Source organism: Mycetocola sp. Y442, assembly GCF_056898615.1.
In genome coordinates this window covers 461374-518324 of record NZ_JBXHBV010000001.1, presented here as the reverse complement: position 1 = coordinate 518324, position 56951 = coordinate 461374, and the positions used below count along the sequence as shown (strand labels likewise).

Here is a 56951-nt window from a genome sequence, read left to right as displayed (position 1 = left end):
TCGCGTTGACGACCGGGTACGCGGTGAGTGCCTCGGCTGCTGCCTTGACGAAGAACGGAAGGAAGGAGAGCTTGTTGCCTGTCTTCGACAGGAACTCGCCCTTCACCTTGTCGCGGAGCGTCGCGATGTTGGTCACGTCGACCTCGATCACCGTGGTGAGCTGGGCTGAGGTCTGCATCGACTGGACGGCGCGCTCGGCGACGACCTTGCGGAGGCGCGACATCGGCTGCGTGGTGCCACGGAGCGGGGAGATCTCGAGCGGCTTGGCCTTCTCGGCGGCCGGAGCCGCGGATGCTGCCTGGCTGGCCTGCAGAACGTCCTCCTTGCGGATGCGACCGCCGACACCGGTACCGGTGATTGTCGACAGGTCGACACCCTGCTGGTTGGCGAGGCGCCGGACCAGGGGAGTGACGTATCCGCTACCGAGCGATTCGCCGCCGACGGGAGCCTTCGCCGGAGCGGGAGCTGCCGGAGCCGGGGCTGCTGCGGGAGCCGCAGGAGCTGCGGGAGCCGCAGGAGCTGCAGCCGCCGGAGCGGGTGCAGCTGGAGCGGGTGCTGCCGCGGCGGGCGCGGGTTCCGGTGCGGCAGGCGCCGGGGGAGCAGGTGCGTCTGCGGGGGCCTCGGCCGGTGCGGCCTGGGCCTCCTCGGGGACCTCGGTCGACGGCTGGACCGACGGCGCCTCGGCTTCGTTGGACTCCGCCTCCGCGGATTCCGCGGGCTGCTCGGCAGCGGGTTCAGCGGCAGGCTCTGCCTCTGCGGCGGGCTCTGCGTCACCTGCCGGTGCGGATGACCCGTCACCGATCTTGACCAGGGCGGTGCCGACCTCAACCGTTTCGTCTTCCTGCACGAGGATCTCTTCGATCACTCCGGCGACGGGCGACGGGATTTCGGTGTCGACCTTATCTGTCGATACCTCGAGCAGCGGTTCGTCGACCTCAACCCGATCCCCGACGTTCTTCAGCCAGCGGGTGACCGTACCCTCGGTGACACTCTCGCCGAGTGCCGGAAGGCTTACGGATTCTGACATGACCTTGTCTCCTTTGAAACCAATTCTTGCTGTATGAGCTTAGTGACGAACGCGCCCGCGGCGGGCGAGAACTAGAGTGCGTGCAGGGGCTTTCCCGCGAGGGCGAGGAAAGCCTCGCCGAGCGCTTCGCTCTGTGTGGGGTGAGCGTGGATCAGAGGAGCGAGGTCCTCCGGGTACGCTTCCCAGTTCACAGCGAGCTGGCCTTCAGTGATGAGTTCGCCAACCCGGGCACCGATCATGTGGACTCCGACAACGGGACCGTCGATGACACGAACAACCTTGACGTTTCCGGCGGTTCCGATGATCTCGCTCTTGCCGTTGCCGGCGAGGTTGAAGTCGTACGCCTTGATCTTGTCTGCGCCGTACTGCTCAGCAGCCTTCGCTTCGCTGAGACCGACTGATGCGACCTCAGGGTCGCAGTAGGTGACCTTGGGGATGTTGACGTCGGGGATAAGCACCGGCTTGAGTCCGGCGATCTCCTCGACGGCGAAGATGCCCTGCTGGAAACCACGGTGTGCAAGCTGGAGTCCAGGGACGATGTCGCCGACGGCGTAGAGGCCCGGGATGTTGGTCTCGAGGCGCTCGTTCGTGATGACGAATCCACGGTCCATCGTGACGCCGACCTCTTCGTAGCCGAGGTTGGCCGTCGACGGGCCACGGCCGACAGCGACGAGGAGAAGCTCTGCCTCGATGGTCGTTCCGTTCTCGAGCGTGATGACCACGCCGTTCTCGTCCTGGGTCACACCCTGGAAGCGCACGCCGAGCGAGTAGTTGATGCCGCGCTTGCGGAATGCACGCTCGAGTCCCTTGCTGATGGACTCGTCTTCATTGGGAACGAGGTGCGGGAGAGCCTCGATGATCGTGACATCCGAACCGAACGACTTCCACACGCTCGCGAATTCGACGCCGATGACGCCTCCGCCGAGTACGGCAACCTTCTTGGGCACGAAGTCGAGTTCGAGTGCGTGTTCGCTCGTGATGACGCGTCCGCCGATGTCGAGACCGGGGAGGGAGCGGCTGTACGATCCCGTGGCGAGGATCACGTTCTTGCCCGTAACCGTCGTGTCGCCAACCTGTACCGTCGTCGGCGACGTGAGCCGGCCTTCACCCTCGATGACCGTGATTCCGCGGGCCTTGATCAGGCCCTGGAGTCCCTTGTACTTCTTCGCGACGATTCCTTCGCGATACGCGGTGACGCCCGAGATGTCGATGCTGTCGAACGTGGCCTTCACGCCGTACTTCTCCGAGTCACGCGAGACGTCGGCAACCTCGGCCGAGTGCAGAAGCGCTTTGGTTGGAATGCAGCCGCGGTGGAGACAGGTGCCACCGAGCTTGTCTTTCTCTACAAGTCCGACGGTAAAGCCGAGCTCGCTAGCGCGCAATGCTGCTGCGTAGCCGCCGCTTCCACCACCGAGAATGACGATGTCAAAATTCTGCTCCGACACTGAGTTGCTCCCTCGTGCATCTGGGTTCATGCGTAAGTCACCGTCCCTGGGTCGGGGTGGTAACGCGATAGGCGTTTTACTGCCCATACGACCTTACTACGGGCGGGAAAAGTCTTCGGCCATCCTGAGCAGCGATCGAACGGCCACTCCGGTCGGCCCTGTCCCGGTGAATCCATACGCGGATTCACCGTTGGTACCTGAACCGGCGATGTCGAGGTGCGCCCACGGAATGGACGGAGCGTCGGGTGCATCGCTCGTCTTTCCGATGAACTCGCGCAGGAACAGGCCGGCGAGGAGCATTCCGCCCGCCCGGTTTCCGACCTTGGCGTTCACGAGGTCAGCGACATCGGAGCGAAGCAGGCCCCTGAGTTCCTCGGCGAACGGCATCGGCCACATGGTTTCACCTGTGGCCTTCGCGGCGTCGAGGACCTGCGCGACAAACGCGTCATCTCCCATGACACCCGAGTACCGGTTGCCCAGTGCCACGACGGCGGCGCCGGTCAGCGTGGCGACGTCGACGATGGCATCCGGCATCTCGGCACTCGCGGCAACGAGACCATCCGCCATGACCAGTCGGCCTTCGGCATCCGTGTTTGTGACCTCGACGGTTGTACCGTTCTTGATCCGCAGTACGTCGCCGGGGCGAATTGCTGTCCCTGACGGCATGTTCTCCGCGATGCAGAGCCACGCAGTGACCCGCACGTTGAGGTTCAGCTCGGCTGCCGCGCGAACGACGGCGAGGACGGTGGCCGCGCCGGTCATGTCATCCTTCATGCCGAGCATCGACGCTGCGGGCTTGAGGCTCAGTCCGCCGGTGTCGAAGGTGATGCCCTTGCCGACGAGTGCGAGGTGGCGAGGAGCGCCTTCCGGAGCGTACGCCAGTTTGACGAGACGCGGCCCGCGGCTTGAGCCCTGGCCGACACCGAGGATTCCGCCGAACCCGTCACGCTTCAGGGCGTCTTCGTCCCACACGGTGACGTCGATGGGCAGGTCGCGAACGGATGCCTCCGCCGCCTTGGCGAGCGTCTCCGGGTACAGATCGTTCGCGGGCGTCGCTGCGAGGTCCTTGACCTCGGCGACAGCGCTGGCGATGACGAGCGCCCGCGTGGTGAGAGCGGCGACTTCGTCACTGCCGGCCAGTGCGTCGTCAGCGACCACGGCCACGCGCGCGACGGGGGTCTTCTGGCTGTCGATGGATGTGCCCTTGTATGCGGTAAAGGAGTACGCGCCGAGCGCAGACCCCTCAAGCACGGCGGCCAGGGCAGCTGCATCGCCGAGGGGGAGGGCGATGGCGACCGACGTCGCGCCGGCGAGCTGCCTGACAGCGGAGCCCGCGGCGAGGCGAAGGGCGTCCGGGGAGATGGTTGCCCCAAGACCTATGATCGCGATGGTCGGAAACTCAGCGGTCCCTGGCACGCGAACGAGCTGGTCCACCGCGCCTGTGACGCCAACGGCGCCCAGCGAGGCGGAAAGGAATTCGAAACCGTCAGGGGCGTGCAGCCGGGGACTCTTCCCCTCGGCAGTTGCGCCGACGACGAGGACGTCGGCGTTCAGATCGGAGGCGGAGCGGGAGACGGAGAGTTCGGGTACGGCCATTGCTTCATGCTAGCCCGTGGCGCCCCTGGCGCCCGTGGCGCCCGTGGCGCCCGAGCGGCAGTTGCCGGCCTGTTCGCTCTGGGCGCGCGTCCACGGTCGCGTAGGGGGAGGTTCGCTCCTCTGCGCCGTTTAGAGTGGATGCATGAGCGTTTCCGGCGATCTGTTCGAGCTGACCCCAACGGCATCCGCTGTGCCCCAGGGGCTTGACCTCGTGATCGCGCTGACCGGGTTCTCCGATGCCGGTGGTGCGGCTGGCCAGTTCAACGAGTACTCCCGCGAGGCGGTGTCGAGCGAACCGATCGCCGTCTTTGACAACGATCTGCTGCTCGACTACCGCGCTCGGCGGCCGATCATCTACTTCAATGAAGACCGCCTCACCGAGTACTCGCCTCCTGCGCTCCAGCTCTCGCTGGCTGAGGACGACATGCACAGGCCCTTCCTCATGCTGACCGGATACGAGCCCGACTTCCTCTGGGAGCGCTTCGTCCGCGAGGTCATCGCGTTGATCGACCGTTTCGGCGTCGCCCGCACGATGTGGGTTCACGCGATCCCGATGCCGGTTCCGCACACCCGCCCGATCGGAGTCACGGTGAGCGGTACGCGCGAAGACCTGATCGACGCGATGAGTGTATGGCGTCCACACACCCAGGTCCCGGCCAACGTTCTTCACCTGCTCGAGTACCGCCTCACCGAACGCGGGTCGGATGTCGCTGGATTCGCGTTGCTGATTCCGCACTACCTCGCAGACACCGAGTTCCCAGCGGCGGCACTCGCGACGATCGACAGCATCAGCGCGGCGACCGGGCTCATCCTCCCGACCGACGAGCTCAGGGAAGAGGGCAGGGACTTCGTCTCTCGCATCGACGAGCAGGTGCAGGGCAACGAGGAGCTTCAGCGCCTCGTCGGTACCCTGGAGCAGCGCTACGACGCCTATATGGAGAACAACTCCCTGAAGTCGCCACTGATGGACTCGGATGGCGAGCTCCCGAGTGCCGACGAGATCGCGGACGAACTGGAGAAATTCCTGGCCGCACGGAAGGGTCACGACGACGGACCGTCCGGTAGCCAGGACTCACGCCCCTGATCGCCGGCTGGCATAGGGTTGACGGGTGAATTCCCGCAGATCCTGGTTCGTCTTCTGGGTTGGTGTCATTGCGTACATCGCCGCGGTCATGCAGCGGTCGACGCTCGGCGTAGCGGGAGTGTCCGCAGTCGAGAGGTTCGACGCGACGGCGTCAGCCCTCAGTACGCTCGCGGTCGTCCAGCTCATCGTTTACGCTGCGCTCCAGGTCCCGATCGGTGTTCTCATCGACAGGCTTGGCCCGCGCATTCTCATCATCTGCGGACTGTCGCTCATGGTTGCCGGGCAGGCCGTCCTGGCCTTTGCCCCGTCGATCGGTGTCGCCGTTCTCGGGCGGGTTCTGGTTGGCGCCGGTGACGCGGCAATTTTCGTCTCGGTGATGCGACTGGTGACGTCGTGGTTCTCCGGGCGGACGGTTCCGCAACTGTCACAGTGGATGGGCAACCTCGGTCAGGCCGGGCAGATCCTCTCGGCGATCCCATTCGCATGGGTTCTTCACGAGGCAGGGTGGACGTCCGCGTTTCTCGCCGCCGCGTCCTTCGTCGCGCTTGCCCTCGTCCTCTCCCTCGCGGTGATTCGTGACCGGCCCGCCAGCTCGACGGAGCAGCCGCGGGTGGCGACGCTCGGCGAGGCGCTCAGGGAACTGCGGGCGAGCTTCACCCGTCCCGGCACCCAGCTGGGCTTCTGGGCCCACTATTCGACGCAGTCATCCGGAACCGTGTTCTCGCTGCTGTGGGGCTACCCGTTCATGGTCTACGCGATGGGACTCGACGAGCCGCTCGCCGCCTCAATGCTTCTCGTTGTCGTGGCATCCGGTGTCATCATCGGTCCCGTTCTCGGCCTGCTCTCGGCGAGGTTCCCGTACAGGCGAAGCAATCTCGTTCTCGCGATCGTGTTCGTGATCGGCGGGGCGTGGGCGCTCTTCCTGAGCTGGCCGGGTGTGCCTCCGCTCTGGCTGCTCATCCTTCTCCTCGTCGTTCTCGGCGCTGGCGGTCCCGGATCCCTGATCGGATTCGACTTTGCCAGGACCTTCAATCCCGTGCGCGTGCTCGGGGCAGCCAACGGGGTCGTCAATGTCGGAGGGTTCCTCGCCAGCTTCGTCATGATGTTCCTGATCGGCGTGATCCTCGATGTCCAGGCCTCTCCGGGGGCGGGTACCGCAGAGTTGTACAGCATCTCTTCGTTCAAGCTCGCGTTCCTTGTGCAGTACCTCGTGATCGGTTTCGGAGTGGTCATGCTGATCGGTGCTCGCAGGCGGACGCGTCGCAGAATTGTCATGGATGAGGGAATTGAAGTGGGGCCATTGTGGGTTGCAGCTATAGAGAGATTCCGACGCCGCCGCTGAGGTCGCCGCAGGGCGGGCGCCGGGGAACAGGACCCATGGCGGGGTAGCTGGTGAAAACGTGGCATAATGCTCATAAGGACCCGTTCAGGTTCCCGAGGCATGCACGTCGTGAAGCGAGCAGTGAAGCGCCCGGACTTGACATGGGTCCTCGTAATGTCCGAAAACAATATGGACCCGCGAGCGAGTTCTGGCGACTCCTTCGCTCGGGGACTGAAAGGTGCTCTTATGGCCACCAAGGCCGCACAAACTTCGGCAGAAGAAGAACAGACGACAGCAGCCGCAGCCGTGAAGGCTCCGGCAGCGAAGAAGATGACAGCAGCTGCAGCGGCGAAGGCCGCGAAGGCAGCAGCCGCAGACGACGCGCCCGCTAAGGCGCCCGTGAAGCGCGGGGCAAAGAAGAAGACGGCCGACGTCGTCGACGAGGCCGCCGCCGCTCCTGACATCGCCGACGACGATCACGACGACGACGACAGCAAGCCGAGCACGATCGCGACGGAAGCTCTTCCGCAGGGCGCGCTCGTTCTGTCCGCCACCGACGACGAAGACGAACTCCCCGTCTACTCCTCGGCCATCACCGGTGCCACAGCCGACCCGGTCAAGGATTACCTCAAGCAGATCGGAAAGGTCGCGCTTCTCAACGCGGCCGAAGAGGTCGAGCTCGCGATGCGCATCGAGGCGGGCCTGTTCGCCGAGGACAAGCTGTCGCAGATGGATGACGCTGCAAAGCGTACCCAGCTCGGCCGCGAACTGACGTGGGTAGCCAAAGATGGCGCACGGGCGAAGAGTCACCTGCTCGGAGCGAACCTCCGCCTCGTGGTGTCTCTCGCGAAGCGTTACACAGGTCGCGGGATGCAGTTCCTCGACCTCATCCAGGAGGGGAACCTCGGCCTCATCCGTGCGGTCGAGAAGTTCGACTACACCAAGGGCTTCAAGTTCTCGACCTACGCCACCTGGTGGATTCGTCAGGCGATCACCCGCGCGATGGCCGACCAGGCGCGCACCATCCGTATTCCGGTGCACATGGTCGAGGTCATCAATAAGCTCGCCCGCGTCCAGCGGCAGATGCTGCAGGACCTCGGTCGCGAGCCAACGCCTGAAGAGCTCAGCCGTGAACTCGACATGACGCCGGAGAAGGTCATCGAGGTGCAGAAGTACGGTCGCGAACCGATCTCGCTTCACACGCCACTCGGTGAAGACGGAGACAGCGAGTTCGGTGACCTCATCGAGGACACCGAGGCTGTCGTTCCCGCCGACGCGGTCGGCTTCACCATGCTGCAGAAACAGCTCGAAAGCCTGCTCGATTCACTGAGCGAGCGCGAAGCCGGAGTCATCCGGATGCGCTTCGGTCTCGGTGACGGTATGCCCAAGACCCTCGACCAGATCGGCGACACCTTCGGTGTCACGCGTGAGCGGATCCGCCAGATCGAGTCGAAGACGATGGCCAAACTGCGCCACCCGTCCCGGTCGCAGTCGCTTCGTGACTACCTTGAGTAAACCGACAGGCCTGCACTACGTCCTTCCCATCTTCGCCGGTCGCGTGACGCGCTTTGTCACGCGACTGCGCGGAGGCGGAAGCGCGATGCCCGGCGTCGTGGTGCAGAAGCTTGCCCCGCACATCATGCGGGACGTCGCCTCACAACTGCCCTACGGGGTCGTGTTCGTCCTCGGCTCCAATGGCAAGTCGACAACGACCAACCTGCTTTCCGCGATCATGCGCGAGCACGGCCTCCGCGTCTTCACGAATCCCTCCGGCGCAAACATGCCGCAGGGCATCGCATCGGCGATCCTCGCTGAGACGAGCCTCACCGGTCGCATGGATGCCGACATCGCCATCCTCGAGATCGACGAGGGCTACGGCGCCGCCATTGCGAGGCAGCTGAAGCCTGAAACTGCAGTGATCCTCAATCTGCTCGTCGACCAGATCTACCGCTTCGGTGAGCCGGATAAAGTCGCTCAGATGTTCCGCGGTATCGCCGCGGAAATCGGATCGTCGATCGTGCTCAACCGCGATGACAACTTCCTGGGCAAGCTCGGCAGCGAACTTGAGGCCGAGGGCCGACTGGCCGTCGACTACTTCGGCGCAACGCCGGAGGTACAGGCTGCTGCTCCACACGGCCAGGTTTCAGCCCGAGACTTTACCGACGCCGCAGCAACGCTCACGCGTCCCGCTGTTGCTGAGGTCGTTCGCGCCGACGGTTACGACGCGCAGATCTCGTTCGCGGGGACTGTGCACGACATCCGGATGCCGTCACGCGGCCTGCACTACGCGGTCGACATCGCAGCGGCATTCACCCTTGCCGCACGCAACCTCGGCGACAAGTTCGACATTCACCGGGCAATTACCGCCGTCCAGACCACGAAGACCGTCTACGGTCGTGGGGAGATCCTGCAGGTCAACGGCGTTGAGGTCGAAATCCTCATGCTCAAGAACCTTGCGAGCCTCCAGCTGAACCTGGACTACCTGCAGGAGACGCCGGACTCCGTGCTGTTCGCCTACGACGAGTCGAGCAAGGACCCGTCCTGGCTCTACGCGGCAGACCTGAGCCGGCTCGACCATGTCGATGTCATATCCGGGCCGAAGGGTGCCTTCGTGGCACTTCGACTGGCCTACGAGGGCAAGGACTACGGGATCATCGAACCCGACATCACGAAGGCAGTGCAGCGGATGCTCGACGGCCCACGGCCGCAGAGCGGGCGTCACACGTTCTTCCTCGACTATGACCAGATGATGGCGACCCGTCGTTACCTGGGCTACAAGGACCTGGAAGCGGGTGCAGCATGACGATCTCGGTTCTGGAACTCTACCCGGCCCACCTCTCGCTGAACGGTGACGTCGGCAACCGCACTGCGCTTGTCCGGCGGATGCGCCTCGCCGGCCTGGACGTCGCTGAACACGCGTACAACCCGGGTGACGAACTGCCGGAAACCCCCGACATTGTCACCATCGGGACGGGGACGTCGAGCGCCCAGCGTTCACTGGCCTCCGACATCGCTCGACTCGCGCCGCGGCTCGCCGAGTGGTCTGCCAACGGCGTCGTGATCTTCGCCGCCGGGGCGGGCTTCCACCTGCTCAGCGGTTCGATCCGATTCGGTGCCGACGAAGTCATTCCGGGCGCTGGTGTTTTCGCCGGCTCGGTGGACTCCTCGCGGCCCCGCACGATCACCGAAGCGTTCGCCGTTGAGAGCGAATTCGGTCTGCTGGTCGGAACGGAGAACCACACGTCGGTCTTCGTCGGCCGTCCTGACCAGAAACCACTCGGGCGTGTGCGGAACGGCGTCGGCAACGGCGATGGTACCGACGGCGCTGTTGTCGGTAACAGCTACGGCACGCACCTGCACGGCCCAGCGCTGGTCTTGAACCCTGCGCTGGCTGATCACCTGATCACGCTCGCGGCGTCACGCGCCGGCGAGGATTACGTGAAGAACGACGAGCACGTCGCTCTCGATAAGACCGTCGAGCTGGCGAGGGCAATTCTCATCAATAAGCTGCCTGCGGCTGTGCAGAAGCCCAGGGACTAACCTGTGAGCCCGCCAGCCGGGTGCACGAAAAAACGCCGCCCGGCTCCGGGCGGCGTTTTTTGTGTGGGGTGTGTATTGATGTGTACGAGACGGCGGCAGTCAGGCGCGCTGGTCTTCGAGAAGCCTCGAAGACTCGTCGTGCCAGCTGTGTGCGATCGCACTGAGCTTTTCCTGGTACTTCTTGCCGTGGTGTGCGCAGAACAGCAGTTCGCCGCTCTTGACGACAACACGAATGTAGGCCTGGGCACCGCAGCTGTCGCAGCGGTCAGCCGCAGTCAGCTTTGGCTCAAGCGTGTCAACGGCGCCGGTCTCTTTTCCGACCGTACCGTTTTCTCCCTCTGACATGAGCTCCTCCTGACCTCGCGTTTTGACCTAAATGCCTTGTAACCCAATGAAACCACGCGAACCCGGGAATCGGCCCACTCGCGCGGGTATTTCGCTGTGCGCGTAGACCGGGGCGGGCGGAGGCGAATGCCTCTCGTGTCTTGGGGCGTTTCCCGTCTTACCGTCTATAGGCTTGTGAGGTGAGTTCTGACTATTCCGCCCGCCACCTGTCTGTCCTCGAGGGTCTCGAGGCCGTACGCAAGCGTCCCGGAATGTATATCGGGTCCACTGACTCGCGCGGTCTCATGCACTGTCTCTGGGAAATCATCGACAACTCCGTCGATGAGGCGCTCGGCGGCCACGGTGACCACATCGATGTTGTGCTGCACGAAGACGGAAGCGTCGAAGTTCGGGACCGCGCCCGCGGCATCCCTGTCGACATCGAACCGAAGACCGGTCTGAGCGGTGTCGAGGTCGTCTTCACGAAGCTTCACGCCGGTGGAAAGTTCGGGTCTGGATCGTACGCCGCGTCTGGTGGACTCCACGGCGTTGGCGCCTCTGTCGTCAACGCGCTGAGCGAGCGACTCGACGTCGAGGTCGATCGTGACGGGAAGACATGGGCCATGTCCTTCCACCGCGGCGAGCCGGGAATCTTCGACGATAAAGGCCGCGAGCCGAGCCCGGATGCCCCGTTCACGCCGTTCGAGTTCGGGAGCGAACTGCGGGTGGTCGGCAAGGTCAAGAAGGGCGTAACCGGCTCGCGGGTCCGCTACTGGGCTGACCGGCAGATCTTCACGAAGGGCGCCGCGTTCCAGATGGACGACCTGGTTGCCCGCGCCAGGCAGACCGCGTTCCTCATCCCTGGACTTGCCCTCACCATCGATGACCGGCGCTCGCCCGACGCGGGTTCACACCTCTTCCAGTACGAGGGAGGCATCTCGGAATTCGTCGAGCACCTCGCTACAGACACCCCGGTCACCGATGTCTGGCGACTCCAGGGATCTGGCACGTTCACCGAGACCGTTCCGGTGCTGAACGACAGCGGTGCCATGGTGCCGACCGAACTCGAACGCACCTGTGAAGTGGACATCGCCCTGCGCTGGGGGACCGGGTACGACACGGTCACGAAGAGCTTCGTCAACATCATCGCGACGCCCAAGGGCGGTTCGCACCAGCTCGGGTTCGACCAGGGACTGCTCAAGTTCCTTCGCCAGCAGGTTGAACTCAATTCCCGCAGGCTCAAGGTCGGCAACGACAAGCTCGAGAAGGACGACGTGCTCGCCGGCCTCACGGCCGTGCTGACCGTGCGCCTGCCCGAGCCACAATTCGAGGGGCAGACCAAAGAGGTCCTCGGTACCCCCGCGGCACGCAATATCGTGTCCGCCGTCGTCACGAAGGCTCTCAAGGAACGATTCTCGTCGCCGAAGCGCGACGACAAGGCACAGACCGCACTCGTGCTCGACAAGGTTGTCTCCGAGATGAAGTCCCGGATTTCCGCGCGAGCGCACAAGGAGACCCAGAGGCGCAAGAACGCCCTCGAAAGTTCGACCCTTCCGGCGAAGCTCGTTGACTGCCGGTCAAACGACGTCGCCAACAGCGAACTCCTGATCGTCGAGGGTGACTCGGCGCTCGGCACGGCAAAGAACGCGCGGGACAGCGAGTACCAGGCACTCCTCCCGATCCGGGGCAAGATTCTCAACGTGCAGAAGGCATCCGTGTCTGACATGTTGTCGAACAGCGAGTGCGCTTCGATCATCCAGGTGATCGGTGCAGGCTCCGGGCGCAGCTTCGATCTCTCCGCCGCGCGCTACGGCAAAGTCATCATCATGAGTGACGCCGACGTCGACGGCGCGCACATCCGCACGCTGCTCCTGACGCTGTTCTTCCGGTACATGCGACCCATGATCGCGGAGGGCAGGGTATTCGCTGCCGTCCCGCCGCTCCACAGGGTCATCGTCGTGAACCCCGGCTCAAAGCCGAACGACACGATCTACACCTACTCCGAGCAGGAGTTGCACGCCGTGCTCGCTAACCTCAAGAAGACGAACAAGCGCTACCTCGAACCGATTCAGCGTTATAAGGGCCTCGGCGAGATGGATGCCGACCAGCTGGCGACCACCACGATGGACCGGCGCCACCGTACGCTTCGCCGGGTGCAGGTGCCTGACGCCGAGCAGGCGGCACAGGTGTTCGAGCTGCTGATGGGGAACGACGTCGCACCGCGCAAGGAGTTCATCATCGACAGCTCCAACCGGCTCAACCGCGACCGCATCGACGTTTAGCGGCGCGGTTCGCCGAGATCACCCGAAGCGGTCGAGATCATCCGTTGTAGCGGGTGTTCTCGACCGGAACGGGTGTTCTCGGCTACGGCGATCGGCGATCGGCGAGCGGTCTTAGACTGCGATCTCGCTGCCGATGAAGCCGATCACCGAGTCGATCATCGTGCCGGACGCGTCACGCTTCGCGCCGACCTCCGGCAGGGTCCTGGCGGACCCATCGGGTCCCACTGCCATCGCCGGTGTCGGTCCCACCCAGGCCAGGGCGAGGATGTCCTCACCCCTCAGGAACGTGTGGGTGCGAACTCCACCGGTCGCGCGGCCCTTCGCCGGGTACTCGGAGAAAGCCGACACCTTGGCCCTGCCAGGGTCTGTGCCGGGTATCGTCTCGCTGCTGACCGACACCGTTGCCACAGAGATGTCTGCGCCGGGGTCGACGGCGCCGAAGAAGATGATGTGGCTGTCCGCCGGCAGGGTCATGCCCGCCATTCCTCCGGCCGGCCGGCCCTGCGGTCGAACCGCTGACGCCGGGAAGTGAAGCAGTTGCGCCGCTGAACTGACGAAGACCAGATCGGTCGACTCGGGGGCCTGAACGGCTCCGACGACCTCATCCTTGGGCTTGAGGCCGATGACCTCGAAGTCCGGTTTGTTCGGCCAGTCTCCGGGACTCACGCGCTTGACCACGCCCTGCCGGGTGCCGAGAGCTATCGCATCAGTACTCTCGAGCGAGACCAGGGCGAGCACGCGCTCGGCTTTGTTCGGCAATGCCAGGTAGTCACCGATCTTCACTCCAGCGCCCAGCTGCAGCGAGTTGACGGGTACCACGGGCAGATCGACCGGGCTGAACTTCACCAGGCGGCCGAGTGACGTCACAGCGCCGATTTCAGACCGGGATGTCGTCTCGAGCGTCGACAGGATGGCGTCGTGTTTCGTGCGTCTCCGAACGCGGGCGCTTCCGGCGGGCGCCTCGCCCTCGGCACGCTCGCTCAGGTCGATGCGGAGCGCGCGGCCTGTCGCTGACAGGTAGACCCTGCAGGGCACGTCGGCCACTTCGAGCTGCGCAGACTGGCGTTTCGCCGCGGCGGTTGCGATGCTGGGCCGCGCCTCCGTGAGGAGGGTGCGGCGCGGGGTGCCGAAGCGCTCCGCGACGTCGGCGAGTTCGACAGACACCTGTTTGCGGATGAGCGCTTCGCTCGAGAGCAGCAGCTCGAGTTCGGCGATCTCGGCCTTGAGCTTGTCGCGTTCGGCCTCGAGCTCGATCCGGGAGAACCGGGTGAGCCTGCGCAGGCGCAGTTCGAGGATGTATTCGGCCTGCAGTTGCGACAGATCGAACACCTCGATGAGGCGCGTGCGGGCCTGGTCGGTGTCATTGCTCGCCCGGATCACCTGGATGACCTCGTCAATGTCGACGATGGCGATGAGCATGCCCTCGACGAGGTGCAACCGCTCACGACGGCGCGCGAGCCGGTAGGAGGAGCGACGTGTGACGACCTCGATCCGATGATCCACATAGACCTGGAGCAGTTCGCGGAGACCGAGTGTCTGCGGGCCGCCATCGACGAGCGCGACGTTGTTGATGCTGAAGCCGTCTTCGAGCGGTGTGTACCGATAGAGCTGCTCGAGCACTGCCTCGGGGCTGAAGCCGGTCTTGATGCCGACGACGAGACGGAGGCCGTGTGTGCGGTCGGTGAGGTCGGTGACGTCCGAGATGCCGCTGAGCTTCTTGTTGGTGACGCCGTCCTTGATCTTCTCGATCACGCGCTCGGGACCGACGAGGTACGGCAGTTCGGTGAAGACGAGCCCGGTCTTCCTCGCCGAGAGGCTCTCGACCGAGACCTTGGCGCGAGTTTTGAAACTTCCACGGCCGGTCGCGTACGCGTCTTTGATTCCGGCGAGTCCGACGATGGTGCCGCCGGTGGGGAGGTCAGGACCCGGCACGAACTCCATCAGTTCGTCGAGGGTCGCGTCGGGGTGGGCGAGCAGGTGCCTGGCTGCGCCGACGACCTCGACAAGGTTGTGCGGCACCATGTTCGTCGCCATACCGACGGCGATACCGCTCGCACCGTTGACGAGCAGGTTCGGGAACGCGGCGGGGAGAACTTCGGGCTGCGTGAGCTGGTTGTCGTAGTTCGGGATGGAGTTGACGACGTCTTCGTCGAGGCCGTCGGTCATGGCGAGTGCGGCGGCGTCGAGGCGGGCCTCCGTGTACCGTGCAGCGGCCGGTCCGTCGTCGAGTGAACCGAAGTTACCGTGACCGTCGATGAGGGGTACGCGCATGGTGAATGGCTGGGCGAGACGCACGAGGGCGTCGTAGATCGCACTGTCGCCGTGCGGGTGCAGCTTTCCCATGACTTCACCGGTCACTCGAGCGCTCTTCACGTGCCCGCGCTCCGGGCGGAGCCCCATCTCGGTCATCATGTAAAGAATGCGCCGCTGGACGGGCTTGAGGCCGTCGCGAGCATCGGGAAGCGCGCGCGAGTAGATCACCGAGTATGCGTACTCGAGGAACGAGCCCTGCATTTCTGTGGAGACGTCGACGTCCTGGATGCGCTCGGTGAAGGACTCGGGAGCTGCGGGGGTTTTCTTCGGGGTCATTCGGCGTTTCTCGGGCAGGAAAAGGGAGGATGGCGGATGCCGGTCGGGCAAGCGAGCCGCGTCGGCGACTCTGTGCCAGACTTGGCCCGATGGCCACAATGCTACCCACCGACAAAGCAGGCGCCCGCAGCCTTGCCGATGTTCTGCCGAATTCCCTCGCCGCGCTCAGGGGGATTCCGAACGAACTGTCGCTCCCCGCCGCTGAATCCGTCGTCGTTGTTGTGGTCGACGGCCTCGGGCGGGCACAGCTGCAGGCCCGCGCCGGGCACGCACGCTTCCTGACGTCCACCAAGAGCGACGCCATCGTGAGCGTCTTTCCCTCGACGACAGCGGCCGCACTGGCCACCTTCGCGACGGGTGCGCTCCCCGGTGCACACGGGCTGGTCGGTTACCGCACCCTGGACGCCGCCAACGATCGGCTGGTGAACCAGTTGAACGGCTGGGATGAGCGAATGGTCCCCGAGACCTGGCAGCGCGAACGAACCGTCTTCGAAAAGGCGGGCGATGACGGCATCCGTACCTTCGCGATCGGACAGGCCAAGTACGCAGCGTCAGGATTCACCCGGGCCATCCTGCGTGGCGCGAGTTATGTGTCGGCAAACACCATCGCAGAGCGACGCGCGGCCGCTGTGCGGGTGGCCCGGGATCACCCGGGTTCACTGATCTACCTCTATATCCCGGAGCTCGACAGGGCGTCACACCAGTACGGGTGGGAATCGGACCAGTGGCTCTCCGTGCTCGAAGCGGTTGACGCCGAGGTCTCAACCCTGAGTTCGGAGCTCCCGGCGCGCACGGGACTGCTCGTGACGGCCGACCACGGGTCAGTTGACGTTCCGCCGTCGTCGCACGTGTTGTTCGACACGGCACCAGAGCTGATCGACGGCGTACGGCATGCCGGGGGAGAACCGCGCTGCCTGCACCTGTACCTGGAGCCGGGCGCAACGGCATCCGACCGCGGAACCCTCGCTCGGATCTGGGAAGAGAGCGAGTCTCAGCGCGCCTGGGTCTCCACCCGCGAGGAGCTCGTGGAATCAGGTCTCCTGGGACCGGTCTCCGACGAGGTCCTCCCACGAATCGGAGACGTGGTTGTCGCGGCTCGCAAACGGATCGTGTACTACGACTCTAGGCCGGCCGACCAGTCAGCGCGTAAGATGATCGGCCAGCACGGGTCACTGACCCACGAGGAGCGGTCGATACCGCTGATCAGGCTCGGCGCTTTCACACGCTGACGACGAGCCCGACCTGATCAGTCTTCGTCGGTGCGGGCCCCGAAGACGATCTCGTCCCACGACGGCATGGCCGTGCGGCCACGCTTGCCGCTGCCGCGCGCCGGAGTAACCGGTGTCTCGGCCGGGGCCGGAACAGCCTGCGGCTTGTCGGCGAGAGGGGCGTCAACCCTCGGAGCCTTCGCTGTGTCCAGCTGCGCTTCGTCGGTGTGCGCTGACTCGCGCTCGCCCCTGCGCTTACGCAGGGCCTCGAGGAGGTCCGCGGTCTGGTTTGACTGTGAGCCCGGGTCTTCCGCCCGGTTGATCGCGGCTGCAGCGGCTGCCTTCGAGGATGCCTGCGGGCGCCCGAGCGCGGAGATGTCAATGGTCGGTGACAGGTCGAGGCTCTCATCGGAGCTGTCGCGGAAGTTGAATGCTCCGCTGTCGAACCGGCTGTCATCGGGACGTGAGTCGTCGCGCTCGACGGCGCGAAGGCGGGGGATGAGGCCCTGCTGCGGGAGCTCGCCCTGCTTCGACAGTGTCACAGCTTCACTGTTCATCGGTGCGAGCGCCTGCTTCTTCGGCTCGAAGCTCCACCGCGCATCGTGGTCGATCTCGCTGGCCGTGAACGACAGCTTCACCACCCAGCCGCCTGACGGCTCCTTCCAGCTGGTCCACCGCTCCTCCGACGCACCCAGTGACTCGAGACGAGCCCTGATGGCGGAGCCAAAGGTGTCGTCGTCGTCCTCGCGCGTCGGGTCGATGGTGGTCAGGACGTGCACGCTCAGCGCGGCGCCGACGATGTGTTCGCGCTCAGCGAGAACCGGACCCTCGAAGCGCTGAACGTACTCGAGGTCGGCGCCGGTGATGTCGGCGACTTCCTCGGCCGACAGTCCTGACCTGATGTGGGCCTGAACCTCACGCGGGCTCGGCTTTGGACCCTGTGTCGGCTCCTTGCGGCTGCGGCGCACATGGGACTGCAAAACCTCGTCGATAACGAGACGAAAACGCTCGCCGCTCTCTGTCGCGGCGATGAGGGCGCCGTCTTCAACGCCAATGACCTTCAAATCGTGCATGATCAACTGCCTCTCAGGCTGTGATTTGTTATCCAAATGGTGTCACGGCATGTGCCATTTACGTGGGAATACAGTGGGCGTGCCGTGGGTTCCACACCGTGTCGCTTCTCAGAGGCCAAAGCCGGTTTGCTATTCGATCCAGATTGATGCAAACTGTGGCCGCCGAAGCGATCGGAAGACAACAAGAAGTGGATGGAAATGGCAACGGATTACGACGCCCCAAGGAAGACCGACGACGATTCAGAGTCGATTGAGGCCCTCAAGGAGCGCGTGCCAGACAAACTGTCAGGATCGGTCGGCGACGAAGATGCCGACAACCCTGGTGGTTTCGATCTGCCGGGCGCCGACCTTTCGGACCTGGACCTGGACGTTGTTGTGTTGCCCCCGCAGGCTGACGAGTTCACCTGCGTTGAGTGCTTCCTCGTGAAGCACCGCTCACAGATCGATCACGAGTCAAAGCTCGGACCGGTCTGCCTGGAGTGTGCAGCCTAAGTCTCGATGGGAACATCTGGCCGTTGTGATCGCAAGATCGCAGCGGCCAGTTTTGTTGGGTGGCGCGACGACAACAACCAGTAGGGCGTCGGGTCAAGCGGGTCGACGATCTGCAGCCGGACAACCCCACGGATGCCGCCACGGATGACGAGGAACGCTCTGACGTCGAGGCGCTGGCCGCGCTCGAGGGTCGCTTCATCACCCTCGAACGCCGTGGCGTCTCCGATCAGCTCAACGGGAATCGACGCGCGCCCCACACTGAGGATGCCGTTTTTCACCTCGATGACCGGTGCACCGTAAATAAAGAGGAAAAGGCAGCCCACGTAAAGGACGACTCCGGTGAGAGCGCCGACAGGGACACTGATCGGGGCAAGCACGAGCAGGCTTGCCGGAATCACAAGTGCCGTCACCCCGACGATCCACACGGCAGGCCATAAACGTTCTCGATATTCGGCCATGTCTCTTCTCATCCAGACTTCTGCACTACCCTCGACACGTGACCGAAAGCGTAGACGTACTCATTGTCGCCCCGGAACTGCCCAACTACGCCCACCCGGGCGATGCGGGCGCTGATCTCAAGTCTACTGAAGACCTGACCCTCGAGCCGGGGGAACGACGGGTCGTCGGTACCGGCGTATCAATCGCCCTTCCCGACGGCTATGCAGCCTTTGTGGTTCCCCGCTCAGGGCTGGCATCCAAGCACGGCATCACCGTCGTCAATTCACCCGGCACCGTCGACGCCGGATACCGTGGCGAAATCCGTGTGACGCTGCTGAACACCGACAGCAGCGAGCCGTACACGATTAAGGCGGGGGACAGGATCGCACAGATGATCGTCATGCCGGTCTCACAGGCCAGATTCGTGCCGGTCGAGACGCTGCCAGGCAGCCTCCGCGGGGACAGGGGTTTCGGTTCCACCGGCTACGACACGATCCAGACAGGAGCCCAGTCATGAGCAAGAAGAAAAAGAACATCGAAGCGACGGCCAATCCTGACGTCAACGCACAGGACGAGTCAGAGTCGACCGAGGTGGATGTCACCGACGTCGACGACTCCACCCAGTCGGCAGAACTCGCGGAGTCCGAAGCCGCCGAGGAGCCGGACGCGCTCGATATCTCGAAGTCTGCACCCGAGAACCGGGCAAGCGACGGCCCGTTCGACGAGTCAGAGGCCAACCCGGTCAGGCCGTACATCGATCTCGGCGGAGTGAAAATCCTTCCCCGCGACGGCCTCAACCTCCGGCTCGAGGTCGAGGAGAGCACGAAGCGCATTGTCGCGGTCGGACTCGACTACGCAGGTTCAACCCTCCAGATCCAGCCGTTCGCCGCTCCCCGCAGCACCGGACTGTGGCACGAGACGCGGGAACAGATTCAGGAACAGATCGCCAGGCAGGGCGGAACGGTCACGGAGCGCGAAGGTGCTCTCGGTCCGGAACTGCTCGCCGAGGTTCCCGTCGTCGCCAGCGCCGGTGGAGCACCGGGGACGCGAATCGCCCGGTTCGTCGGCGTTGACGGTCCTCGCTGGTTCCTCCGCGGTGTCATCGCCGGCGACGCAGCAACCCAGGATGAGGCTGCGGCCCTCGTCGAGGATCTCTTCCGCAGCGTTGTCGTTGTCCGCGGTTCGGCACCGATGCCTCCGCGCGACCTGATCCCGCTCGTGATGCCGCCGACGGCGGCCCGGACGGACTGATGCCAGGCCTCGACGAGGACGGCGCAACGGCCAGGCAGGCCACGCCCTCCACTGACCCCGATAGCGACAGCGACAGGGCCAGGGCCGACACCGGCGAAACAGCCGCCGTCGTCGGCGCTGCCCTCGCTGACGCCGCGAGGAAAGCAGGGCTTGAGTCGCTGGCGCGTGCCGACCGACCCAACGGGCACGTGCTGCTCGAGGCGATGGGCGGCATCCGGGGGATCATCGAGGCCGTCGTGCCCGGCCTGCTCTTCCTCGTTGTCTACACCGTTTCGAAGAACCTGCCGCTGTCCCTGGGCGTGTCTGTCGGCATAGCGGCCATCCTGACCGTTGCACGTCTGGTCCAGAAGACGCCGGTGGCCAGCGCGGTCGGCGGTCTCATCGGGGCAGTGGCATCCGCGGTCTTCGCGCTCGTCACCAACCGGCCGGAGGACAACTTCGTTCTCGGGTTCGTGACCAATGGCGCGTATGGTGCAGCCCTGCTGATCTCGGTACTCGTCGGGTGGCCGCTCATCGGGCTGGTCGCCGGCTACCTGATGAGCGATTCGACAGCGTGGAAGAAGGATGCCGTCAAGCGACGGACGTTCATCATCCTCACCCTGTGCTGGGCGGGGATGTTCATCGCGAGGCTCGCTGTCCAGCTGCCGCTCTACGCTGCGGGCAACGTTGAATGGCTCGCGGCGACAAAGCTCCTCATGGGATTGCCGCTCTACGCCCCTCTTCTTATCCTGACCTGGCTGGTCGTCCGCGCGTTGTACCGCACCAGTCCCGTTCGCCCCTGATAGAGTTATCTCGACATCAAGATAAATTGATGCAGGTGCTCCCTGAGGCATTGGGCGGTTGTTAGGCAAACCTTGCTAGAAAAACTGGCCAAGGGGAACCCAAGATTGACCCAAGGCAGGCAGCGTGTCAGTGCCTGTGCCAACGAAGGAGAAGGCTACGTGTCTACAGTTAATAGCTTCGGGGCGAAGAACACACTCACAGTCGGCGGTACCGACTACGAGATCTTCCGTCTCGACACCGTCCAGGGCTACGAGAAGCTGCCGTTCAGCCTCAAGGTCCTTCTGGAGAACCTGCTCCGCACCGAAGACGGCAAGAACGTCACGGCTGAGCAGATCCGCACGCTCGGTAACTGGGACCCCTCAGCGGAGCCTGACACCGAGATCCAGTTCACGCCCGCCCGCGTCGTCATGCAGGACTTCACCGGTGTTCCCTGCATCGTCGACCTCGCCACCATGCGCGAGGCCGTCGCCGAGCTCGGTGGCGATCCCACCAAAATCAACCCGCTTGCCCCCGCAGAGCTCGTCATCGACCACTCGGTGATCGCTGACCTCTTCGGCACCGAAGATGCCCTCGAGCGCAACGTCGAGATCGAGTACGAGCGAAACGGTGAGCGCTACCAGTTCCTCCGCTGGGGCCAGACCGCGTTCGAAGACTTCAAGGTTGTACCGCCGGGAACCGGCATCGTGCACCAGGTCAACATCGAGTACCTCGCCCGCGTGACGTACACCCGCGAGGTCAACGGCGCGCTCCAGGCGTACCCTGACACGCTTGTCGGCACCGACTCGCACACCACGATGGTCAACGGCCTTGGCGTACTGGGCTGGGGCGTCGGCGGAATCGAAGCCGAGGCAGCGATGCTCGGCCAGCCCGTCTCCATGCTCATCCCCAAGGTGGTCGGATTCAAGCTCTCCGGCTCGATCCCCACCGGTGTCACGGCGACAGACGTCGTGCTCACCATTACCCAGCAGCTCCGGAAGCACGGCGTTGTCGGCAAGTTCGTCGAATTCTACGGAGAGGGCGTCGCCGAGGTCCCCCTCGCCAACCGCGCCACCATCGGAAACATGAGCCCTGAGTTCGGTTCGACGGCAGCGATGTTCCCCATCGACGATGTCACCCTCGACTACCTGCGCCTCACCGGCCGCAGCGAAGAGCAGGTCAAGCTCGTCGAGGAGTACTCGAAAGTCCAGGGCCTGTGGCACGACCCGTCGGTCGAGCCGGCCTTCAGCGAGTACCTCGAACTCGACCTGTCGACAGTGGTTCCATCGATCGCGGGTCCGAAGCGCCCGCAGGACCGGATCGAGCTCAGCGCAGCGAAGAACCAGTTCGAGGTCGACCTGAACAACTACGCGGACGTCGAGCACGATCTCGTCGACCTCGAGGTCAGCGAGTCGTTCCCCGCGTCAGACCCGCCAGCGAACACGCCGGAGAGCGAGCACAACAACCACGTTCACTCGCACACGAGTTCAGCGCCATCAACGGCGTCGAAGCCAACCAGCGTGACCCTCGACGACGGATCCACGTTCACCATTGACCACGGTGCCGTCACCATCGCCGCGATCACGTCGTGCACGAACACCTCCAACCCGTCGGTCATGCTCGCAGCAGGTCTGCTCGCCCGCAATGCAGCGAAGAAGGGGCTCACGGCAAAGCCGTGGGTCAAGACCACGCTTGCACCGGGTTCCAAGGTCGTCACCGACTACTACGCCAAGGCGGGACTCACCGACGACCTCGAAGCCCTCGGCTTCTACACCGTCGGCTACGGCTGCACCACGTGCATCGGAAACTCCGGACCGCTCGCAGAGGAAATCTCTGCTGCGATCAACGAGAGCGACCTCGCCGTGACCGCAGTGCTCTCGGGTAACCGCAACTTCGAAGGCCGGATCAACCCGGACGTGAAGATGAACTACCTGGCGAGCCCGCCACTCGTGATCGCGTACGCCCTCGCCGGGTCGATGAACTTCGACTTCGAAACGGATGCCCTCGGCAAGGACACCGAAGGAAACGACGTGTTCCTCAAGGACATCTGGCCCGACTCCGCCGAGGTCCAGAAGACGATCGACAGCTCAATCGACACCGAGATGTTCACGCACGAGTACGCGTCGGTCTTCGAGGGTGATGAGCGCTGGCGTTCACTTCCGACCCCGGCAGGAAGCACGTTCGACTGGAACCCCGAGTCGACCTACGTCCGGAAGCCACCGTACTTCGACGGCATGACGATGGAGACCACCCCGGTCACCGACATCACCGGCGCCCGTGTGCTCGCCAAGCTCGGCGACTCGGTCACGACCGATCACATCAGCCCGGCCGGATCGATCAAGGCGGACAGCCCTGCCGGCCGTTACCTGACCGAGCACGGGATTTCCCGCAAGGACTTCAACTCGTACGGTTCCCGTCGTGGAAACCACGAGGTGATGATTCGCGGAACCTTCGCGAACATCCGCCTGAAGAACCAGCTGCTCGACGGCGTCGAGGGTGGATACACCCGCGACTTCACCCAAGCAGACGCGCCAGAGTCGTTCATCTACGACGCGTCGCAGCACTACCAGGAAGCCGGCATCCCGCTGGTCATCCTCGGTGGCAAGGAATACGGCTCCGGTTCCTCTCGCGACTGGGCGGCAAAGGGTACGAGCCTGCTCGGCGTCAAGGCCGTCATCACCGAGAGCTTCGAGCGCATTCACCGCTCGAACCTCATCGGAATGGGCGTTGTCCCGCTGCAGTTCCCCGTTGGCGAGAGCTGGGAGAGCCTGGGCCTCGACGGTACCGAGTCGATCAGCATCATCGGTCTGGATGCGCTGAACAACGGCACGACCCCGAAGACGGTGCACGTCGTCGCCGAGCCCACCGCGCACTCGCCCGAGGGCAAGCAGCCGGTTGAGTTCGACGCTGTGGTCCGCATCGATACGCCGGGTGAAGCTGACTACTACCGCAACGGTGGAATCCTTCAGTACGTGCTGCGGAGCCTCGTCTAAGCACACAGATTGACCCATTCTCGACGCCGCCCCTGAGTGATTCCAACCGGAAACGCTCAGGGGCGGCGCGTAGAGTGGAACGGCCGGGGCACACCTCCCGGTCAGGATGGTAGTGAGGGAGTTCGAATGGGTCTTCTTGAGTCGATACGGGGTCCGCGTGACCTTGACGCCCTCTCGAAGGATCAGCTGAACCAACTGGCTGCTGAGATCCGCACTTTCCTGGTGAGCGAGGTCTCCCGAACCGGCGGACACCTCGGCCCCAACCTTGGCGTCGTCGAGCTGACGCTCGCAATACACCGCGTCTTCGATTCGCCCTCGGACGCCATCGTCTTTGACACGGGGCACCAGTCCTACGTGCACAAGTTGCTCACCGGGCGTCAGGACTTCGAGAACCTGCGGGAACGCGGCGGACTCGCCGGGTATCCCCAGCGCAGTGAATCTCCGCACGACATCGTCGAGAGTTCCCACGCGTCGAGTTCCCTGAGCTGGGCTGACGGCATCTCCCGTGCGTTCGAAATGACCGGGCAGACCGAGAGAAGCGTCGTCGCCGTTGTCGGCGACGGTGCGCTGACCGGCGGAATGACCTGGGAAGCGCTCAACAACATCAGCGACGACAACACCCGTCGCCTTGTTATCGTCGTCAACGACAACGGCCGGTCGTACGCCCCCACGATCGGCGGAATGGCGCGGTTCCTCAACACGGTGCGCACGCGGAGGACCTACAAGGATCTCTACATCACCAGCCAGCGTATGTTCGACCGGCTCGGCGGCCCGGGTCGCGCCTTCTACCGCGGTGTCCGCGGTGGCACCCACGGCTTCCTGAGCCGCTTCAGCAACAACGAGGCGCTCTACTCGAACCTCGACATCAAGTACATCGGTCCCGTCGACGGTCACGACCTCAACGCCATGCAGGAAGCCCTCGCGCAGGCCAAGAACTACGGCACTCCGGTGATTGTTCACGCCATCACCCAGAAAGGCAAGGGATTCGCGCCCGCCGTCGATGACGAAGCCGACCAGTTCCATGCGGTCGGGAAGATCGATCCCCTCACCGGTGAATCGATGTCGTCGAGCAGCGCCGAAACCTGGACGGGCGTCTTCAGTGACACGCTCGTCGAACTGGCCGAGCAGAACGACAGGATCGTCGGGGTCACGGCAGCGATGCTGCGTCCAACCGGGCTGCACAAACTCGCCGAGCGTTTCCCTGACCGGGTTCACGACGTCGGGATCGCCGAGCAGCACGCCGCCACGAGCGCCGCAGGCCTCGCATTCGGTGGCCTTCACCCCGTCGTTGCGATCTACGCCACCTTCATCAACCGCGCGTTCGACCAGATCCTCATGGACATCGCGCTCCACAAGGCCGGGGTCACGTTCGTGCTTGACCGGGCCGGAGTGACGGGGCCTGACGGCCCCTCGCACCACGGGATCTGGGACCTGGCAATCCTCCAGCTCGTCCCTGGCATCCGGTTGGCGGCGCCGCGCGATGCCGAGCGGCTGCGCGAAGAACTGGCCGAGGCCATCGGAGTGGACGATGCGCCGACGGTGATCAGGTTCCCGAAGGGCAGTGTGCAGGAGCCGATACCGGCGGTCCGCCGCACCGAAGACAACGTTGACGTGCTCTACGAGAGCCACAAACCGGATGTGCTCATCGTCACGGTCGGCCCGATGGCCGAGATCGGGCTCGATGTCGCACGTCGCCTCGAAGCACAGGGCATCGGTGCGACGGTGATCGACCCCCGCTGGGTGGTTCCGGTTCCGACGAGTGTCATCGAATTTGCGCGGGATCACCGCCTCGTCATCACGATCGAGGACGGAATCCGCGTCGGGGGAGTAGGCACCCGCATCCGCCAGGACCTGCGGAGCGCCGGAGTCGATACGGCCGTCGACGAGCTCGGCCTGCCCGACACGTTCATCGACCACGCAACGCGCGAGCAGATCATGGTCGACGCGGGCCTCACCGGCCAGCAGATCGCGCGTGACGTTGTCGCGCAGGTCCTCGGCAGCCGGATTCCGGTGGCGCGGCCAGAGCCTTCCGGTATCAGCGAACCGTCCGAACACTCGAGCGAACAGGCGTAGGCGTTCGCTCGTCCTCCCAGCATGAGCGCTGCAGTTCCTGCGTTGCGCTGCAGAAGTTTATGTAGCGCCGGTCGAGTTTGTGCAGCGCTCGGTTAGCGCGGGAGTGAACGGATGCCGTTTCTTCCGTGCGCGTGACCGCATCCGTAGGCGGGTGCGAGGCCGGTTCCCGCGCGTGGGCATCGAGCGCTGCAGTTCCTGCGTTGCGCTGCACAAGTTTATGTAGCGCCGGTCGAGTTTGTGCAGCGCTCGGGGTAGCGCGGGAGTGAACGGATGCCGTTTCTTCCGTGCGCGTGACCGTATCCGTGGGCGGGTGCGAGGCCGGTTCCCGCTGTCAGCACATCGGGTTCCGGCACCATGCGGCCGCGTGCCGGCACACGAAAAACGCCCGGCCGCATGGCCGGGCGTTTCGCGTTGAACCGGGTGATCTAGCGGATGCCGCGAATCTCGGGATCGTGGAACGTTCCGCCGAAGACACGCTGGCTGGCACCGGTTCGGTCGAGGTACGGAGTGATCCCGCCCATCTGGAACGGCCAGCCCGCGCCGAGAATCATGCAGAGATCGATGTCTTCCGGTCCTTCGACGACGTGGTCCTCGAGCATCCGGTGGATCTCATCAGCGAGGCCGTCCTCGAGACGACGCAGGATGGCATCCGCCTGAAGGGGCTCTTTGCCTCCAGAGACGATCTTGAGGGCACCCTTGTCGAATCCCTTAACCTTGCCCTTCGAGTCCTTCTCGAGCAGCGTGCCGTACTCGGCAAGCTTGTGGAGGTTCTCGCTCCGGTAGAACCGGTCGGGGAACGCCTCGTGGTGGGTGTCGAGCACGTGAGCGCCCACCTTGAGTCCGACGAGGTCGAGCAGTTGCGACGGCGGCATCGGCAGCCCCAGGGGAGCGAGCGCCTCGTCAACCGTCGCGAAGCTCGTACCGGAGTCCACGGCATACATGGCCTCACCGAGCACCTTAGCGAGCACGCGGTTGACGACGAACCCCGGGGTGTCGCGGGTGATGACCGCGTTCTTCCGAAGCGCCTTCGCGGTCGCCATGGCTGTCGCGAGCGTCTCGTCCGTCGTTTTTGGCGTCTTGACGACCTCGATCAGCGGCATCACGGCCACCGGGTTGAAGAAGTGGAAGCCGACGAGGCGTTCGGGGTGCGCGAGCTTTGCACCAATCTGCTCGACAGACAGCGACGAGGTGTTGGTGGCGAGGATCGCGGTTTCCGAAATGTACTGCTCGACATCGGCGAAGACATCCTGCTTCACACCGAGCTCTTCGAAGACAGCTTCAATGACCCAGTCACAGTCGGCGAAGTCGCTCTTGTTCGTCGTTCCTGACACGAGGGCATTTAGCCGGTTGGCCTCATCGGGAGAGATGCGGCCCTTGGCGAGAAGGGAAGCTATCTCGCCGCGGATGTAATCGAGCCCCTTGTCCACACGCCCCTGGTCGAGGTCGGTGATAACGACGGGGACCTGAAGGCGACGCACGAAGAGCAGGGCGAACTGGCTGGCCATGAGACCGGCACCGATGACACCGACCTTGGTGACCTTCTGGGCGAGGGCCTTGTCCGGGGCACCGGCGGGCCGCTTGGCACGCTTCTGCACGAGGTTGAAGGAGTAGTTGCTCGCCTGGAACTGGTCGCCGGTGGCGAGATCCGCGAGGGCCTCATCTTCACGCGCGAACCCCTCTGCACGGGTTCCGCTCTTCGCTGCCTTGAGCAGGTCGAGAGCGACGTACGGGGACTTCGGCACCGTGCCGATCTTCGACTCGAGCATCTTCCTGGCGATGCCGACCGCTGCGTCCCACTTGACGAGCCGTTCAACCTTGCCGGGCTGGTTCTTCCTGGTCACCTTGACGGTACCGTCGAGGACGCCGCCAGCCCAGCGCAGAGAGTCCTCGAGGAAAGTCGCGGCGGGGAAGATGGCATCGGCGATACCGAGCTCGAAGGCATCCTGCGCCTTGAGCATGCGGTTCGTCTTCAGCGGGTTCTCGACGACGACCTTGAGCGCGTTCTCGATACCGATGAGGTTCGGCAGCAGGTATGCCCCACCCCAGCCGGGGATCAGACCGAGGAACACCTCGGGGAGTGCGATGGCCGGTGCCGAGGCGTCGACGGTGCGGTAGTTCGCGTTGAGCCCGATTTCGAGGCCACCGCCGAGAGCGAGTCCGTTGATGAACACGAACGACGGCACACCCAGCGAGTCGAGCTTGCCGAAGGTGAAGTGCCCGAGCTGGCCGAGGAGCAACGCGGACTCACGAGAGTCGACCTCGCTCACCTTGCTGAGGTCTGCGCCCGCGGCAAGAATGAACGGCTTGCCCGTGATCGCAACGGCGTGAATCTCACCGCGGCCGGCCCGCTCCTTCTGCTCGTCGAGCACCCGGCCGAGCTCCATGAGGGTGATCGGGCCGAGCGTATTCGGGCGGGTGTGGTCGCGGCCGTTGTCCAGGGTGATCAGTGCGATCACCCGACCGCCCGGGAGGGTGACGTCCTGGACGAAGGAGTGGGTGACGACCTCATCGGCGCTCAGCGCGACGAGAGGGGAAAAGTCGATTGTGGAGTAATCGGTCATCGCGGTTACTTCTTTCCCTTCCAGTTCGGGTTCTCCCAGATGACGCTGCCACCCTGGCCAAGCCCGACGCACATCGCCGTCAGGCCGTAACGCACATCGGGACGCTCGGCGAACTGCGCCGCCAGCTGGTTCATGAGCCGGACACCGGATGCCGCGAGCGGGTGGCCGACGGCGATAGCGCCGCCCCACTGGTTGACGCGGGGATCGTCGTCATCGATGCCGAAGTGGTCGAGGAGAGCGAGTACCTGGATGGCAAATGCCTCGTTGAGCTCGAACAGGCCGATGTCGTCGATCGTCAGCCCGGCTTTCCTCAGTGCCTTCTCGGTGGACGGCACAGGACCGAGGCCCATGATCTCCGGCTCAACGCCGGCGAAAGCGAAGCTCACCATGCGCATTTTGGGCTTCAGGCGGAACTCCTTGACAGCGGATCCACCGGCGAGGAGGCTCACCGTCGCGCCGTCGGTGAGCGGTGATGCGGTTCCTGCTGTGACGCGGCCGTGCGGGCGGAACGGCGTCTTGAGGTTAGCCAGCCCCTCCATGGTGGTCTCGGGTCGCGCACCCTCGTCGCGTGTTGCCAGGCCCCAGCCCGACTCGCTGCGGATGGCGACGGGAATGAGGTCCGGCTGGATCTTGCCGGCCTCGTATGCGGCCTGGAGCTTGTGCTGGCTGCGCATGCCGAAGCGGTCAGCCCGCTCCTTGGTCAGGTGCGGGAAGCGGTCATGGATACGCTCGGCCGTCTTTCCCATGTCGAGTGCATCCGCTGAGACCAGCTTCTCGGTCATGAACCGAGGGTTCGGGTCGGCGTCAGCCCCGAGCGGGTGCCGGCCCATGTGCTCGACTCCACCGGCGATGGCGAAGTCGTACGCACCAAACCCGATGGCGCTGCCCACCTGGGTTACTGCAGTCATTGCACCGGCACACATACGGTCGATCGCGTAGCCGGGAACCGACTGCGGCAGCCCCGCGAGAAGTGCCGTCGTGCGGCCGAGGGTCAAGCCCTGGTCACCCTGCTGGGTGGTCGCGGCAATGGCGACCTCGTCGATTCGGTCTTTGGGAACGTCGGGGTTGCGTTCAAGCAACCCGATCATCGCCTTCACGACCAGGTCGTCTGCACGGGTGTTCCAGTACATTCCTTTTTGTCCGGCGCGACCAAAGGGGGTCCGCACTCCATCAACAAAAAAGACGTCAGCTATTTCGGCCACTTTGCCTCCCAATTATCGGATTCGGATTCGATCCTAGAAGCGGCGAAAATCTCCGCCGCATCCTTTGACCCTTCCTACGACTCGCTTTTCTGCGGTTCGGATGCCGTTTGGTTACCTTCTACAAAGGCAAGGGCGATCGTCTGTGCAGTAGCTTCAATTTGCCACTCGCGAGCGCCGAGTTCGCGAAGGGCGTCGCCTACCGTCCCAGCGTCAAGAGGGACCGGGGGAGTCCACGCGAGTCGGCGGAGCATCTCGGGGGTGAGGACGTTCTCGAGCGGGATCGAGAGCGACTCCGCGACGAGGGCGAGAGCTGTTCGCGCGGCTTTGAGCCTCGCGTCGGCTTCGGGGTTCCGCTCGGACCAGCTGCGGGCAGGAGGGAGGACATCACTCGACGCGGGCCTGAGTGGCGGGAGGTCATTAGTGGTGAGGCCGCGCTCGAGAGCGGCCCACCACACCGGAAGTTCGGTACGGCTCGCGCGACCCTTGAAATCACGCATGGCGGCGAGCGCCGCGCTCGAACGAGGCTGGGCCTTGACCACAGCGACGAGTGAGGCATCCGGGACCAGACGGCCGGGAGCTACGTCGCGTTCGCGCGCGAGGGTGTCCCGCGCCGTCCACAACTCACGCGCGACGGCGAGGCTCCTGGCACCGCGGACGCCGTGCAGGCCGGACAACCGGCGCCACGGATCCTGGCGAACGAGCTTCGGCTGGCGAAGCCTCGTCGCCTCGAACTCCTGTGCCGCGATCTCCTGCTTCCCTGACTCGGTCAGCATGGCATCGAGCTTGTCGCGCACGTCGACGAGAAGTTCGACGTCGAGGGCCGCGTACTCGAGCCAGGATTCGGGGAGAGGCCGGGTCGACCAGTCGGCGGCGGAGTGCTCCTTCGCAAGGTGAATGCCGAGAAGTTCTTCGACGACGGAGCCGAGGCCGACGCGATCGAGGCCGAGAAGCCGACTGGCGAGCTCGGTGTCGAAGATCCGGCTGGGGTCGAGACCGACCTCTCGGAGGCAGGCCAGATCCTGGCTTGCCGCGTGGATGATCCACTCTTCGTCGCGAATGGCGTCGTTGAGTGCGTCGAAACTGCCGATCGCGGGCGGGTCGAAGAGGAACACGCCGGCTCCACGGCGGAAGACCTGGATCAGGTACGCGCGCTGGGAGTAGCGGTAACCGCTTGCTCGCTCCGCGTCGACGGCGATGGGGCCGTGACCCGCTTCGATCTTCGTGATTGCGTCGAGGTACTCGTCCTCGCTATCGATGACGTGACGGTCAGTCACGTGCCGTCCTGCGGCTAGACAACAGGGTTACACCTTCGGTTGTTGGCGGAAGCCCGGCGAGCATGCACAGCAGCTCGCCCCAGCCTTCCACGTGGGAGGACACATCGTCTTCGAGCGGCGTCCAGGACGCCCTCAACTCTATCTGGGCGCCGTCGGGCTGGAGGCTAAGTTCGCCGAACCCGGTCGACAGAATTTTTGTGGCCGTTCCTGACGCCGAGGCGTACCGGGCGCCCCTGGCATTGAGGGCATCCACGAGCCAGGACCACGCCACATCGGCGAGGAAAGGATCAAGCCCGATTTCCGTTTCGAGGGGGGCCTGGGCAAAGCAGACGACCCTGAACGGGCCGCCCCACGCCTCAGGCTCTTCCGGGTCGTAGAGCAGGATGAACCGCCCGGTGCCAAGCTCGGAATCGGCACCGTGCCTGGTGGGGGTGACATCCGCCGCGAGAGCGACAGCGAACGGCGCCAGGTTGCCGGGGGCAGGAATTTCGTGCACGCTGAGTTCTGAGCGCGCCTGGGCGCCGCGCACCGATTCGAGTGCACGGGCGAACGCCGCCGGAACCTCGGCGCCTGTGAGTCTGTCTGCCACGATTGCAGACTAGAGTTACTTGCCAATGAATCGTCACAGCCACGCCGTCGAGCCGGCCACCCGTCCGCGAAGAGCGGCACTGAAAATCTCGCTCACTGTCGGCGGGTTCATCGCGACAGCCGCAACGGCATCCGTTCTCCTGGTATCGGCCGTCGCGAGGCGCGTGGTGACCCCAGCGACGAAGCGAGCGCAGGAGACGGTAGTCACCTCCCTTGATCCCGGTGCGGCGACCATCACCCTCGTTCGCAACCCGGATACCGACCTGCCGGGCAGGTATGGCCTGTGGTTCGGGCCGGCCGGGCGTTATCTGAAGCTGGGCCCGATCCTGACGCAGGACGCATCCACCGTCACCCGCGCACTGCTCAATAACAGAGAAGAACTCGACGACCTGCCGGCGTCGGGACCCGCGACTTTCAGTGGCTGGTATTACTCCCGCCCGGACGAGCTCGGACTCCCGTGGAGCGAGGAGATTATTCAGACCGAGGTCGGACCGGCACCCGCCTGGCTGTTTCCCGCCGATCCGGACTCTGATCGCTGGATCATCGCCGTGCACGGCAGGGGCACGACTCGCAGCGAGTGCCTTCGCGCTGTGCCGGTGCTGCACGAGTCAGGGTGCACGGCGCTGCTCATCTCCTACCGCAACGACGGGGATGCGCCCAGGAGCAGCGACGGGCTTTACGGGCTCGGCGATACCGAATGGCAGGACGTCGAGGCCGCTCTCGAGTTCGCTGCGACGCACGGCGCGAAAACCGTCGTCCTCATGGGCTGGTCGATGGGCGGGGTCATCTCGCTCCAGGCATCCCTCAGGGCAGACCGAGCCGACCTCATCTCCGGGCTGATCCTCGAGTCGGCCGTTGTCGACTGGGGCAGCGTGCTCGACTACCAGGCTGACGCCGGGCGCATCCCGGTCGCGGTTCGGCGAGCAGCGATCGCGGCGATCAGTAACGACTGGGGCAGAGCGCTGACCGGCCAGCACTCCGCCCTCAACTTTCCCGCGCTCAATATGGTCGACAGGGCGGATGAACTCACCACGCCGATGCTCGTGCTGCACAGCGACGACGATGGCTTCGTCCCGGCGGACGGTGCGCGACGGCTCGCTGAGAAGCGCTCGGACCTTGCTACCTTTGTGCCGTTCTCTACCGCTCGGCACACGAAGCTCTGGAACTTCGACGCCGATCGGTGGAACCAGTCCATCAGAGAATGGCTCGCCGAGCACTGATCCGCGCGGCAACTCCAGTCTTGTGCTCCTAAGCGGCGACCCGCTCCGACAACTGGCGTTTGATGCGCCGCAGCATTCCGTTCATCCCGTTGAGGCGAAGCGGTGACACGATCCGGGTGAGGCCGAGCATCTGGGGGAAGTCGTCCGGAATCGCGAGGACCTCGTCCGGGCTCAGTCCCTCGATGGCCTGCGCAAGAATACTGGCGAATCCCCGCGTCGTCGGTGACTCACGTGGTGCGGTCGCGTGGAGGTGGACGGCACCGTCAGTGACGTCCACAAAGATGTAGACGGGAGACTGGCACTCGATGACCCGTTCGAGCAGGTCCTCGTGATCGGCATAGTGCGGAGGCAGCTCCGGGAGTTCCTGCGAGAACTCGAGCAGGAGCTGCAGGCGCGATTTCTCGTCGAGTTCGAGGAAGTCGTCGCGAATCTCGGCGAGCTGGGCGGGGAGCGTAATCTCGGTCATCGGTTCGATTCTGCCATCAGAGCCTGTCACCCGGCTCTGAACCGACGGCGATGGGAACGCGAACGGCGCTGCCCCACTCGGTCCATGAACCGTCGTAGTTGCGAACGTCGGAGAAGCCGAGCAGGTGGTGCAGCACGAACCAGGTGTGGCTCGAGCGCTCACCGATCCGGCAGTACGCGACAACCGAGTCCCCATCGGACAGGCCGGCGCCGTCCTTGTAGACGGCGGTCAACTCGGCGAGCGGCTTGAACGTGCCGTCCGGCGCGACGGCCTGGCCCCATGGCACGTTCTTCGCGGTCGGGATGTGACCGGCCCTGAGTGCGCCCTCTTCCGGGTACGCGGGAGCGGTCGTCCGCTGGCCGCTGTACTCCTCAGGCGACCTGACATCGATCAGGGGATTACCGAGGTGGGCGAGGACGTCATCTTTATACGCCCGGATCACCGAGTCATCGCGCTCGACGATCGGGTATTCAACGGGCTCCCTTGTGGTGGCATCCGTCGTGAAGTCTCGCCCCTCAGCGATCCACTTGTCGCGCCCGCCATCGAGGAGTCGGACGTCGTTGTGCCCGAACAGGGTGAATACCCACAGTGTGTACGCGGCCCACCAGTTGTTCTTGTCACCGTAGATGACGACCGTGTCATCCCTGGCGATGCCTTTGGCTGACATCAGTTCGGCGAACCCTTCACCGTCGATGTAGTCGCGCTGCACCGGGTCGTTGAGGTCTGTGTGCCAGTCGATCTTGACCGAACCGGGAATGTGGCCGGTCTCGTAGAGAAGCACGTCCTCATCCGATTCGACGACGACGAGTCCTGGCTGGCCGAGGCGTTCCTGAAGCCACCCGGTCGAGACCAGGCGTTCCGGGTGCGCGTATTCGGCGAACTTTTCGGTCGATGAGTCGCGTTCGACAGACATGGGCTACCTCCGGAGGTTGTATCTCGCGAGCGTTCCGTGGGCGGCACGCGGGGGATTAGGCTGGAAACTCCGCTTGATGAGCGGAATTACGCACGATTGCGGCTGAAGTCATACCCCGCCGTAAGACTTCGACACACGAGGTATTCTCCCATGACAAACCTTTCGTCCTCCGTCCGCGTCAGCATCGCGGATCGCAATCCCGAGACCACAGGGGCTGAGATTGCGGCGAGTCTGACGCCGCCACCTCAGTTCGCGGATGCCAGCTTCGAGAGCTACCGCCCGGATGCCGCGTTCGCATCACAGCAGGAGGCTGTCGACCTGCTCGGCGCGTTCGCCGGCAGCTGGGGCGCCGCGAAGTCATCCGGCGGGTTCTTCGGCCGGAAGAAGAAGACGCCGGATGTGAAGCCAGGCGTGTACCTCGACGGTGGTTTCGGCGTCGGTAAGACGCACCTCCTTGCGGCGCTCTGGCACGCGGCTCCCGGCCCGCGCAAGTATTTCGGCACGTTCATCGAGTACACGGCGCTCGTCGGTGCCCTTGGCTACGCCAATGCGGTCGAATCGCTTCGCGGCTCGACGCTCATCTGCATCGACGAGTTCGAACTCGACGACCCGGGCGACACGATGATGATGACGCGACTGCTCACCGAGCTCGTGGCATCCGGAACACGGATCGCCGCCACCTCGAACACCCCGCCGAACGCGCTCGGCGAGGGGCGCTTCGCCGCCGCTGACTTCCTGCGCGAGATCCACGCGATGTCCGACCACTTCACCACGCTCAGGATCGACGGGGAGGACTACCGCAGACGGTCCATCGAGGGTCACGCGGCGGCCGTCGACAGCAACGAGTATGAGTCACGACTCACCGCGGCGATGGAATCCGGAAAGACGGTCTCAGACGACAGCTTCGACACGGTGATCGGTCATCTCGCCGGCGTGCACCCGTCGCGGTACATCAAGCTCATCTCCGGTCTCGACGAGATCGGGTTGCGGGACGTCCACGAACTCCAGTCGCAGACGGAGGCCCTTCGCCTCGTCGCCTTCATCGACCGGGTCTATGACGCACAGATCCCGATCCACGCGACGGGTGTTCCCCTTGATGAGGTGTTCGGGGGAGACATGCTCTCCGGTGGCTACCGCAAGAAGTACCTGCGTTCCATGTCGCGGATGATCGCACTGACGAGAGGTTCGTAGGGGCGCGTAACACGGGTTTTACACAGGCAGGACCTCCGTAACAGTCCCGAAACATCGAATGCACCGCGTCCGAAACCTCCGGAGCGCAAGCTGAACCCACACCGACAAGCGCCCAGCGCGTCAGTCTCGGTCAGCCCGATGCACTCGAGAGAACTAAGGACACGATATGGACACCGGCAGCATTGCCTGGGGGATCACCGCGACAGCACTCGTACTGGTGATGACCCCCGGCGTCGCATTCTTCTACGGCGGCCTCGTCAAAGCGAAGAGCGTCATCAGCATGATGATGATGAGCTTTGGGGCGCTCGGCCTGATCAGCGTGCTGTGGATCCTCTACGGATTCAACATGAGCGCTGTGGCAAACCCCACCGATTTTGCCGGCAACCCCTTCGCCGACTTTGGACTCACCGCCCTCGCGCAGGGCGAGTCGGGCAACACTGACCTGGTTGGCGCCGCATACGGTGCGACCTTCGCCATCATCACTATCGCGCTCATCTCCGGAGCCATCGCAGACCGCGCAAAGTTCGGTGCCTGGATGATCTTCGCCGGCATCTTCGCGACTATCGGGTACTTCCCGATCGCCGCGTGGGTCTGGGGCGGCGGCTGGATCATGAACCTCGGCACAACGCTCTTCGGTGAAGACGCAGGAATCGGGGTCATCGACTACGCGGGTGGAACGGCTGTTCACATCAACGCTGGTGCTGCGGCGCTCGCACTCGCCCTCGTTCTCGGCAAGCGTGTCGGTTTCCAGAAGGGAATCCAGAAGCCGCACAACGTTCCCCTCACTCTCCTCGGTGCATCGATCCTCTGGTTCGGCTGGTTCGGGTTCAACGCCGGTGCCGAGTGGCTGAACGGTCTCGAGAACGTCGGACTGATCGTGATCAACACCCTCGGTGCGACCGCAGCGGCCATCATCGGCTGGCTCATCGTCGAGAAGCTCAAGGACGGCAAGGCAACGAGCGTCGGAGCTGCATCGGGAGCCGTCGCCGGCCTCGTCGCCATCACACCGGCCTGTGCGAACCTCACGCCGGGCTGGGCCCTCCTCCTCGGTGTCATCACCGGTGCCGTGTGTGCCCTCGCCATCGAACTGAAGTTCAAGTTCGGATTCGATGACTCGCTCGATGTTGTCGGCATCCACCTCGTCGGTGGTCTCGTGGGAACCCTGTACCTCGGCTTCTTCGCTACCAACACCGGCCTGTTCCTCGGTGGCGGCTTCGAGCAGCTGATCGTCCAGGCGATCGCAGCATTCGCGGTCCTCGCCTACTCGTTCATCGTGGCACTCGCCATCGGCTTCGCGATCCAGAAGACGCTGGGCTTCCGGGTGAAGAACGAAGACGAAATCGCAGGCGTCGACACGAGCGTTCACGGCGAAGAGGGCTACGCCCTCGAAGTGGTCTGACGCTCGAAGTGGTCTGACGCGCAGAGCGTCCATGACAGAACGGGGTGTCGCCTGACGGCGGCATCCCGTTCTGCTGTGCTGAAACGAATCTGCGGATGTCCAGGCGTGCGGCCGTGCAGACGTGCGGGTGATTAGGATGGTCGGTCGGCGGCGCTGGATGGCGCCGGATCACGTCGGGAAGAGAGTGGCATGAGTTCATTCGGGAGCGTTCTTCGCTCGCTGGTCGGCTCGCTGAAACGGCAAACGGCGAAAGTGGTGGGGTCGGATGCCCGATCGACCCCGGTGCAGCGGCAGCAGCGCGGCCTGGACGAGCAGGGCAGGTCCGGCGAGTTCGCCACCGTCGAGGTGGACCCAACGTCGATCGGCAGGGTGCGGATGACCTACGTGCCGTCAACCGACGGGGATCCGGACCCCGGCGAGATCGTGTGGACGTGGGTGCCGTACGAGGAACGCGACGGCAGAGGAAAGGACCGCCCGGTGCTGATCGTCGCCGAAGAGCGGGCGGGCACTCGCCTTGCCGTGCAGCTCACCTCAAAACCCCACGACGGTTCACGCGACTTCGTGTCCATCGGGAGCGGGCCGTGGGACCAGCAAGGCCGGCCCAGCTGGGTCAACGTCGGACGGGTGTTCCGCGTATCCCCGGCCGGAATGCGACGAGAGGCATCCGCCATCGACAAGAGTTCCTACGTCGGCGTTGCGGCCGCTCTCAGGGACCGCTACGGCTGGCACTAAATCCACATCCTGCCTTACTACAATTTGTGCAATAGCACTTTCGCCATACCGGGGGACAGCTCATCAGAATCGTCAGTTATAACCTTCGCAAGCACGCCGCCAGCGCAGAGCTCGTCGACATCGAACGCCTCTATGACGTCGACGTGCTTTGCCTTCAGGAAGCGGATGCGGTTCTTCTGCCCGAGAAGGTGGGGCACCTGCGCCTCGCCGACGCGACAAAGGCGAATCGGCTCGGCCTCGCCATTTATGCGAACGAAGACCGATTCACCATCGGGGATACGACGGCGTTCGAGCTCAAGAAGTCGATGCACGACAAGTTGTTTTCACCGGCGAACGAGCGACTGATCGCGTCACGCCTCTACGACAGGGAGGCCGAGCGCGAGATCCTGGTTGCGTCGTTCCACGCTGCACCGCTGACCGCCCCCAACTCGTTGCGGCGGAAGCAGATTTCCACGGCTCACCGGGAGCTTGGCTCGCTGGCCGCTGGCATCCCCACCGTGATGGTCGGAGATTTCAACTACCCGATCTTCAAGAACAACCTGCGTCGCCGGATCCAGGAAATGGGGTACGAGCTCTCGCTCAGCAACGCCAGGACGTACTCCAGGTACAAGATCTTCCGCGGGCACTTCGACTTCGTGACCTCCGTCAACATGGGCATCGACGATGTGAAGACACTGCCGCGCGGCGCTTCCGACCACCGCCCGATTCTCGTGACGACCAGTTACGTTTCTGCCGATGCGGAGCCTCGACAACTGTCGGGATCGTGAGTACGCTTCGCAAATGTGAGAGTGCTTCATGATGGACTCGCAATGATGCGTTAGTCTCTCTGCCCCGAACTCCTGCCCCAGACTCCTGCCCAGCGCCGAAACCCAGCGATGACCTCGTGGCTTCTCTGTTTTGTTTCCAAGCAAAGGGAGTATCGAAGTGAGATTATCGAGAGTGACCGCGGCGACTGCTGCCGCGGCCCTTGCCACCGTGGCGATTGCCTCCCCGGCAACCGCCCTCTCAGCGCCACCGGTCAGTGTTTCCCAAACCACACTTGCGACGGGGCTGACAACGCCGCTTTCACTCGAGGTCGACAGCACCGGTGTGGCCTACGTCACGCAGAACTTCGCTGGCGTACTGACGCGAGTGAACCCCGACAAAACGACCTCGACCGTCGCAAGCGCCCCCGGGCTGGAGATCAGCGCGGTGTCGAGCCGGGGCGGCACGATTTATTACGCCCAGCTCGAGCCACAGACCCACTCGAGTGCGTATCTCATGAGCGTGACCGGCCAGGGTGCGCCGGTTCAGGTTGCTGACCTCTTCGCCCACGAGAATGAGACGAATCCAGACCAGTCGAACAGTTACGGCTTCGTCGATCTTCCGCAGTCCTGCCTCGACCAGTTCGACCCGGCAGGGCCAGCTGGTCCGCCCGCGTACACGGGAATCGTCGATACGCACCCGTACGCTTCGGCCGCCACGGCCGACGGTGTGTACGTCGCGGATGCCGGGGCAAACGCCATTCTCAGGGTGGGCTACGACGGTTCGGTCTCGACGGTCGCGGTTCTTCCCGCTACCGCTCCCGTCGTCGTCACCGCCGAGATTGCAGGGCAGTTTGGATTCCCTGCCTGCTCCGTTGGCGGTTCATACAGGTTCGAGGGTGTTCCCACCGACGTTGAGGTCGGGCCTGAAGGCTGGTTGTACGTGACGTCGCTCCCCGGCGGACCTGAGGACGCGAGTCTGGGTATGCGCGGTTCCGTCATCAAGGTGAATCCGGCATCCGGGCAGATCGTGACGGTTGCAACCGGATTCGTGGGCACCACCGGCCTCGCGGTGTCGCAGAGCACCGGGGTGATCCTCGTGACTGAGTTGTTCGGTGGGCCGCGTGGAACCGGCCAGGTTTCGCTCGTGTTGCCGTGGGGCGGAAGGCCGGTCGCCGCATTGCCTGTCGCCGCGCCAGCGGCTATCGAAATCGTCGGCACCAGCATCTATGTGACGCGTGATGCACTGGCGATGGATAATTCGAATCCTCCGATGTCCCTTGGCAAGCTCACCAGGGTGACGGTGACCAGTCCGCTGCTGAACAAGTACCTGGGCTGACACTTTTGTGTCGGTCGCTCGGGCCGGTGTCGAACCTGTTGGGGTCGGCACCGGCCCGGGTTCATCGGGCTAGGCTCGTCACCCATGAGCAACACGCACTCCGCTGGCCCGCCGGTAACCAACGACCTGTCAGTTGAGCCCTATGTACTGCTGACGACCTTCCGGTCAACGGGTGCGCCTGTTTCGACCCCTGTGTGGGTGGTTGAGGGTCTCGGTGGCCTGCTCGTGACCACCTCAGGCGAATCCGGCAAAGTGAAACGAATCCGCAACAACCCGTCGATACACCTTCTGCCGTGCGACGTACGGGGGAGCGTTCGGCCAGGAGCCACGGCGGTCACCGGGACGGCCAGCGTCCTCGAGGACGCCGAGAGCCGCGCGGTGATCGACGCGGCGCTTGAGCGGAAGTACGGCGCGCGATACAGGGCCATCCGGGCAGCGGGAAAACTTCGACGGTCGGTGGCGGACAAATCGGTGGTCCTGCGCATCATCCCCACCGCGGAGCCGTCTCGCGACTAGGAAAAGTCGGCGATGACCTGCTCGACGGTGCGGACTGCACTCGAGACGAAGGCCCGGTCCACGCGGCAATCACATCGGCTGCCGGATCTCCGGCGCCAGCGCCACCCCAGTCGATGACTCCCGTAATCCGCCCGTCGCGTACGAGCAGGTTGGGTCGCAACAGGTCGGTGTGAATCCACACGGGAGTGCCATCCCACACCGGTGCCGTGAGCGCATGACTCCACGCCGTCAGTGCCGTTCCTGCGTCGATGAGGTCACCCGATGCGGTGAAGGCCTCCCGAGTCATCGCATCGAGCTCGGCGAGGGGCCTCCGTCCTGCACTGGGCGCATCAGCGACGTCGATGCGACGCAGGTGGGTGAGGAAGTCCGCGAGGGCCCCGGCGTCGGCAGCCTCGTCCTCAACGGAATCGTCGGTGTATGGCGAACCGTCGAATCACTCGTAGACCGCCCAGATCGACGGATAGCTCCCGGTGGGCTTTCCCAGGAAGACCGGCACAGGGATGCTCAGGGGGACGCGAGAGGCGAGGGTGGGGAGCCCCGGGCAGCGGACACACGGTCCGGAGCAGGAAAACGGCGTAAAACGAAAAAAGGCCCGCGGAATCCGCGAGCCTTGGTGGTGGGCGATACCGGACTCGAACCGATGACCTCTTCCGTGTGAAGGAAGCGCGCTACCAACTGCGCCAATCGCCCGTAATGAACTCGCAAGAAGTTCACAACGCCGTCTTATGTTAGCCGACCGAGAGGCGTCTCGCAGACCATTTGGCCGTGGCATCCGTTCTGACAACGACACGAAAAAGACCCGAGCGACTCGATTTGGTTTCTCGGGGAAACATCAAGTAGAGTCTTCAACGCACGCAGAAATGCGAGTAGCAAAGCCGGAGAGATACCGGCAATGCGGATGTGGCGCAGTGGTAGCGCATCACCTTGCCAAGGTGAGGGTCGCGAGTTCGAATCTCGTCATCCGCTCGAGTGTTTGGGGTCAGTCTTTCGACTGACCACGGCATGTGGGCAACCCCACACGCGGTGGCGTGGCCGAGAGGCGAGGCAGCGGCCTGCAAAGCCGTCCACACGGGTTCGAATCCCGTCGCCACCTCACCACTCGAATGAAGTAAAATTGAATGACCTTGAGCGATTGGCGCAGCGGTAGCGCGCTTCCCTGACACGGAAGAGGTCGCTGGTTCGATCCCAGTATCGCTCACACAGAAGAAGCCCGGACAGAAATGTCCGGGCTTCTGTCGTTAACCCGGGGATCGAGCCAGCGCCCCCTGAACCGCATGCGCCGCGGTTCAGCTGGTTCGATCCCAGTATCGCTCACACAGAAGAAGCCCGGACAGAAATGTCCGGGCTTCTGTCGTTAACGCGAGGATCGAGCCAGCGCCCTCTGAACCGCATGCGCCGCGGTTCAGCTGGTTCGATCCCAGTATCGCTCACCCAGAAGAAGCCCGGACAGAAATGTCCGGGCTTCTGTCGTTAACCCACGACTATTTCTGCAGGAGTGCCTCGTCCGCCGATTCCTGCCGCGGCCGAAGCCGGGCCACGAGTTCGCCACGACTGCGAACACCGGTCTTGAGAAATATTGACTTGAGGTGATCCTGCACCGTGTTTTGGGAGACAAGCAGTCGACGCGCGATGACCGCGGTGGGATGCCCGGACATCACCTCACGACACACCTCGCACTCCCGCGGAGACAGTCCGTAAGCGACGAGAAGCATCGAGGTGAGCTGCTCACCACCTGCTCGCGCGATCGAGATGGCCACGTCTTCGGTGTCGTCGCCGACGAGCAGGCTGGATTGCAGGAGCGCCCAGCCGCCGTGGCCGTCACGCACAGTGGCGCGGAACGCACCGGTTGTCGTGCCCCTCGCGCCCAGCGCCATGATCCGCATCATCAGCATGAACCGGCCGGGCTCGCCCTCGTTGACCTGGGCCTCCCAGAGTTTCGCCTCCGGGGTCGCCGAACGAAGCTCACCGCTGGCGTCAAGAAGCACGATTGCCGGCGCCACACCGGGTCCGCTTCCAGCCAGCTCTGAGCGCACCGCTGACCGAGTCGCTCCGGCGATCACCGGCGCGAGGGCGGCGAGGTATTCCAGTTCACGGTTCGTGAAGTCCATGCCGGCACGCACGAGGCCGGCCCCGCCCCAGCAGGCACCACCGCAGTCGAACAGCACCCGGACCTCTTCCTTCACCCCCAGCGGGCGCCAGACGTTGCGGTAGCGCGCGCTCGCGCCGTGTTCACGCAGGGGGAGGTCGGACATCCGCGTGAGCGCCTCCTTGCGCTTCGCCATCGAGGCGAAGGTGTGTGGTTCGCTCCCGGAGTACTCGGCGTCGGCAAGCAACGGTTCGAACCGGGCAGGAACCCGTGTCTCGCCGCTCGTCACCGTGCTGATCACGAGCGTTTCGGGATCGATCGTCGCCCAGCAGGTCAGCTCAGCCTTCACATCACGACCGATAATGCGGATCGCCTCGGCGTGCAGGTCACTCACGCTCAGCCCCGCTGTGGCCAGCGCTGTGATGTCCCGACGGGCGCGGTAGGCACGTTCCTCCCACATGCGCCCAGTATCGCACCTGGGCGCTGGCCCGTCATTCCCCGATTTCTGGGATGGTCGGCGGCTCGAGGGCTTCCTAGCGTTGCGGCATGAACTCCTTACCGCAATTCACCGACGCGGGCGATGGTGCCCGGCTGTACGCCCCAGACGCCACCCTTACCGTCAAGGTGGACAGTCGTCACACCGAAGACGCCTACGAGCTGTTCGAGATCGATGCGCCCAACGGCGCGTCGACGTCCTCAGACCGCAACGCTCCGACCCCGCTGCACCGCACGGGGTGGGGCAAGACGTACTACGTGCTCTCGGGCAGAATCCTGGTTCAGATCGAACAGCAGGGTTATGAACTCGGCCCGGGAGCATCCGTCGCCATCCCACCCGGCGCTTTGCACACATTCACCGTGCTGACTCCGACGGCGCGGTTCCTCGTCTTCGCCCTCACCGGCGGGATGGGCCGGTTCCACGCCGACCTCGACGCCTCGGTGCCCCACGGCCGGCCGCTCGAGGAATCAATGGCTGACGTCCTCGCCGTCCTTGGTCGGCACGACGTCTCCATGGAAACGGAGGCTGTGACATGACAATCGTGGTGTGGGTGTTCGCGCTACTCGCTGCGGGCATCCACATCCTCGTCTTCGCCTGGGAGTCAGTGCTGTTCACCCGGCCCGACGTTCACCAGAAGGTGTTTGCCGTCGCCACGACGGATGTTCCCGCCGTGCACCTGTGGGCATTCTGTGTCGGCTTCTACAACCTCTTCCTCGCGCTTGGCCTGATCACCGGGGTCGTTCTGTGGGCAACGGGAGGCGTCACGGTCGGCATGACACTCGTCGTCTACATCTGCCTGTTCATGGTGCTGAGCGGGCTCGTGCTTTTCGCTGCTGACAGGATGGCGCTCGGCCGCGAGCGCGGCAAAGGCATCGGGGGAGCGATCTCCGAGACCCTCCCACCGCTTGTCGCACTCGTGGCTCTGCTCTTCTAGAGGGTTGCGGTTTCAGGCGCGACCGGCATCCGGAGGAAGGCGACGTCGGCATCCGTGTGTCCTGCTGTGCGTTCCGCGAGGGACCATTTGGCCTCGGCCACTCCTAGTGCAAAAGCATCACTTCCGGTCGAGGACACCAGGCGGAACTGATGTGCTCGACCGGAAGTGATGCGTTCGGCGGGGTTACGGCTTCAGCACCACCTTGATGCAGCCGTTTTCCTTCTTCTGGAACATCTCGTACATCTCCGGTGCCTTGTCGAGGGGAACCCGGTGCGTCACGAGGTCTTCGACACCGAGCGGATCGGAGGGGTCCTCGACGAGCGGGATCAACTCGTCGCGCCAGTGCTGCACATTGCACTGGCCCATCCGGATCCCGACCTGCTTGTCGAAGAGGGTCTTCATCGGGAACGGGTCAGCCTCTCCCGCGTAGACGCCGCTGAGCGACACAGTGCCGCCGCGGCGGACGGAATCGAACGACGCGTAGAGCGCCGCCGTCCGGTCGAGGCCGACGGTGTCCATCAGCTTCTTGGCGATTCCATCGGGCAGGAGGCCGACTGCCCCCTGGGCGAAAGCAGCGCCGGGGCTGCCGTGCGCCTCCATGCCGACGGCTTCAACCACGCTGTCGGCGCCCCGGCCGTCGGTTGCGTCACGCAGGCGCTCGACCACGTCATCGGTGAGGTCGAAGGTCTCGACGCCGTAGCGCTCCGCCATCGCGCGCCGCTCGGGAACCGGCTCGACCGCGAGCACGCGGTGGCCGAGGTATTTGCCGATACGTGCAGCGAACTGGCCGACGGGCCCGAGGCCCATCACCGTCAGGATGCCGTCATCGGGCAGGTTCGCGTACTTCACTCCCTGCCAGGCCGTTGGCAGAATGTCGCTCAGGAAGAGGTAGCGGTCGTCGGGCAGATCGTGGCCGACCTTCGTGGCATTGAAGTCCGCGAGCGGTACACGCAGGCGCTCGGCCTGCCCTCCCGGCACTGAACCGTAGAGCTCGGTGTAACCGTAGAGGGATGCGCCGGTGCCCTGGTCGGTGTTCTGCGTTGTCTCGCACTGCGAGTGGAGCCCGCGGGAGCACATGTAGCAGTGGCCGCAGGCGATGACGAACGGAATGACCACGCGGTCACCGGGGGAGAGGCGAGTGACAGCCGATCCCACTTCTTCAACGACGCCCATGGTCTCGTGTCCGAGAACGTCGCCCTTGTGCAGGAATGGCCCGAACGTTTCGTAGAGGTGCAGATCCGAGCCGCAGATCGCGGCGGATGTGACGCGGATGACGACATCCGTCGATTCCTGAATCACGGGATCGGGGACTGTTTCAACGGAAACTGAACGTTTTGCTTGCCAGGTAAGTGCCTTCATCCCTCCTTTGTACGCGCCGCCGAGCAGCCGAGTCCATACCTTGACGACAGGTCCCACCGCAAGTACCGTACGCGGGTGTGCGCACTAACTAGGCTGGGGCCATGAGCACAGACATCGATGGCGAACGACCCTCCCTCCGCACGCTGTGGACCGACCGGCTGGGGACTGTCGGAGTCAGGAGCATCCAGATCCTCGCGATCATTGCTCTCGCAGCCGTCGTCGTCCTCGGCATGATGCAGCTCAAGCTCGTGGTCATCCCCTTGCTGATCGCAATCGTCATTGCCGCGGCTGCTGCACCCGTGATCAGCTGGCTGCGTCGCTTCATGCCTCCCATTCTCGCCGCGTGGGTCGCGTTGCTCAGCGGCATCCTGATTTTCGGCGGCGTTGTCACGCTCATCGTCTTCGCCGTGAGGAACCAGTGGGGCGAACTCGCCGACTCAGCGGTCGAGGGCATCGAACGCCTTTATGACTACCTGCTCACCGGCCCTCTCCCGATTGATCAGAAACAGATCGAAGAGGCACGGGATGCCGTCATCGATTTCGTCACGAGCGCCCAGTTCGGCTCAGGAGCGCTCGCCGGCGTTTCCGCCGCGGCGAACATCATCACCGGGGCTGTGCTCGTCCTGGTGATCCTGTTCTTCTTCCTCAAGGACGGCGACACGATCTGGGAGTTCTTCCTCCGTCCGTTCAAGGGAGCGGCCCTCGACCGAGGACACCGCATCGGCCACACCGCGGTTCGCGTGCTCGGCGGTTACGTTCGTGGAACAGCGATCATCGCGTTCGTCGACGCGTTCTTCATCGGGCTCGGCCTCGTCATCCTCGGGGTGCCGCTTGCCCTCCCGCTCGCCGTGATCGTCTTCGTCGCGAGTTTCGTGCCGCTCGTCGGAGCGACCGTCGCGAGCGTTCTTGCCGCTCTCGTCGCTCTCGTCGGAACCGACAACGGCCCGGTGATCGCCCTCATCGTGATCGCCATCGCCGTCGGCGTGAACCAGCTCGAGGGCAACTTCCTGCAGCCCGTCGTGATGGCGCAGTCGCTCAAGCTGCACCCGCTCGTCATCCTCGTCGCCCTGACCGCAGGCACCATCGTCGCCGGCATCATCGGAGCGGTTCTCGCTGTCCCGATCGCTGCGGTGACGTGGGCCATCATCAAGGTGTGGCGGGACCCCCGCCCGGTGCCTATCGCTCCGCAGCCTCGTCCTCGAAAGCGCTGGGGTAAGCAGGCTGCACTTCCTGCTGAGTGAGGCGGGAGTCGCCCGAGATCAACAGGCGTATCTCCGCGGCAACCGCAGCCGACTGAGTGTGCTGCACGACGTGGCCGCCTCCGGGCACCGAGACAACGCGCGTAAAGCGCCCCTGGCGTCCCAGTGAATCGACCCAGCCCTGGGGGGCGACCGGATCCTGGTCTCCGCGAATGATCAGCACCGGCGCCTGGACGCGAGGCAGGTGCTCCTCGGTGCGATATGCGAGCATGGCAGGCAGTTCAGCGAAGAACCAGCGGATGCCACTCCGCAGGTAGTCGGAGAACACAATCCAGTTGGCTCCCGGGGTCTCGTGGAAGGTGTCGCGAAAAAGACGCATACCCTGCCGCCACGCGCTCCTGGCGCGCTCGTCGACGACCGGCCCGATCAGCGTCACGCCTGAAACCGGGTGACGCAGTGCGGCGTCGACGACGATCTCCGCGCCCATCGAGTGACCGACGAGCACGGGGGAGACCAGGCCGGCATGGGTGAAGTAGTCGGCGAGGAGCGTGCCGAAGTCTTCCACAGCGAGTTGGCGGCGCGGCCGTCGATTCGGGCCGAAGCCGGGCAGGTCGACCGAGATGATGGTCGCTGACCCCGAGAGGTCCTCGGCGAGCCGGGTGAAGTATCTCGACGAGGTCCCGATGCCGTGCACGAGGACGACGACGTTCTCGCCGGCCGCGGCGGATTGGGCCTCGCGACGTCGAACGCGCATCGTGAGGTCGTCCCGCGTGAAGTGTGCAACGGCCTCGTCGTTGCGCGTCATGCGGATACCTTTCCGGCGTCACGGTTCACGAACCGGGATGGCCCCGCCCGCCAGGATTCGACGAGTCCCCAGGAGATCAGGGCCTGACCCGCGATGTACGTCAGCATGATCAGGAAGCCGGGCTGCCACAGGTTCGCATCGGGAACGAATCGGTTGATGGCCAGTACGGAGTCGGACAGCAGGAAGAGTGTCGCGCCGACGATGACTTTCGGTGCGCACCGGGTCGCCGTGATGGCCATGCCCGCGATGATCAGGCCGTAACCGACGACCGGAACCAGCAGCGCGCCGAGATGGGGAACCAGAACGATCATCAGTGCCACCAGCCAGGCAACGTAGACCAGGCTCCACACTCGCGGCCTTCCGGTCCCGGTGGAACCGGCAAAGATCACGATGTAGGCGAGGTGCGCCAGGAGGAACGCGGAGAGGCCAATGACGAACGCGGTACTGGAATCACACAGCAGTGCGACGTCACCGGCGCAGCTCAGGGCGAGCGCCGCGAGCAGCAGCCAGGCCCCGCGGCCGAACCTGAGCACCCCGGCGCACAGAACGGCAACAGCGAGAGCGGGCATGAGGAACGGCTTGGTTCCATCGGCGAGCGGCTGGAGGCCGCCGATCAGTGCGACGAGGTGAACGATGCTCAGGGCGACGAACGCCCCGACCGCTGCAATCGTCCGGCGGGTTGGCGTGGCAGGCACTGGCATTCACTCCGATTCGGGTTGGATGGCTTCACTCTAGAGCGAATCACGACCCTCCGCCGCGCGCGGCAGGCGGTCTCAGCGGCGCTAAAGTTGAAGGGTCTTACTACTCAGAGGAGCAAACCACGTGTCTGACGGATTCGAGAGATTCACCGATCGGTCTGTTGTCGCCATGCGCGTCAACGGCGAGCTGAAGGATCTCGCGACCACGATCACCGACACCGATGAGGTTGAAGCGGTCACCATCGACTCGCCTGACGGCCTCAGCATCCTCCGGCACTCGGCCGCGCACGTTCTTGCGCAGGCGGTGCAGAAGGTGAACCCCGACGCCAGGCTGGGTATCGGCCCGCCCGTGACCGACGGCTTCTACTACGACTTCGATGTGCGCGACTCGTTCACGCCCGAAGACCTGAAGGCGCTCTCGAAGGAGATGGACCGCATCATCCGGCAGGGCCAGCGTTTCGTTCGCCGGGTCGTGACCGACGCCGAGGCACGGGAAGAGCTGGCGAACGAGCCGTACAAGCTCGAACTGATCGGCCTCAAGGGTGGAGCAGGCGATGACCAGAACGACGAGAACGTCGAGGTCGGGGGAGCAGAGCTCACCATCTACGACAACGTCAACCCGAAGACGGGGGAGACCGAGTGGAAAGATCTCTGCCGCGGCCCGCACCTGCCTAACACCCGCATGATCGGCAACGGCTACGCCCTGACCCGGGTTGCCGCCGCATACTGGCGCGGTTCGGAGAAGAACCCGCAGCTGCAGCGCATCTACGGGACGGCATGGCCGACGAAGGACGAGCTGCGTGCCTACCAGTCGCGGCTCGAAGAGGCCGCCAAGCGCGACCACCGCAAGCTCGGCGCCGAGCTCGACCTGTTCAGCTTCCCGGATGAGATCGGTTCGGGCCTCGCCGTATTCCACCCCAAGGGTGGGATCATCAGGTCTGAGATCGAGAACTACCTGCGCGAGCAGCTGATCCAGAACGACTACGAGCTGGTCAACACCCCGCACATCACCAAGGCGCACCTGTTCGAGACCAGCCAGCACCTCAACTGGTACCGCGACGGCATGTTCCCGCCCATGCACCTTGACGAAGAGACGGATGCCGACGGCAACGTCACGAGGCAGGGCCAGGACTACTACCTGAAGCCCATGAACTGCCCGATGCACAACCTGATCTTCCGTTCGCGTGGCCGCAGCTACCGGGAGCTCCCGCTCCGTCTCGCCGAGTTCGGGACCGTGTACCGCTACGAGAAGAGCGGCACGCTCTCGGGCCTGACCCGCGTGCGCGGCCTCACCCAGGACGACGCCCACATCTACGTCACGCAGGACCAGATCAAGGATGAGGTGGGTCGCCAGCTTCAGTTCGTTCTCGAGACCCTCCGCGGCTACGGTCTCGACGACTTCTACCTCGAACTCTCCACGAAGGACCCGGAGAAGTTCGTCGGTGAGGACGACGTCTGGGAGACAGCAACACAGACTCTGCGCGAAGTCGCCATCGACTCGGGCCTCGAGCTCGTCGACGATCCAGGCGGAGCCGCGTTCTACGGCCCGAAGATCTCCGTGCAGGCGCGCGACGCCATCGGCCGCACCTGGCAGCTCTCGACGGTGCAGCTCGACTTCAACCAGCCCGAGCTGTTCGAACTCGAGTACACGGCCGCAGACGGAACACGCCAGCGACCTGCGATGATCCACCGCGCGCTCCTCGGCTCGGTCGAGCGGTTCTTCGCCATCCTGCTCGAGCACTACGCCGGTGCGTTCCCGGTGTGGTTGAGCCCGATCCAGGTCATCGGCATCCCTGTGGCAGACGAGTACGCACCGTACCTCGATGAGATCGCCGCCAGGCTCAAGAAGCGCGGCGTCCGCGTGCAGGTCGACCACAGCGACGACCGTATGCCGAAGAAGATCCGCACCCACACCAAGGCCAAGATCCCGTTCCAGCTCATCGCTGGAGAGGACGACCGTGCCGCAGGTGCTGTGAGCTTCAGGTTCCGTGACGGAACGCAGCAGAACGGCATCCCCGTCGATGACGCAATCGAGAAAATCGTCTCAGCGATCGCGTCACACGAGCAGGTCTCCACGGCATGGCTCGACTAGGTCTCGACGACTACGCCGATCAGGAACCGACAGCGGGTAACCCGTTGATCGGACCCGGGGCGACAGTGGAGTCGGCCGCACATCTCGCCGGGGTGCCCGACGAGTTCCAGCGCCTGTGGACACCGCACCGTCTTGTCTATATCCAGAACGGGCAGCAGCCCGACGAACACGAGTGCCCGTTTTGCCACGCGCCGACGCTGTCAGACGAAGATGGCCTCATCGTCGCGAGGGGCACACACGCGTTCGTCCTGCTGAACCTGTTCCCGTACAACAGCGGACATCTTCTCGTCTGTCCCTACCGTCACATTTCGACGTACGATTTGGCTACGCCGGAAGAAGTCGCTGAGATTGGAGAACTGACACAGACAGCGATGCGGGTAGTCAGGACTGTTTCCCGCAACGACGGCTTCAACATTGGAATGAATCAGGGTGTTGTTGCCGGGGCTGGCATTGCCGGTCATCTGCACCAGCACGTCGTCCCGCGGTGGGCGCAGGACGCTAACTTCCTGCCGATCATCGCCAAGACGAAGGCCCTTCCGCAGTTGCTCGGCGACGTGCGCAAAGCCATCGCCGACGCCTGGCCGGCAACAACGACAGGCTGACACTGCCGGAACAGGCAACCCGGTTTCCCCGTACCAGAGCGAACTAGGATTGAGCTATGACGAACAGCACCAGCACCGGTGAACAGGGCTCAAATCGCGTCAAGCGCGGCCTCGCAGAAATGCTGAAGGGTGGCGTCATCATGGACGTCGTCACACCGGAACAGGCACGCATTGCTGAAGACGCCGGCGCCGTCGCCGTGATGGCGCTCGAGCGGGTTCCCGCTGACATCCGTTCACAGGGCGGCGTTGCACGCATGAGCGACCCCGACCTCATCGAGGCGATCATCGCTGAGGTGTCCATTCCCGTGATGGCGAAGGCGCGCATCGGCCACTTCGTCGAGGCGCAGGTGCTCCAGGCGCTCAACGTCGACTACATCGATGAGTCCGAGGTGCTGAGTCCGGCTGATTACGTCAATCACATCGACAAGTGGGACTTCAACGTTCCGTTCGTGTGTGGTGCAACCAACCTCGGTGAGGCGCTTCGCCGCATCAACGAGGGTGCGGCGATGATCCGTTCGAAGGGTGAGGCCGGAACCGGCGACGTTTCAGAGGCAACCAAACACATCCGCAAGATCAAGAGTGAGATTGCGCAGCTGACGTCGATGTCGAAGGACGAACTGTACGTCGCAGCCAAGGAACTGCAGGCTCCGTACGAACTCGTTGCCGAGATCGCAGAGACCGGCAAGCTGCCCGTTGTTTTGTTCACAGCGGGCGGTGTGGCGACACCAGCGGACGCTGCGATGATGATGCAACTCGGTGCAGACGGTGTCTTCGTCGGCTCGGGAATCTTTAAGTCGGGCAACCCCGAGAAGCGCGCTGCCGCCGTTGTGAAGGCGACAACTTTCTACGACGACCCGACGGTCATCGCCGAGGTCTCGCGTGGACTCGGTGAGGCCATGGTCGGCATCAACGTTTCCGACCTCGCGGCACCTCACCGCCTCGCTGAGCGTGGCTGGTAGCCCCGCTCCGACGGTAGGCGTCCTCGCCCTCCAGGGCGATTTCCGCGAACACGCGAACGTTCTCCGCGGTCTGGGTGCCGATGTCTCACTCGTCCGGAGGCCAGAGGAACTCAGCGCTGTCGACGGGCTCGTGATCCCCGGCGGAGAGTCCAGCGTCATGGACAAGCTGTCGCGCGCGTTCGGTCTTGCTGAGCCCCTGAAAGAAGCCATTCGCGCCGGGCTGCCGGTCTATGGCACGTGCGCGGGCCTCATCATGCTGGCGGATTCCATCGTCGACGGTATCCGGGGCCAGCAGTCGCTCGGCGGACTCGACGTCGCAGTGCGCAGGAACGCGTTCGGATCGCAGACCGAGTCGTTCGAGACCGATCTTGACATTCCCGCCATCGGTGCACATCCGCTTCACGCCGTGTTCATCCGGGCACCGGTGGTCGAGTCAGTGGGGCCCCTGGCTACCCCTCTTGGCGCCCTCGCCGACGGACGGGTCGTCGCCGTCGAGCAGGGCAACCTGCTCGGCACCTCGTTCCACCCCGAAGTGACGGGTGACACGCGCTTTCACGAATACTTTCTCGCCAAGATCCGCGCCGCATAATCGAAATCCAGCGCCAAACGCCCGGGTGATTTAGAATGGTGCGGTTACAGAACCAGTAAGGGAGCACATGTCCGGTCACTCCAAGTGGGCAACGACGAAGCACAAGAAGGCGATCACCGACTCGCGCCGTGCCAAATCGTTCGCAAAGCTCATCAAGAATATTGAAGTCGCCGCGAAGATGGGCGGCGCGGATCTCTCCGGTAACCCGACCCTGGTTGACGCGATCCAGAAGGCCAAGAAGACTTCGGTCCCCAACGACAACATCGATCGCGCCGTCAAGCGCGGCGCCGGTCTCTCCGGAGACGCCGTCGACTACACCACGATCATGTACGAGGGCTACGCACAGAACGGCGTCGCGTTGCTGATCGAGTGTCTCACCGACAACAAGAACCGCGCGGCGGCTGACGTTCGTACCCTGATGAGCCGCAACGGCGGCACGATGGGTGACCCGGGAAGCGTCGCGTATAACTTTGCCCGCAAGGGCATCATCGTGGTTCCCGCGGCAAACACCACAGAGGATGACATTCTCGCTGCGGTTCTCGACGCGGGTGCCGAAGAGGTCGTCAACGAGGGCGAGACCTTCGAGATCATCACCGACCCGTCAGATCTGGTGGCGACGCGAACTGCCCTGCAGGACGCGGGGATCGACTACGACTCCGCGGATGCCGCATTCGTCCCGAATCTCAAGGTCGAGGTCGATGCTGAAACAGCCCGAAAGATCTTCAAACTGATCGACGCGCTCGAAGACTCTGACGACGTGCAGAACATCTACAGCAACTACGACCTCACTCCTGAGGTACAGGCCGAACTCCAGTCAGAAGACGACTAAGAGCGATGACCCTTCGGGTGCTCGGCATCGATCCCGGCCTCACCCGCTGCGGAATCGGTGTGGTCGATGTCGAGCCAAACCGTAAGGCCGTGCTCGTGCACTACTCCGTGGTGCGCAGCGATATCCTGGCCGAAATCGACCAGCGACTCCTCGTGATCGGGCGGGGGATCGACGCCGCGCTCGACGAGTTCGCGCCGAACGCTGTCGCTGTCGAGCGGGTCTTCGCGCAGCACAACTTGCGCACCGTGATGGGGACGGCGCAGGTATCCGGCCTGGCGCTGCACGCCGCGGCACGACGCGGGCTTCAGGTTGGGCTGCACACGCCGTCAGAGGTGAAGGCCGCGATCACCGGGTACGGTAGCGCGGACAAGAAGCAGGTACAGACGATGGTTGCCCGTGTTCTGAGCCTCGCTGAGCCGCCCCAGCCCGCTGATGCCGCCGACGCGCTTGCCCTGGCGATTTGCCACGCCTGGCGCGGCGGCCTGCGCGCTCCGTCGACCGCGGCAGGCGCGTCAGGCGCCGCCGCTCTCACGCCAGCCCAGGCGGCGTGGGCGCGGGCAGAGAAGACAGCCAGGGGTCGCGCGTAAACCAGCGAGGCGCGTGGCGGTGCCCGCTGTGTCGGACGCCCACCGTAGGCTTGTCGCGTGATCTCAAGTCTGCGCGGAACCGTGCTGTCTGCCGTCGGCAGCAGCGTCATCATCGACGTCGGGGGCATCGGCTATGCCGTGCAGGTTACGCCCGAGCACTCGCTCGCTCTACGTGCCGGCGACCAGGCGCTGATCCACACGAGCCTCATCGTCCGTGAGGACTCGCTGTCGCTGTTCGGCTTCGAGACCACCGAGCAGCTCCACGTCTTTGAGCTGCTTACCGGCGTCACCGGGGTTGGGCCCAAGTCCGCGCTCGGCGTGCTGTCTGCCCTCGGGCCAGGACAGATCGCCGCGGCCGTTGCCGCCGAAGATGACGCCGCGTTCCGCAAGGTTTCCGGCATCGGCCCCAAGACCGCCAAGCTCATCGTTCTCTCCCTCACCGGCAAACTCATCGTGACGACGCCGCCGGAGGCGCCGGTGGCTGTTCCTGCGGCGGGAGACAGTGTCGTCGTCGCCCTCGTCGGGCTCGGCTGGAACGAACGAACCGCCGCACAGGTGGTCAGTGACGTGCTCAGCGCGAACCCGGATGTCGCGTCCGCCCCGGTGCAGACGATCCTCCGACTCGCACTGGCCCAGCTCGGCCCTGCCCAGCACAGCACGTCAGCACGGCCGTCAGGGGCCCGCCCGTGAGCGACCTCGACATCACAACTCCAGAGCCGATCTCCGAGGCAGAGCTCGTCTTCGAGGGCGCGTTGCGTCCGAAGAGCCTCGAAGAGTTTGTCGGCCAGACGAAGGTCCGCGGCCAACTGCAGCTTCTGCTCCAGGCGGCGGCGATCCAGGGGCGTACCGCCGACCACATCCTCCTGGCCGGCCCCCCAGGCCTCGGTAAGACCACACTCGCCATGATTGTCGCGCACGAGAGCAACAAGCCGCTCCGGATGTCGAGCGGCCCGGCGATCCAGCATGCCGGCGACCTGGCCGCTGTGCTCTCGAGCCTCGTGCCCGGTGAGGTCTTGTTCATCGATGAGATCCACCGCATGGCGCGGTCGGCCGAGGAGATGCTGTACCTCGCGATGGAAGATTTCCGGATCGACATCATGGTTGGCAAGGGTGCTGGGGCGACCAGCGTGCCGCTCGATCTGGCCCCGTTCACGCTCGTCGGCGCCACCACACGGTCAGGGATGCTGCCGAATCCTCTCCGTGACAGGTTCGGTTTCACGGCCCACCTCGAGTTCTATGACGAGCCGGAGCTCGAGCAGGTCCTGTTCCGTGCCGCGGACATGCTCAACTTCAGCATCGACCGCAGGGGGCTCGCCGAGATCGCCGGGCGGTGCAGGGGCACCCCGCGTATCGCGAACCGACTGCTTCGCCGGGTGCGCGACTACGTCCTGGTGCACGGGGGCGACGCCGACCTCTCTGCGGTGAGGGCCGCCCTCGCCCTCTACGACGTCGACGAACTCGGCCTCGACCGCCTCGACCGCGCTGTCATGGAGATTATGCTCACCCGCTTCGGCGGGGGTCCGGTCGGACTCAACACCCTCGCCGTGTCCGTCGGCGAAGAGGCGGAGACCATCGAAAGCGTCGTTGAGCCGTTCCTCGTGCGGATCGGCCTCATCACGCGCACCCCGCGCGGCCGCGTCGCCACCCAGCAGGCCTTCGAGCACTTCGGGATTCAGCATCCTCAGGGTTCTTTACTGCCCGGTGTTCTATAATTCAAGCTGGCCTGTCGGCCATTTTTCCCTCCCATGCGGCCGTGATGCTGCGAAAGGTCTTTACCTCTTATGGATCCATTAACCATCGGAATGCTGGTCATCCTGGCCGTCCTCATCTTCTTCATGTTCCGCAACGGACAGAAGCGCAAGCAGGACCAGGAAGCATTGCTCTCGAAGGTTGTGCCGGGTGCCGAAGTCATGACCACGTTCGGGCTCTTCGGGACCATCCTCGAAATGGATGAAGACACCAACAAGGTGCTCCTCGAATCCACCCCGGGAACCGTCCTCACGGTTCACCGTCAGGCCATCGCGAAGGTTGTCGAAGACGAGCCGGTTGTCGCAGATGACACTCTTGTCGCAGAGACAGAAGACGCAGCGGTCGCGCCGTCCGTCGACACTGAAATTGGCCAGCGCACGGAATTCGATGCGTCCACAGACGTCACCGATTCACGTGATAAGAAGGCTGACCAGTAGTCTCACTGAGCAGGTAGTCACCGCACAGGTAAACCAGAAGCGTCTCGTGCCGCCATCAGTGGCGGTGCGAGACGGCCAGAGAAAGCTGAGTACGTAGTTGGCACAGTCGAAGTCGACGCCCATCCGTAGAGCGAGTCGCTCACTGATCTGGCTTGGCGTTATCACCCTTGCACTCTTCGGCATCCTCGCCGGAGGTGTCGTCTGGGGTAACGCCTCCTGGGGACCCAAGCTCGCGCTTGACCTCGAAGGTGGAACGCAGATCATTCTGCAGCCCAACGTCGAGGAGGGAGAGTCGGTCTCCGCGGAGCAGCTCAACCAGGCCGTCTCGATCATCAGGCAGCGCGTCGACGCGTCTGGTGTCTCCGAGGCTGAGATCAACACCGAGGGAAACAACGTCGTCGTTTCCATCCCCGGTGAAGCAGACGAAGAGACCCGCAACCGGATCGAGGCATCGGCGAAGCTCGAGTTCCGCCCGGTCCTCGTCGCAAGCGGCCCCACAAACACTTTCGTCGGCGAAGACGGCGTTGAGACGCCGTACCCAACGCCCGATCCAGCGCTTCCCGACACTCCGGCGACGGAGCCGACCAACGCGAGCGATCTCGCGCAGATCACCGAAAAGCTGCAGGCCGAGTTCCAGGCCTTCGACTGCGCGCAACCCGTCGAAGCCGGGGTTGTTCAGCCGGCTGACAAGCCCATCATCGCGTGTGAGGTCGACGGCAGCGTCAAGTACATCCTCGGTCCCGTCGAGGTCGAGGGATCGACGATCGAAGACGCCACGAACGGCATGCAGACCACCCAGACCGGTGCAACCACCGGCCAGTGGGTCGTCAACCTGGAGTTCGACGGCAAAGGCACCGAGCAGTTCGCGGACGTGACGCAGCGGCTCACCGCCCTGCAGAGCCCCCAGAACCAGTTCGCCATCGTGCTCGACAACCAGGTCATCTCGGCGCCGCAGACCAACAGCGTCATCACCGACGGCAACGCGGAGATCTCGGGTAACTTCACCCAGGAGTCGTCGAAGTCGCTCGCAGACCAGCTGAAGTACGGCGCTCTTCCCATCAGCTTCACCGTGTTGAGTTCAGAGGCCATCTCGGCCACTCTCGGTGCCGCTCAGTTGCAGATCGGCATCATCGCCGGGCTCATCGGCCTCGTCCTGGTCGCCATCTACACGCTCTTCCAGTACCGGCTGCTCGGCTTCGTGACGATCGCCTCTCTCGTCGTCGCCGGTGTCCTCACCTACCTCGTGATCGCGATCCTGTCCTGGCGCAACGGTTACCGGCTCTCACTCGCCGGTGTCGCCGGACTCATCGTGGCCATCGGATTCACCGCGGACTCTTTCATCGTCTACTTCGAGAGAATCCGGGATGAGCTTCGCGACGGACGAGGGCTCGAGTCCGCTGTCGAGGCGGGATGGAAGCGCGCCAAGCGCACCATCTATGCATCGAAGGGTGTCAACCTCCTCGCCGCCGTTGTGTTGTACGCGGTTGCCGTCGGAAACGTGAAGGGATTCGCGTTCACCCTCGGGATCACGACGATCATCGACGTCCTCGTCGTTCTGCTGTTCACACACCCGGCCCTGCAGGTCCTGGCGCAGACGCGGTTCTTCTCGAGCGGTCACCCGCTCTCCGGACTCGATCCGAACGCCCTCGGCGCTGTGTACCGGGGCAGGGCACAGTTCCGTGCGCCGCAGCCCGGCGTCGCAGGCAAGTCAACGAAGTCCAGCCGTGAGGCAGCGAAACGGCAAACAATCGCAGAACGCAAGCAGGCTGAGCTCGTCGCCGCGGGCGCCGGCAAGAAGTCTGAGGAGAAGAATTCCTAATGCCCAGCCTCACCACATTCGGTAACGACCTGTTCACAGGGAAGCGTTCGTTCAACTTCGTCGGTAACCGCA

General features: G+C 64.3%; 51 protein-coding genes, 4 tRNA genes and 1 pseudogene (2 of these 56 only partly in view). 37 read left to right on the top strand and 19 right to left on the bottom strand.

Annotated features, from left to right (window positions below; genetic code table 11):
- The 3 genes from sucB to AC1X6S_RS02445 form a co-directional block, all read right to left on the bottom strand.
- On the bottom strand, positions 1 to 1027 hold the 5' portion of the coding sequence (gene sucB / locus AC1X6S_RS02455) for a 2-oxoglutarate dehydrogenase, E2 component, dihydrolipoamide succinyltransferase (protein WP_483404233.1). The gene continues 470 nt to the left of window position 1, outside the view; 1027 of the gene's 1497 nt are visible here — the first part of the coding sequence; its start codon is at positions 1025 to 1027; its stop codon lies off the left edge, out of view.
- Positions 1028 to 1098: 71 nt separating this feature from the next.
- The gene (lpdA, locus tag AC1X6S_RS02450; protein ID WP_483404232.1) at positions 1099 to 2472 is read right to left on the bottom strand and encodes a dihydrolipoyl dehydrogenase; all 1374 of its coding nucleotides are present in this window, start codon (positions 2470 to 2472) and stop codon (positions 1099 to 1101) included.
- A 96-nt stretch (positions 2473 to 2568) separates the two neighbouring features.
- A complete protein-coding gene (locus AC1X6S_RS02445; RefSeq protein ID WP_483404231.1) occupies positions 2569 to 4068 on the bottom strand; it encodes a leucyl aminopeptidase in 1500 nt (499 codons plus the stop codon).
- A gap of 142 nt (positions 4069 to 4210) precedes the next feature.
- Between AC1X6S_RS02445 and AC1X6S_RS02440 the strand changes: the two genes are divergently transcribed.
- The 5 genes from AC1X6S_RS02440 to AC1X6S_RS02420 all read left to right on the top strand — a co-directional run bounded on the left by AC1X6S_RS02440 (position 4211) and on the right by AC1X6S_RS02420 (position 10013).
- On the top strand, positions 4211 to 5152 hold the full coding sequence (locus AC1X6S_RS02440) for a proteasome assembly chaperone family protein (RefSeq protein WP_483404230.1): 942 nt from the start codon (positions 4211 to 4213) through the stop codon (positions 5150 to 5152).
- Between the two features lie 25 nt (positions 5153 to 5177).
- Positions 5178 to 6494 carry an MFS transporter gene (locus tag AC1X6S_RS02435; protein WP_483404229.1) on the top strand — a complete coding sequence of 439 codons (1317 nt, stop codon included), beginning with the start codon at positions 5178 to 5180 and terminating at the stop codon, positions 6492 to 6494.
- A gap of 225 nt (positions 6495 to 6719) precedes the next feature.
- Entirely contained in the window at positions 6720 to 7988 is a 1269-nt protein-coding gene (locus tag AC1X6S_RS02430; protein WP_483404228.1) for an RNA polymerase sigma factor, read from the top strand.
- Complete coding sequence (locus AC1X6S_RS02425) at positions 7981 to 9276, top strand: Mur ligase family protein (protein WP_483404227.1); 1296 nt, start codon at positions 7981 to 7983, stop codon at positions 9274 to 9276. The genes AC1X6S_RS02430 and AC1X6S_RS02425 overlap by 8 nt, the downstream gene beginning before the upstream one ends.
- Positions 9273 to 10013 carry a type 1 glutamine amidotransferase gene (locus tag AC1X6S_RS02420; protein WP_483404226.1) on the top strand — a complete coding sequence of 247 codons (741 nt, stop codon included), beginning with the start codon at positions 9273 to 9275 and terminating at the stop codon, positions 10011 to 10013. The genes AC1X6S_RS02425 and AC1X6S_RS02420 overlap by 4 nt, the downstream gene beginning before the upstream one ends.
- A gap of 99 nt (positions 10014 to 10112) precedes the next feature.
- Here the strand turns inward: AC1X6S_RS02420 and AC1X6S_RS02415 are convergent, their stop codons facing one another.
- Positions 10113 to 10358 carry a DUF7455 domain-containing protein gene (locus AC1X6S_RS02415; RefSeq protein WP_108961943.1) on the bottom strand — a complete coding sequence of 82 codons (246 nt, stop codon included), beginning with the start codon at positions 10356 to 10358 and terminating at the stop codon, positions 10113 to 10115.
- A 179-nt stretch (positions 10359 to 10537) separates the two neighbouring features.
- Between AC1X6S_RS02415 and AC1X6S_RS02410 the strand changes: the two genes are divergently transcribed.
- Positions 10538 to 12619: a DNA gyrase/topoisomerase IV subunit B gene (locus AC1X6S_RS02410; RefSeq protein WP_483404225.1), complete on the top strand. Its 2082-nt coding sequence runs from the start codon at positions 10538 to 10540 to the stop codon at positions 12617 to 12619.
- Positions 12620 to 12730: 111 nt separating this feature from the next.
- On the opposite strand, the gene AC1X6S_RS02405 is transcribed toward AC1X6S_RS02410, so the two are convergent.
- Positions 12731 to 15208 (bottom strand): DNA gyrase/topoisomerase IV subunit A, encoded by a 2478-nt coding sequence (locus AC1X6S_RS02405; protein WP_483404224.1) that lies wholly within the window; start codon positions 15206 to 15208, stop codon positions 12731 to 12733.
- Between the two features lie 89 nt (positions 15209 to 15297).
- Between AC1X6S_RS02405 and AC1X6S_RS02400 the strand changes: the two genes are divergently transcribed.
- Entirely contained in the window at positions 15298 to 16437 is a 1140-nt protein-coding gene (locus tag AC1X6S_RS02400; protein WP_483404223.1) for an alkaline phosphatase family protein, read from the top strand.
- 17 nt (positions 16438 to 16454) lie between these two features.
- Here AC1X6S_RS02400 and sepH read toward each other — a convergent pair whose 3' ends face one another.
- On the bottom strand, positions 16455 to 17489 hold the full coding sequence (sepH, locus tag AC1X6S_RS02395) for a septation protein SepH (protein ID WP_483404222.1): 1035 nt from the start codon (positions 17487 to 17489) through the stop codon (positions 16455 to 16457).
- Positions 17490 to 17687: 198 nt separating this feature from the next.
- On the opposite strand from sepH, the gene AC1X6S_RS02390 reads away from it, so the two are divergent.
- Positions 17688 to 17981, top strand: coding sequence for a DUF4193 domain-containing protein (locus AC1X6S_RS02390; protein WP_121658897.1), 294 nt, complete (start codon positions 17688 to 17690; stop codon positions 17979 to 17981).
- Here AC1X6S_RS02390 and AC1X6S_RS02385 read toward each other — a convergent pair.
- Entirely contained in the window at positions 17978 to 18439 is a 462-nt protein-coding gene (locus tag AC1X6S_RS02385) for a DUF3093 domain-containing protein (RefSeq protein WP_483404221.1), read from the bottom strand. The two genes, AC1X6S_RS02390 and AC1X6S_RS02385, sit on opposite strands and share 4 nt — an antisense overlap.
- 38 nt (positions 18440 to 18477) lie before the next feature.
- Between AC1X6S_RS02385 and dut the strand changes: the two genes are divergently transcribed.
- From dut to dxs, 5 genes are all read left to right on the top strand, one after another.
- The gene (gene dut, locus AC1X6S_RS02380; protein ID WP_483404220.1) at positions 18478 to 18936 is read left to right on the top strand and encodes a dUTP diphosphatase; all 459 of its coding nucleotides are present in this window, start codon (positions 18478 to 18480) and stop codon (positions 18934 to 18936) included.
- Complete coding sequence (locus AC1X6S_RS02375) at positions 18933 to 19670, top strand: DUF3710 domain-containing protein (RefSeq protein WP_483404219.1); 738 nt, start codon at positions 18933 to 18935, stop codon at positions 19668 to 19670. The genes dut and AC1X6S_RS02375 overlap by 4 nt, the downstream gene beginning before the upstream one ends.
- The gene (locus AC1X6S_RS02370; protein ID WP_483404218.1) at positions 19670 to 20452 is read left to right on the top strand and encodes a DUF3159 domain-containing protein; all 783 of its coding nucleotides are present in this window, start codon (positions 19670 to 19672) and stop codon (positions 20450 to 20452) included. The genes AC1X6S_RS02375 and AC1X6S_RS02370 overlap by 1 nt, the downstream gene beginning before the upstream one ends.
- Before the next feature lie 159 nt (positions 20453 to 20611).
- Positions 20612 to 23422: an aconitate hydratase AcnA gene (gene acnA, locus AC1X6S_RS02365; RefSeq protein ID WP_483404217.1), complete on the top strand. Its 2811-nt coding sequence runs from the start codon at positions 20612 to 20614 to the stop codon at positions 23420 to 23422.
- 126 nt (positions 23423 to 23548) lie between these two features.
- Positions 23549 to 25495 (top strand): 1-deoxy-D-xylulose-5-phosphate synthase, encoded by a 1947-nt coding sequence (gene dxs / locus AC1X6S_RS02360; protein ID WP_483404216.1) that lies wholly within the window; start codon positions 23549 to 23551, stop codon positions 25493 to 25495.
- A 425-nt stretch (positions 25496 to 25920) separates the two neighbouring features.
- Here dxs and AC1X6S_RS02355 read toward each other — a convergent pair whose 3' ends face one another.
- The 4 genes from AC1X6S_RS02355 to AC1X6S_RS02340 form a co-directional block, all read right to left on the bottom strand.
- Positions 25921 to 28056, bottom strand: coding sequence for a 3-hydroxyacyl-CoA dehydrogenase NAD-binding domain-containing protein (locus tag AC1X6S_RS02355; protein ID WP_483404215.1), 2136 nt, complete (start codon positions 28054 to 28056; stop codon positions 25921 to 25923).
- A gap of 5 nt (positions 28057 to 28061) precedes the next feature.
- Positions 28062 to 29258 carry a thiolase family protein gene (locus tag AC1X6S_RS02350; protein WP_108391082.1) on the bottom strand — a complete coding sequence of 399 codons (1197 nt, stop codon included), beginning with the start codon at positions 29256 to 29258 and terminating at the stop codon, positions 28062 to 28064.
- 74 nt (positions 29259 to 29332) lie between these two features.
- Entirely contained in the window at positions 29333 to 30532 is a 1200-nt protein-coding gene (locus AC1X6S_RS02345; protein WP_483404214.1) for a ribonuclease D, read from the bottom strand.
- Positions 30525 to 31121 carry a DUF3000 domain-containing protein gene (locus AC1X6S_RS02340; RefSeq protein WP_483404213.1) on the bottom strand — a complete coding sequence of 199 codons (597 nt, stop codon included), beginning with the start codon at positions 31119 to 31121 and terminating at the stop codon, positions 30525 to 30527. Before AC1X6S_RS02340 ends, AC1X6S_RS02345 begins: the two co-directional genes overlap by 8 nt.
- A 25-nt stretch (positions 31122 to 31146) precedes the next feature.
- On the opposite strand from AC1X6S_RS02340, the gene AC1X6S_RS02335 reads away from it, so the two are divergent.
- The gene (locus AC1X6S_RS02335; protein ID WP_483404212.1) at positions 31147 to 32340 is read left to right on the top strand and encodes an alpha/beta hydrolase family protein; all 1194 of its coding nucleotides are present in this window, start codon (positions 31147 to 31149) and stop codon (positions 32338 to 32340) included.
- A 28-nt stretch (positions 32341 to 32368) separates the two neighbouring features.
- Here the strand turns inward: AC1X6S_RS02335 and AC1X6S_RS02330 are convergent, their stop codons facing one another.
- Entirely contained in the window at positions 32369 to 32806 is a 438-nt protein-coding gene (locus AC1X6S_RS02330) for a SufE family protein (protein WP_483404211.1), read from the bottom strand.
- Between the two features lie 16 nt (positions 32807 to 32822).
- Positions 32823 to 33719 (bottom strand): sulfurtransferase, encoded by an 897-nt coding sequence (locus AC1X6S_RS02325; RefSeq protein ID WP_483404210.1) that lies wholly within the window; start codon positions 33717 to 33719, stop codon positions 32823 to 32825.
- A 150-nt stretch (positions 33720 to 33869) separates the two neighbouring features.
- Here AC1X6S_RS02325 and zapE point away from each other — a divergent pair, with 150 nt between their 5' ends.
- From zapE to AC1X6S_RS02295, 6 genes are all read left to right on the top strand, one after another.
- The gene (zapE, locus tag AC1X6S_RS02320) at positions 33870 to 34910 is read left to right on the top strand and encodes a cell division protein ZapE (RefSeq protein WP_483404209.1); all 1041 of its coding nucleotides are present in this window, start codon (positions 33870 to 33872) and stop codon (positions 34908 to 34910) included.
- Between the two features lie 166 nt (positions 34911 to 35076).
- On the top strand, positions 35077 to 36309 hold the full coding sequence (locus tag AC1X6S_RS02315; RefSeq protein WP_483404208.1) for an ammonium transporter: 1233 nt from the start codon (positions 35077 to 35079) through the stop codon (positions 36307 to 36309).
- 189 nt (positions 36310 to 36498) lie between these two features.
- On the top strand, positions 36499 to 37041 hold the full coding sequence (locus AC1X6S_RS02310) for a type II toxin-antitoxin system PemK/MazF family toxin (RefSeq protein WP_483404207.1): 543 nt from the start codon (positions 36499 to 36501) through the stop codon (positions 37039 to 37041).
- 62 nt (positions 37042 to 37103) lie between these two features.
- Positions 37104 to 37808 carry an endonuclease/exonuclease/phosphatase family protein gene (locus AC1X6S_RS02305; protein ID WP_483404961.1) on the top strand — a complete coding sequence of 235 codons (705 nt, stop codon included), beginning with the start codon at positions 37104 to 37106 and terminating at the stop codon, positions 37806 to 37808.
- Positions 37809 to 37980: 172 nt separating this feature from the next.
- A complete protein-coding gene (locus AC1X6S_RS02300; RefSeq protein WP_483404206.1) occupies positions 37981 to 39123 on the top strand; it encodes a ScyD/ScyE family protein in 1143 nt (380 codons plus the stop codon).
- An 84-nt stretch (positions 39124 to 39207) separates the two neighbouring features.
- Positions 39208 to 39639 (top strand): PPOX class F420-dependent oxidoreductase, encoded by a 432-nt coding sequence (locus AC1X6S_RS02295; protein WP_483404205.1) that lies wholly within the window; start codon positions 39208 to 39210, stop codon positions 39637 to 39639.
- Here the strand turns inward: AC1X6S_RS02295 and AC1X6S_RS02290 are convergent.
- Positions 39608 to 40054, bottom strand: a pseudogene (locus AC1X6S_RS02290) (phosphotransferase); the annotation flags it as partial. The gene AC1X6S_RS02295 and the pseudogene AC1X6S_RS02290 overlap by 32 nt on opposite strands.
- A gap of 199 nt (positions 40055 to 40253) precedes the next feature.
- Positions 40254 to 40329: transfer RNA gene (locus AC1X6S_RS02285), tRNA-Val, on the bottom strand.
- A gap of 204 nt (positions 40330 to 40533) precedes the next feature.
- On the opposite strand from AC1X6S_RS02285, the gene AC1X6S_RS02280 reads away from it, so the two are divergent.
- The 3 genes from AC1X6S_RS02280 to AC1X6S_RS02270 all read left to right on the top strand — a co-directional run bounded on the left by AC1X6S_RS02280 (position 40534) and on the right by AC1X6S_RS02270 (position 40837).
- Positions 40534 to 40605, top strand: a tRNA-Gly gene (locus AC1X6S_RS02280).
- 56 nt (positions 40606 to 40661) lie between these two features.
- Positions 40662 to 40732: transfer RNA gene (locus tag AC1X6S_RS02275), tRNA-Cys, on the top strand.
- Between the two features lie 33 nt (positions 40733 to 40765).
- Positions 40766 to 40837: transfer RNA gene (locus AC1X6S_RS02270), tRNA-Val, on the top strand.
- Positions 40838 to 41120: 283 nt separating this feature from the next.
- Here the strand turns inward: AC1X6S_RS02270 and AC1X6S_RS02265 are convergent.
- Entirely contained in the window at positions 41121 to 42185 is a 1065-nt protein-coding gene (locus AC1X6S_RS02265; RefSeq protein WP_483404204.1) for a helix-turn-helix transcriptional regulator, read from the bottom strand.
- A gap of 86 nt (positions 42186 to 42271) precedes the next feature.
- On the opposite strand from AC1X6S_RS02265, the gene AC1X6S_RS02260 reads away from it, so the two are divergent.
- Positions 42272 to 42757: a cupin domain-containing protein gene (locus tag AC1X6S_RS02260; RefSeq protein ID WP_483404203.1), complete on the top strand. Its 486-nt coding sequence runs from the start codon at positions 42272 to 42274 to the stop codon at positions 42755 to 42757.
- A complete protein-coding gene (locus AC1X6S_RS02255; protein WP_483404202.1) occupies positions 42754 to 43155 on the top strand; it encodes a DUF1304 domain-containing protein in 402 nt (133 codons plus the stop codon). The genes AC1X6S_RS02260 and AC1X6S_RS02255 overlap by 4 nt, the downstream gene beginning before the upstream one ends.
- Positions 43156 to 43338: 183 nt before the next feature.
- On the opposite strand, the gene AC1X6S_RS02250 is transcribed toward AC1X6S_RS02255, so the two are convergent.
- Positions 43339 to 44514, bottom strand: coding sequence for a zinc-dependent alcohol dehydrogenase (locus tag AC1X6S_RS02250; RefSeq protein ID WP_483404201.1), 1176 nt, complete (start codon positions 44512 to 44514; stop codon positions 43339 to 43341).
- Between the two features lie 101 nt (positions 44515 to 44615).
- Between AC1X6S_RS02250 and AC1X6S_RS02245 the strand changes: the two genes are divergently transcribed.
- Positions 44616 to 45755 carry an AI-2E family transporter gene (locus tag AC1X6S_RS02245; RefSeq protein WP_483404200.1) on the top strand — a complete coding sequence of 380 codons (1140 nt, stop codon included), beginning with the start codon at positions 44616 to 44618 and terminating at the stop codon, positions 45753 to 45755.
- Here the strand turns inward: AC1X6S_RS02245 and AC1X6S_RS02240 are convergent.
- Both AC1X6S_RS02240 and AC1X6S_RS02235 read right to left on the bottom strand, forming a co-directional pair.
- Positions 45691 to 46518: an alpha/beta fold hydrolase gene (locus AC1X6S_RS02240; protein WP_483404199.1), complete on the bottom strand. Its 828-nt coding sequence runs from the start codon at positions 46516 to 46518 to the stop codon at positions 45691 to 45693. The two genes, AC1X6S_RS02245 and AC1X6S_RS02240, sit on opposite strands and share 65 nt — an antisense overlap.
- The gene (locus tag AC1X6S_RS02235; protein WP_483404198.1) at positions 46515 to 47219 is read right to left on the bottom strand and encodes a lysoplasmalogenase; all 705 of its coding nucleotides are present in this window, start codon (positions 47217 to 47219) and stop codon (positions 46515 to 46517) included. Before AC1X6S_RS02235 ends, AC1X6S_RS02240 begins: the two co-directional genes overlap by 4 nt.
- Positions 47220 to 47385: 166 nt before the next feature.
- Here AC1X6S_RS02235 and thrS point away from each other — a divergent pair, with 166 nt between their 5' ends.
- The 11 genes from thrS to secF form a co-directional block, all read left to right on the top strand.
- Complete coding sequence (thrS, locus tag AC1X6S_RS02230) at positions 47386 to 49308, top strand: threonine--tRNA ligase (protein WP_483404960.1); 1923 nt, start codon at positions 47386 to 47388, stop codon at positions 49306 to 49308.
- Positions 49296 to 49910 (top strand): HIT family protein, encoded by a 615-nt coding sequence (locus AC1X6S_RS02225; RefSeq protein WP_483404197.1) that lies wholly within the window; start codon positions 49296 to 49298, stop codon positions 49908 to 49910. The genes thrS and AC1X6S_RS02225 overlap by 13 nt, the downstream gene beginning before the upstream one ends.
- 56 nt (positions 49911 to 49966) lie before the next feature.
- Positions 49967 to 50869 (top strand): pyridoxal 5'-phosphate synthase lyase subunit PdxS, encoded by a 903-nt coding sequence (pdxS, locus tag AC1X6S_RS02220; protein WP_483404196.1) that lies wholly within the window; start codon positions 49967 to 49969, stop codon positions 50867 to 50869.
- Positions 50859 to 51458 carry a pyridoxal 5'-phosphate synthase glutaminase subunit PdxT gene (gene pdxT, locus AC1X6S_RS02215; RefSeq protein ID WP_483404195.1) on the top strand — a complete coding sequence of 200 codons (600 nt, stop codon included), beginning with the start codon at positions 50859 to 50861 and terminating at the stop codon, positions 51456 to 51458. Before pdxS ends, pdxT begins: the two co-directional genes overlap by 11 nt.
- Before the next feature lie 67 nt (positions 51459 to 51525).
- Complete coding sequence (locus AC1X6S_RS02210) at positions 51526 to 52287, top strand: YebC/PmpR family DNA-binding transcriptional regulator (protein ID WP_483404194.1); 762 nt, start codon at positions 51526 to 51528, stop codon at positions 52285 to 52287.
- A gap of 5 nt (positions 52288 to 52292) precedes the next feature.
- Positions 52293 to 52874 (top strand): crossover junction endodeoxyribonuclease RuvC, encoded by a 582-nt coding sequence (gene ruvC, locus AC1X6S_RS02205; RefSeq protein ID WP_483404193.1) that lies wholly within the window; start codon positions 52293 to 52295, stop codon positions 52872 to 52874.
- Between the two features lie 57 nt (positions 52875 to 52931).
- On the top strand, positions 52932 to 53564 hold the full coding sequence (ruvA, locus tag AC1X6S_RS02200) for a Holliday junction branch migration protein RuvA (RefSeq protein ID WP_483404192.1): 633 nt from the start codon (positions 52932 to 52934) through the stop codon (positions 53562 to 53564).
- On the top strand, positions 53561 to 54586 hold the full coding sequence (gene ruvB / locus AC1X6S_RS02195; RefSeq protein WP_483404191.1) for a Holliday junction branch migration DNA helicase RuvB: 1026 nt from the start codon (positions 53561 to 53563) through the stop codon (positions 54584 to 54586). Before ruvA ends, ruvB begins: the two co-directional genes overlap by 4 nt.
- Before the next feature lie 69 nt (positions 54587 to 54655).
- On the top strand, positions 54656 to 55060 hold the full coding sequence (yajC, locus tag AC1X6S_RS02190) for a preprotein translocase subunit YajC (protein WP_483404190.1): 405 nt from the start codon (positions 54656 to 54658) through the stop codon (positions 55058 to 55060).
- 97 nt (positions 55061 to 55157) lie between these two features.
- A complete protein-coding gene (gene secD, locus AC1X6S_RS02185) occupies positions 55158 to 56879 on the top strand; it encodes a protein translocase subunit SecD (RefSeq protein WP_483404189.1) in 1722 nt (573 codons plus the stop codon).
- Positions 56879 to 56951, top strand: the 5' end (the start) of a protein-coding gene (gene secF / locus AC1X6S_RS02180) for a protein translocase subunit SecF (RefSeq protein WP_483404188.1). 938 nt of this gene lie beyond the right edge of the window; 73 of the gene's 1011 nt are visible here — the first part of the coding sequence; it begins with the start codon at positions 56879 to 56881; its stop codon lies off the right edge, out of view. The genes secD and secF overlap by 1 nt, the downstream gene beginning before the upstream one ends.

What these genes read in the sequence shown, in the direction of transcription:
- AC1X6S_RS02430 (WP_483404228.1), top strand. Translation starts at nt 6,720, where the DNA reads ATGGCCACCAAGGCCGCACAAACTTCGGCAGAAGAAGAACAGACGACA.
- AC1X6S_RS02375 (WP_483404219.1), top strand. Translation starts at nt 18,933, where the DNA reads ATGAGCAAGAAGAAAAAGAACATCGAAGCGACGGCCAATCCTGACGTC.
- AC1X6S_RS02210 (WP_483404194.1), top strand. Translation starts at nt 51,526, where the DNA reads ATGTCCGGTCACTCCAAGTGGGCAACGACGAAGCACAAGAAGGCGATC.
- yajC (WP_483404190.1), top strand. Translation starts at nt 54,656, where the DNA reads ATGGATCCATTAACCATCGGAATGCTGGTCATCCTGGCCGTCCTCATC.
- AC1X6S_RS02265 (WP_483404204.1), bottom strand. Translation starts at nt 42,185, where the DNA reads ATGTGGGAGGAACGTGCCTACCGCGCCCGTCGGGACATCACAGCGCTG.
- AC1X6S_RS02255 (WP_483404202.1), top strand. Translation starts at nt 42,754, where the DNA reads ATGACAATCGTGGTGTGGGTGTTCGCGCTACTCGCTGCGGGCATCCAC.
- pdxS (WP_483404196.1), top strand. Translation starts at nt 49,967, where the DNA reads ATGACGAACAGCACCAGCACCGGTGAACAGGGCTCAAATCGCGTCAAG.
- AC1X6S_RS02250 (WP_483404201.1), bottom strand. Translation starts at nt 44,514, where the DNA reads ATGAAGGCACTTACCTGGCAAGCAAAACGTTCAGTTTCCGTTGAAACA.
- AC1X6S_RS02235 (WP_483404198.1), bottom strand. Translation starts at nt 47,219, where the DNA reads ATGCCAGTGCCTGCCACGCCAACCCGCCGGACGATTGCAGCGGTCGGG.
- AC1X6S_RS02335 (WP_483404212.1), top strand. Translation starts at nt 31,147, where the DNA reads ATGAATCGTCACAGCCACGCCGTCGAGCCGGCCACCCGTCCGCGAAGA.
- AC1X6S_RS02400 (WP_483404223.1), top strand. Translation starts at nt 15,298, where the DNA reads ATGGCCACAATGCTACCCACCGACAAAGCAGGCGCCCGCAGCCTTGCC.
- AC1X6S_RS02445 (WP_483404231.1), bottom strand. Translation starts at nt 4,068, where the DNA reads ATGGCCGTACCCGAACTCTCCGTCTCCCGCTCCGCCTCCGATCTGAAC.
- AC1X6S_RS02355 (WP_483404215.1), bottom strand. Translation starts at nt 28,056, where the DNA reads ATGACCGATTACTCCACAATCGACTTTTCCCCTCTCGTCGCGCTGAGC.
- sepH (WP_483404222.1), bottom strand. Translation starts at nt 17,489, where the DNA reads ATGCACGATTTGAAGGTCATTGGCGTTGAAGACGGCGCCCTCATCGCC.
- AC1X6S_RS02385 (WP_483404221.1), bottom strand. Translation starts at nt 18,439, where the DNA reads ATGGCCGAATATCGAGAACGTTTATGGCCTGCCGTGTGGATCGTCGGG.
- AC1X6S_RS02325 (WP_483404210.1), bottom strand. Translation starts at nt 33,719, where the DNA reads ATGTCTGTCGAACGCGACTCATCGACCGAAAAGTTCGCCGAATACGCG.
- AC1X6S_RS02440 (WP_483404230.1), top strand. Translation starts at nt 4,211, where the DNA reads ATGAGCGTTTCCGGCGATCTGTTCGAGCTGACCCCAACGGCATCCGCT.
- AC1X6S_RS02225 (WP_483404197.1), top strand. Translation starts at nt 49,296, where the DNA reads ATGGCTCGACTAGGTCTCGACGACTACGCCGATCAGGAACCGACAGCG.
- AC1X6S_RS02415 (WP_108961943.1), bottom strand. Translation starts at nt 10,358, where the DNA reads ATGTCAGAGGGAGAAAACGGTACGGTCGGAAAAGAGACCGGCGCCGTT.
- AC1X6S_RS02260 (WP_483404203.1), top strand. Translation starts at nt 42,272, where the DNA reads ATGAACTCCTTACCGCAATTCACCGACGCGGGCGATGGTGCCCGGCTG.
- AC1X6S_RS02245 (WP_483404200.1), top strand. Translation starts at nt 44,616, where the DNA reads ATGAGCACAGACATCGATGGCGAACGACCCTCCCTCCGCACGCTGTGG.
- AC1X6S_RS02240 (WP_483404199.1), bottom strand. Translation starts at nt 46,518, where the DNA reads ATGACGCGCAACGACGAGGCCGTTGCACACTTCACGCGGGACGACCTC.
- thrS (WP_483404960.1), top strand. Translation starts at nt 47,386, where the DNA reads ATGCGCGTCAACGGCGAGCTGAAGGATCTCGCGACCACGATCACCGAC.
- AC1X6S_RS02405 (WP_483404224.1), bottom strand. Translation starts at nt 15,208, where the DNA reads ATGACCCCGAAGAAAACCCCCGCAGCTCCCGAGTCCTTCACCGAGCGC.
- AC1X6S_RS02330 (WP_483404211.1), bottom strand. Translation starts at nt 32,806, where the DNA reads ATGACCGAGATTACGCTCCCCGCCCAGCTCGCCGAGATTCGCGACGAC.
- AC1X6S_RS02310 (WP_483404207.1), top strand. Translation starts at nt 36,499, where the DNA reads ATGAGTTCATTCGGGAGCGTTCTTCGCTCGCTGGTCGGCTCGCTGAAA.
- AC1X6S_RS02420 (WP_483404226.1), top strand. Translation starts at nt 9,273, where the DNA reads ATGACGATCTCGGTTCTGGAACTCTACCCGGCCCACCTCTCGCTGAAC.
- AC1X6S_RS02315 (WP_483404208.1), top strand. Translation starts at nt 35,077, where the DNA reads ATGGACACCGGCAGCATTGCCTGGGGGATCACCGCGACAGCACTCGTA.
- AC1X6S_RS02295 (WP_483404205.1), top strand. Translation starts at nt 39,208, where the DNA reads ATGAGCAACACGCACTCCGCTGGCCCGCCGGTAACCAACGACCTGTCA.
- dxs (WP_483404216.1), top strand. Translation starts at nt 23,549, where the DNA reads ATGGGTCTTCTTGAGTCGATACGGGGTCCGCGTGACCTTGACGCCCTC.
- AC1X6S_RS02370 (WP_483404218.1), top strand. Translation starts at nt 19,670, where the DNA reads ATGCCAGGCCTCGACGAGGACGGCGCAACGGCCAGGCAGGCCACGCCC.
- ruvC (WP_483404193.1), top strand. Translation starts at nt 52,293, where the DNA reads ATGACCCTTCGGGTGCTCGGCATCGATCCCGGCCTCACCCGCTGCGGA.
- zapE (WP_483404209.1), top strand. Translation starts at nt 33,870, where the DNA reads ATGACAAACCTTTCGTCCTCCGTCCGCGTCAGCATCGCGGATCGCAAT.
- AC1X6S_RS02390 (WP_121658897.1), top strand. Translation starts at nt 17,688, where the DNA reads ATGGCAACGGATTACGACGCCCCAAGGAAGACCGACGACGATTCAGAG.